Origin of the sequence: Flavobacterium oreochromis, assembly GCF_019565455.1 — a bacterium.
In the GTDB taxonomy this organism is placed as follows: domain Bacteria; phylum Bacteroidota; class Bacteroidia; order Flavobacteriales; family Flavobacteriaceae; genus Flavobacterium; species Flavobacterium oreochromis.
In genome coordinates this window covers 1,614,804-1,670,000 of record NZ_CP067377.1, presented here as the reverse complement: position 1 = coordinate 1,670,000, position 55,197 = coordinate 1,614,804, and the positions used below count along the sequence as shown (strand labels likewise).

Genomic DNA, 55,197 nt, shown 5'->3' with positions numbered 1-55,197 from the left:
CTTTAAATGAATGGCTGCTTCCAAGCCAACATCCTAGCTGTCGATGCAATCAAACCGCGTTTGTTCAACTTAGCATACATTTGGGGACCTTAGCTGATGGTCTGGGTTCTTTCCCTCTCGGACTTGGACCTTAGCACCCAAGCCCTCACTGCTGTGTATATTATATAGCATTCGGAGTTTGTCAGGAATTGGTAGGCGGTGAAGCCCCCGCATCCAATCAGTAGCTCTACCTCTATATAACTAGACCACAGCGCTGCACCTAAATGCATTTCGGGGAGTACGAGCTATTTCCGAGTTTGATTGGCCTTTCACCCCTACCCACAGATCATCCCAAGACTTTTCAACGTCAACGGGTTCGGACCTCCACTATGTGTTACCACAGCTTCATCCTGTCCATGGGTAGATCACACGGTTTCGCGTCTAACACTACTGACTAAAGCGCCCTATTCAGACTCGCTTTCGCTACGGATCCGCACCTGAAGTGCTTAACCTTGCCAGCAACGTTAACTCGTAGGCTCATTATGCAAAAGGCACGCCGTCACATCTTAATGATGCTCCGACCGCTTGTAAGCGTATGGTTTCAGGTTCTATTTCACTCCGTTATTCACGGTTCTTTTCACCTTTCCTTCACAGTACTGGTTCACTATCGGTCTCTCAGGAGTATTTAGCCTTAGCGGATGGTCCCGCCAGATTCAGACAGGGTTTCACGTGCCCCGCCCTACTCAGGATACCACTATTCTTTATATCCCTTACTTATACGGGACTATCACCCTCTTTGGTTAACCTTTCCAGGTTATTCTAATTCAGTTTACAAGAAATATTGTGGTCCTACAACCCCAATATTGCCGTAACAACATTGGTTTGGGCTAATGCGCTTTCGCTCGCCACTACTCACGCAATCACTTTTGTTTTCTTCTCCTCCGCCTACTTAGATGTTTCAGTTCAGCGGGTTCGCCTCCTATCGGATACTATGTCTTCAACATAGTGGGTTGCCCCATTGGGATATCTGCGGATCTATTCGTATGTGCCAATCCCCGCAGCTTTTCGCAGCTTATCACGTCCTTCTTCGCCTCTGAGAGCCTAGGCATCCCCCATACGCCCTTATTTTGCTTATTGTTTCTTTTTTAATTATAAATGTTAATTTATAAATGATGAATCAATTCATAATTCACAATTTAAAATTCACATTTTTTTGTGTTCTTTCTACTTGTTTGTATGTTTATCTCAATATGTCAATGAACTTTAATCAATTAACAATTATCAATTGATAATTATCATTTTTTTCGTGGAGAATATCGGAGTCGAACCGATGACCTCCTGCGTGCAAGGCAGGCGCTCTAGCCAGCTGAGCTAATCCCCCGTTTTTAATTTCAAAATTTAAATCTCAAATTTCAAAATTCAAGGACTCAACTTCTAAAATTTCCTTTTCTCTTAAAATACTTGTTAAAAGTAGTCCCAGGCAGACTCGAACTGCCGACCCCTACATTATCAGTGTAGTACTCTAACCAGCTGAGCTACGAGACTCTGTATTTTAAGTCTTTTTTTTTGAACTAACAGCGAGAGTAAGACCCTAGGTCTTTTTATGTCTCTAGAAAGGAGGTGTTCCAGCCGCACCTTCCGGTACGGCTACCTTGTTACGACTTAGCCCTAGTTACCAGTTTTACCCTAGGCAGCTCCTTGCGGTCACCGACTTCAGGTACCCCCAGCTTCCATGGCTTGACGGGCGGTGTGTACAAGGCCCGGGAACGTATTCACCGCAGCATGGCTGATCTGCGATTACTAGCGAATCCAGCTTCACGGAGTCGAGTTGCAGACTCCGATCCGAACTGAGAACGGTTTTATAGATTCGCGCCCACTTGCGTGGTGGCTGCTCTCTGTACCGTCCATTGTAGCACGTGTGTAGCCCAAGGCGTAAGGGCCGTGATGATTTGACGTCATCCCCACCTTCCTCACGGTTTGCACCGGCAGTCTTGTTAGAGTTCCCGACTTGACTCGATGGCAACTAACAACAGGGGTTGCGCTCGTTATAGGACTTAACCTGACACCTCACGGCACGAGCTGACGACAACCATGCAGCACCTTGAAAGACGTCCGAAGAAGGATCTATTTCTAAATCTGTCGTCTCCCATTTAAGCCTTGGTAAGGTTCCTCGCGTATCATCGAATTAAACCACATGCTCCTCCGCTTGTGCGGGCCCCCGTCAATTCCTTTGAGTTTCACTCTTGCGAGCGTACTCCCCAGGTGGGATACTTATCACTTTCGCTTAGCCACTCAGATTGCTCCAAACAGCTAGTATCCATCGTTTACGGCGTGGACTACCAGGGTATCTAATCCTGTTCGCTCCCCACGCTTTCGTCCATCAGCGTCAATTAACTCGTAGTAACCTGCCTTCGCAATGGGTATTCCATGTAATCTCTAAGCATTTCACCGCTACACTACATATTCTAGTTACTTCCAAGTAATTCAAGTTCTACAGTATCAATGGCCGTTTGATCGTTGAGCGACCAGATTTCACCACTGACTTATAAAACCGCCTACGGACCCTTTAAACCCAATGATTCCGGATAACGCTTGGATCCTCCGTATTACCGCGGCTGCTGGCACGGAGTTAGCCGATCCTTATTCTTACAGTACCGTCAAGCTCCCTCACAAGGGAGTGTTTCTTCCTGTACAAAAGCAGTTTACAATCCATAGGACCGTCATCCTGCACGCGGCATGGCTGGTTCAGGCTTGCGCCCATTGACCAATATTCCTCACTGCTGCCTCCCGTAGGAGTCTGGTCCGTGTCTCAGTACCAGTGTGGGGGATCTCCCTCTCAGGACCCCTACCCATCGTCGCCTTGGTATGCCGTTACCACACCAACTAGCTAATGGGACGCATGCTCATCTTGTACCGTTGGAACTTTAATAATTAAATGATGCCATTTAAAAATACCATGGGGTATTAATCCAAATTTCTCTGGGCTATCCCCCTGTACAAGGTAGATTGCATACGCGTTACGCACCCGTGCGCCGGTCTCAAAGGAGCAAACTCCTTCTACCCCTCGACTTGCATGTGTTAAGCCTGCCGCTAGCGTTCATCCTGAGCCAGGATCAAACTCTTCATCGTATTTTTTTGAGCTTGCGCTCTAGTTTTTTGACAAAGTCGCTAGTTTTCTTACTCTCTTAAATTTTGTTTGTCTTAATATCTCTATTAAAACGTGCTGTCAATCCAATATGTCTATGAACTTTTTCTTTACTTTTTGTCGCTTTTGACTTATCGTCTTAGCGGGTGCAAAGGTAAAATTTCTTTTTAAATTTGCAAGTGTTTTTTGAAAACTTTTTTTGAAGTAAGCTTCGAAAAACATCTTAACATTAACTTAAAGAACTTCGCTGTTGCGGGTGCAAAGATACTATCTTTTTTTTGTTTCTTGCAAGGTTTTGAGGTGTTTTTTTTATTTTATTTTATTACCAACTACGTATCAATAAGTTACGGATTTTTATCTTGTTTTTTTATTATTATTTTTAAATTTTGATGGGTTTTAAAGGATTTTATATATAATGAGTTATTTTTAATCGAGGGGTTTATGAATTAGAAATAGTTTTTCTTTTTTTAAAGAGGTATACTTTATATAGTGTTTTTAGATTGGAACTTTGTTTGTTTTAAATTTATTGTTTAGATGATCCTAAAACATTTTGACTCTTATTACATAGTGATTTTTCTAAGGTATATGTTGTAGTTACTTGAATGAAGGAAAATAATGAAAGGTTTATGAATTTTTATTGCTCTTATATTTTAATGAAGGGATTACTTTAAAATACAGTTATTATTTTTTAGACTTTATGTAAATTTAATTGCTTTCACAGGAGAAATTTTGGTTACTACATAAGAAGGAATAAGCATTACTAAAAGACAAATCAGGACTGTCCCTATATTTAGAAGAATAATAGCAACCCAATTAATATCCACAGGCGCAGTAGTAACGTAATAGTTTTCTGGATTCAGCTTTACTATTCCAAATTTTTGTTGAACAAACAAGAGTCCTACCCCTATAATATTTCCCCACAATAGTCCTTGCACAATCAGATGGACTGCGTTATACAAGAATATCTTCCTAATAGTCCAATTATCCGCTCCAATTGATTTTAAAATTCCAATCATTTGAGTTCTCTCAAGAATTAAAACTAATAATGCAACGATCATATTAATAGTAGCTACAATAATCATAATAATTAATATGACAATTATATTAAAATCAAATAATTTTAGCCACTCAAAAATATAGTAATATTTTTGAGCAATTGTTTGGGTATCTAATGCTTTTGTAGGATCCTCTTTATTTATGGTGTTATTGTAAACTTCAACTCCTTTTTGTTCAATTTGATTAAAATTATTTAAAAAAACTTCAAAAGCTCCCACTTCTGTATTTTTCCACTTGTTAATTCGTTGTATATGACGAATATCTCCTAAAACATATACAGCATCAAATTCTTGAAAGCCTGAATTATAAATCCCAACAATTTTAAAGGATCGGAGGTTGGGCAGTTTTCCTTCTTCTTTCATAAAAAGGTATTGCATTTGTCTCCTATTTTCAAAAAGAGTCGATTTGCTAAATATTCTGAAATGATAACTTCATTATTCACTTTAGATTTCACATTAGGCAATTTTCCTTGCACTAGATATTCTTTAATATTACCCCAATCGTATTCTTTTCCAACTCCTTTAAAAATAATTCCTTCAAAAGATTTTTCTGTTCTAATAATACCTGCTTTACTCGCTACTGCTTGTATGTGCTTAATACCTTCAACAGAATTGTATTTAGGATAGAAGTCTTGATTGGTTGATATAGGATTAAAACTAACTTGTGATTGGTTGTCATCAAAATTAGAAATTATTATATGACCATTAAATGCTGATACTTTTTGTCGTATTTTATTTTGTAAACCAACACCTGTTGCTACTGAGACGATCATCATTATCAAACCAATGGCAATAGCTGCTATGGCTATTTTTATAATTGGGGCGGATATATTACTTTTACGTTCTCTAGTTCGTATTAAACGATCGGCGATAAAAAATTCTAAATTCAATTGATAATGATTTACAAATTGGTTTTCAAAAATACATTTTTATTATTGCTTTTTACAATAATTGCTTGTGGAAATTGCAAAAAGAAGGTAATAGAAAGTAAAATGGATAAATTTAAAGAGAATAATAAATTACATAATAGTGAGGTTCAAAATAAAAGTATTTTAACAGGGGCTGACAACTCATCTCTTTATTTACCAATATTAAAAAACAAAAAAGTTGGAATCGTAACTAACCAAACGGGGATTTTACACGATAGAACCCATTTGGTTGATTTTTTAATTGAAAAAAAGATTAATTTGCAAAAAATATACGCTCCTGAACATGGTTTTCGCGGGACGGCTGATGCTGGGGAAGTAATTAAAGATGGTAAAGACATTAAAACTGATTTACCTATCATTTCTCTTTACGGAAATAACAAAAAACCTAAACCAGAACAATTAACTGGGATTGAGGTTATGATTTTTGATTTACAAGATGTTGGGGCTCGCTTTTACACTTATATTTCTTCATTACATTATGTAATGGAAGCCTGTGCTGAAAACAACATCCCTTTATTAGTTTTAGACCGCCCTAACCCCAATGGTAATATCATAGATGGTCCTATTTTAGAGAATGAATTTAAAAGTTTTGTTGGCATGCATCCAATACCTGTTTTACATGGGATGACAATAGGAGAATATGCTAAAATGATTAATGGTGAAAAGTGGCTTAAAAATGGTATTGAATGCTCGTTGAAGGTGATCCCTTGTAAAAATTATAAACGAGAAATGGTTTATGATTTACCTATAAAACCATCTCCTAATTTACCGAATGCTCAAGCTATTAACTTATATGCCTCTTTATGTTTTTTTGAAGGTACTAATGTAAGTGTTGGGCGCGGTACTGATAAACAATTTCAAATTTATGGCTCACCGTATTTAACGGGTAATAATTTTAAATTTATCCCTATTCCAAATTTAGGTGCCAAAGATCCTGTTTGGAATGGAAAAACTTGTTACGGAGAGGATTTAAGCGAAATAGAAAAAGTAAAACAACTTGAACTAAAATGGTTGATAAAAGCATATAAAGAGAATTCTACAACTATGAATCCTTTTTTTAATGATTTTTTTCAAAATTAGCAGGAACAAAAAAACTTCAAGAACAAATAGAAAAAGGAGTTTCTGAAATAGAAATTCGTAAATCTTGGAAAAAAGGGTTAACCCATTTTAAAAGCATTAGAGCAAAATATTTAACTCCAGAATACTAGAAAAATAAAAGTCCCCTTTTTTAAATTAGAAAGGGGACTTTATCTTTATTAATATGTAATTTTTCTATCCAAATAATCTTCTTAAAAAACTTCTACTTTCTTCTTCTGTCATTACTTTTTCTTCAAAGTTGGGATTGCTATACTTATCCATTATATATCGAATATATTCTACATATGTTTTCCCTTCTTTTTCCAAGAATCCTTTTAAATAGTTTTCTCCCCCATCTGCTCCATAAAACTCTTCTAGTTTTCTGATTCTATGGTATAGAGGTTCTATTTCTTTTTTAACTAAATCTTCAGGAACTGCTACTCTTCTTGCTTGATATCCTTTGTTTCCATCAACAATATCAAAATCAGTTAAAACCCAGTAATATTCACCAGACTTAGCCATATTTTTAACAATACCATAAAAATTTTCTCCTCTTTTAAGGTTATCCCATAAGATTTTGAAAATGGCTTTAGGCATATCAGGATGTCTAATTACATTATGAGGTTGCTTTAATAATTCTTTCTCGGTGTATCCGGAAACATCTAGGAAAACATCATTTACAGACACTATAGTTCCATATTGATCTGTCTTACTAACAATCGTTCTTGATTTATTCCAATTGACTTCTCTATCAACAGGAATAGGTTTTGCATTATTCGACATTAACATTTTTTAAAAACTATCAAATTTTCAAAAAAATAACACACAAAAAACATGATAAATATCATGTTTTTAAAAAAATAATTTTAAAAAATACATTTTACAAATAAATTCGTATATTTAAATATGATATTCTTTTTTTTAAAGCATAAAAATGATTATTTTAAAATTTTATTATTAATAAATAATATTTTTCCTCTATTGTTTTAATCATAAATCTATAAGGAAATTTTTTTTTTCATTTCTTCAACTATATTGTAGGCTGCTGGACAAATAGCTAGGTTTTTCAAAGTTAAGTTTGTTATTTGCTGAAATTTTTTTCGATCTGTATGCGGAAATTCTCTACATGCTTTCGGACGTACGTCATATATCATACAGTAATTTTCAGTATCTAAAAAAGTACATGGTAGTTTTTGTAGTACGTAATCGTTATCTTCATCTATCCGAAGATACTGACCTATAAACTGTTGTGGTTTTAAACGAAAATATTTTGCTATTCGTTCTATATCTGCTGTGGTAAACAATGGTCCTGTTGTTTTACAACAATTAGCACATTTTAAGCAATCTGTTTTTCCAAATTCAATATCATGTAATTCCTGCATTACACAATCTAAATTTTTAGGAGTTTTCTTTTTAGCTTATCAAAATATTTTTTATTTTCATTATGCTTATCTTTGGCAAGCTTACTGAGTTGGTTTAATTCTGGTTTCAATTTTTGGATTTCAAGTTAGACCACAAAGTTAAAGAAACTTAAAAAGTAGAACCTTAATCTTTATATAAAATGCTTGATTTATTTGGAAAAGCTCTATTAGACTATCAGACTAATAACAATCCTGAATGTATTATTACTGAAACTAACATATCGGAAGAGGATGAAATGGAGATTGGTTATCTTTTTAGATCATTTGAGGAAATGCCTAAATTAGAACAAGAAGCATTAAAATTAAGCAAAGGAAAGGTGTTAGACGTAGGTTGTGGAGCGGGTAGTCATAGTTTGTATTTACAAGAAAAAGGCTTAAATGTAACGGCTTTAGATATTTCTAAACGGGCAGTAGAAACTTGTAAGCTAAGAGGTCTTCAAAATTCAATTATTGGGAATTTAATTAATTTTGAAACTGAAGATAAATTTGATACTATTTTACTTTTAATGAATGGTACTGGTATTTTTGGAACATTAAAGGAAACTTCTAAATATCTCAAAAAATTAAAAGATTTATTAAGTAAAGATGGTCAAATATTTATTGATTCTTCTGACATCATTTATATGTTTGATCAAGATGAAGAGGGTGCTTATGAAATTCCTGCTAATGGTTATTATGGCGAATTAATTTTTACAATACATTATAAAGGGGAAACGGAAGATTCTTTTCCTTGGCTTTATATGGATTATAATACATTACAAAATGCTTGTCATGCTAATGGGTTAATGTGTGAATTAATTAAAGAAGGGGAGCATTTTGATTATTTAGCAAAAATTACGAAGTGATATATAGGAATTAAGGAAACATTTAATTTACGTGTTTTAATATTCTCTTCAAAACTATTTTTATAATAATGATAGATTAAAAGAGGGTATCCAAAAGTTTAGAATCTTTCAATTCAAACAAAGGGAGAAATCACATAATATAATTAATTCAAGTTGCTAGTTGATTGATTTACTTAATTGTAATCCGAATACAAACAATGTTAGTTTTATTAGAAATCCATCCAAGGTAACAGTATGTATGGTTCTTGGAAATAATTTTTTAATATCGCTGATAGTTGTTTCTACTCTTTTTCTCATTTTTAATTTCTCTATTTTTTGTTCTAAAGTATCGATTCTTTTGGAATTAGATTTTCGTTGAATTTTTAAAGAAATACATTTTCTTTCAAAAGCAGCATCTTCCAAACCATAATCTAAATAAGCACTATCGCCATAAATTGAGGCTTCAACAGGTAATTTATCTATCATTTTCCCAAGAGCTTTTGCATCAGCTGTTTTTCCTGGTGTGAAATGAAAAGCAATTGGAATTCCATCTTTTGTAGTTACTAATTGTACTTTAACTCCATAAAAATAATTTCTCATACTGGCTGTGTATCCTCTCCACTTCTTTTCTTTTACTATTTTACAATTTGCGATTCTCATATTATTACATATAGCAACTGGAAAAGAATCAATGATATACTGCATTTCGCAGCAAAAATCTTTAAAATAACAACTTACAATTTCAAACAATTCATAAAGAAGCTTCCCTATTTTATGAAGACGTCTGTTAAATCTGCTTTTTTCTAACATATTAGGAATAAATCCATATTGCTTCATAAATTGGATAGCGGAGCTATGATTACCATAAAAACTTGTTGAAGAAACAATTGCTGTTAGAATAATCTCGCTATCACTTACTTGTCTTCTTATATCTTCTTTATGGTTAATTCCTTGTAAAATATCATCAATTAAACAAAAAATTGAAATAATTTTGTCTTTGCAAAGCATTGGTTTTGTTTATTGGTCAGCAAAACAAATTTACTTAACCTTTGCTTTGTTTTTTAATTTCATAACTAGCAACTTGAATTAATTATTAGACTTCTCCCTTTGCTGGGACTACAAACTTTACCTAGCTTTGGACGCTTTTTTTATACTTTAATGGTTACTGATAAAGTAAATAAAACTCGGACTGGTTTTCCATCTTGATCTCCCGGTGTCCATTTAGGGCAAGTATGAAGAACTCTGACTATTTCCTGTGCTGTTCCGTAACCTAAATCATTAATAACTTTAATGTCTGAAATACTTCCATCCGTTTCAACTATAAAAGTCACTTGAAGAATACCTCCTGCAAAGTTTTCATCACTTGGTGGTGAAAAATTTTTACCAATAAACTTCATTAACTCATTATTTCCTCCTGGGAAAACAGGTTGATTTTCAACATTATCAAATGGTATAGGAGTGGATTTAACAATGCCATTTGAAGAAGATTGAGCCAATGATATTTGACAAAACCATAAAATAATAAATACGATTAATTTCTTCATAGTAACAGTTTTTGGGATTAATACTTCGTTACACATTTCTTTAGACTTTTTATCAAATAAAAAATCTTTTGATTTTTTTCTGTAATAACAAAAAAGCTAGAAAACCTTTTTACAAACAAAAGTATAATTGTTTTCTTAAATTCCCAAATACTAATCAATTTTATAATAAAATAATTACGGAATATTTAAATATTTATGTGTCTGTAGTGAAATTTTCCATTTAGGATTTTTCATTACATAATCTATTATAAGGGGTAATACTTCTTCTTTTTTACTCCATTCTGGTTGCAAATATAATTTTGCATTAGGATTTGTTTTTAATGCTTGTTCTTCAGCAAATTGAAAATCGTGTTTATTGTAGATTATCATTTTAAGCTCATGTGCTTTATCATAAGCCTCTTGAACAGGCAACTTTGTCTTTTTAGGTGACAAACAAAACCAATCCCATTTGCCTGTAACAGGATACGCTCCAGATGTTTCGATATGTACACGAAGACCTGCTTGCTTTAATTTTGCAGTCAAGGGTTCCATATTCCAAGTCAATGGCTCTCCTCCTGTAACAACAACAGTATTAGCATATTTTTTTGCTTTTTCGACTATCAGTGAAGTTTTAGTTGGGGGATGTAATTCTGCATTCCAACTTTCTTTAACATCGCACCAATGGCAGCCTACATCACAACCACCAATTCTGACAAAATAAGCAGCGGTACCTGTATAAGCTCCTTCTCCTTGTATTGTATAAAATTCTTCCATTAAAGGAAGCATATCTCCTTTATTTACAGCCAACTGTATTTCTTTACTTAACATATTTTTTACTAAAAGGGACTTGCAAATATACGTAAAATTAATACCTTTTTTAGAATAAATGAAAAAACCGACAACTTATCTAAATTGCCGGCTTTCAAATACTTTTCTATATAAGATTATTTAGCAATAGTATTTTTAATATTAATAGCATCTACATCTGCTGGATCTAAAGCTAAGGATTTGGCAACATATTCATTTGCTTTTACCTTATCTGTTTTAGCATAAAAACGAGCTACTTCATTATAAGCTTCAATTAATTTAGCTTTATTTTTTTCTACTATATCGCCTCCTTTGTTTAATACAACTTTAGCAAATTCATCATAACTAGCAACCATTTGGTTTTTAGCATTTGGATCCATTAATAAAGCATTTACACGTGCTCTATAGATATGCGCATCTTGAGTTGTAGGTGATTTAGTAATTACAGCTGCAAATGCTTTATCTGCTTTTTGCAACTGAACGATATCATATGCTTTAGCTCCTTCTGCTACATTATGGAAATACAATGAATACCCTAAAAAGAAGTTATCATATAAATAATTTTTAGAAGCTGTATTATTAATAGCTACTTCATACACCCCTGAAGCATATTTATATAATTTTCTATCAAAATAAATTTTACCAATTTCATTCAATCTTTCTGACATTGATTTATCAAGTTCAACAGCTTTACTCAAATTCAATAATGCTTGTGTATATAAGGCTTCATCAACTACTGGTTTAACCCCTTCTGCTGTAACTGGAATTGCTTTTTTTAATTGTGCCATACCTAAGTATAAGTAGTCAATAGCTATTAGTTTACTAGATGGATTTGTTGTAAATTTAGTTAAGGCATCAACTGCTGAATCTATATTTCCATTTTCATAAGCAGAATAGCCTAAATAACGGAAAATTTTAGGATTTACTTTATCCATTTTAGCCATTTCGTTTGCTTCTTTTTCTAACGATTTGTAATCTTTCGCGATTACAAGAAAATCTGCATGACGCATACGAGAAGCTAATGAATAGTCTGTCAAGCTCATATATTTTTCGTAATATTCTAATGACTTATCTGTATATTCTTTGAATTTAGCTTTGTCATTTTGTTGTAAAGCCCATCCAAAATAGATTTCGGCTAATTCTCTATAAGCTGGTCCATAAGACGAATTAATAGTTAACACTTCATCAATGGCTGATTTTGCTTCATTAAAGGCTTTAGCTCCTTTTAATAATACTCCTAATTGCATCTTAGCTCTTAATAAAGTATTATCTGCTTCATATGCTCCACGGTATGCAGCATAGGCCTCATTTTGACTTTTCAAACCATAATAGGCATCACCTAAAGCTAATAGAGTCTGCGCATCATTCATATTGATTGCTTTAGCTTTGCTCAATACTTCGATTGCTTTGGTATAATTAGGATTTACAGAATTAGTATATGCTTTCCCTATATAAACAAATTGCTCTAAATCTTTTTTCTTCATGTTAGCCGTAGCTTGATCAAAATTAAATTGAGCTGCTTGGACATTAACGTTATCTAAATCAATTTGACCTAATCCTATATAGTTAAATATACCTCCGTCTTTTTTTGTTAAAGCGGATTGAAAAACAGTTTTAGCTGAGTCTTGATATGTCTGACGTAAATAAACATTTCCTAATAAAAAAGCTGCCTTACCATTTTCAGGATTTGATTTAATAACAGCTTTTAGTATTGATTTTGCTTTTTCATATTGTTCTGCATCAATTGCTTTTTTAGCACTTTCTACATCTTGAGCAAAAACACCGGCACTGATTGCAAAAAAAGCAGTACTGAAAAATTTTATTTTATTCATTTTCTTTACAATTAATTATTTTCTTCTTTTTCTTCTACTTCCTTACGGATTATTATATTTCTACTAGGCATTCTAACAGGTGCTAATCCTGACTTTAAAACTATTCGCTGCCCTAACTCACCTGCTACAAATGAAGCAAATCCCATGCCTAAACCGGAAGTTCCTTGATAATTTAATATTTTTATTTTTCTACTATAAGGATAACTACCAGATCCTAATAAATCTTGACTTGGGATAACAAATGTACCATTCTTAGTCTTTAATTCCAAGACCTTAACACTTTCTACTATTTTTTGAAAATCAGGCATTGGTTGCGTTATCCAATTTATACCTATAACACCTATAGCATTAGGGTTCTTTGAGACAAACTTAATAACTTCATTATTAGTTGAAAGAGAAAAAAGATTGTTTTTTGGTAAACTTTTAAGCTTAGCTAAATCCATTAAGTATCTAACTGTACTTGAATTTGCATTATCAAAAACTAAACTCTTTATTTTTGATGGTTTTCCTTTTAAGAAGCTTAATAATTCTTCTTCTTCGATTTTAAAATTAGAATTAGTAGGATGCCCTATAAAAGCAATACCATCTATAGCAAAATCAGTTATTTTACCTTTTATACTACTTTTAGAAAATTTTCGAGTTTCACTTGTAGTCAATTCCCTTGTCAATATTGCTAAATTATTTTTTCCTTCTGACAATAGTTTTACTATTTCTCGCTCTGGTTTAGGCAGTAACTTTATTTTAGCTTGATATTGATTTTCAAAAATCATTTGATGATCTTCAACTAAAGGATAAACTGTTTCATCTACTAGTATAGTGGCAGTACCAGTTAATATAGTTTCTTTTTCTTCTTTATTACCAAAGTAGCAGCTAATAAAAAAAAACAGAAGTAAGCAACAAGCCTCCAACTAAATATTTTAATTTCATAGGTATAAATTTATTAATTACAGTTTACGTATCTTCTTTAATTATTTTATATTTTTTAAAACTTTGGCTAGTTTTTTTATTGAATTTCATGCTCGCTAAAGGTTTAAAAAAGAGATTTAGCACAACCTAAAAAACAATGATTATTTAATATTCTTAAAAATTATTGATAAAAATAAAAACTTATCTTTTATTTTTTAAATAGCATGTTATCATTTTTAAATAAATTTAAGATATTAACTATTACTACTCTATTAATTATTTTATAGTAAGAAGGGTATAATTTAGTCTAAACTTTAGATTTAAAATTATATAAATTTTACTTTTTGAAATAACGTATAAAACGAAAAAAAGCGTAAATAATAATTGCTATACCTAAAGTTACTCGATAACCTGTTGTTAATGGAAGTCGTTCTATTAATCGATCCCAAAACAAAACCATTAATCCCATAACTAAATAAATAAAAAAGAAGAAAATACCTAAAACAAGAAGAAATCGCTCTTGGAGCGATTTCTTCCCTTGCTTATTTGAATATTTTACATTCATCTATTCAGCTCTAATATCTAGTAAGATTGGCAAACTATATCTTACACGGATTTTTTTACCGTTTTGCTCACCAGGTCTCCATTTAGGAGCACTTTTCAACATACGAATAGCCTCAGCTCCTGTTCCGTATCCTAAGTCTCTTACTACTTTAATATCTGTTAGAGTTCCGTCTTTTTCTACTACGAATTCAACAAAAACTCTACCTTTTAAGTCCGTATCAACTTCTGGAGTGCGGTAATTTCGTTGTACGTATTTCATAAAACCATCATTACCACCTGGAAATTCAGGTTGTACTTCGATACCTGCAGAGCTATAAACTTGGTTGTCTTCTTCAACCACTTTTACCACTTCATCATTGTTACCTGTTGGAGCATCGATTTGAACCTGTGCATCTTTGTCTCCTTTTTGGTCTTTTTCAGCAATGTTCTTATCTTTTAACTCTTCAATAGTTTTAATTTCTTCTGTCACCTTTTTAGCTTCCACAACTTTAGGTTCTACGAATTTTACTTCGTCTACTTTTGGTTTTGGTGGTTCTGGCTTTTTTTCAGGTGGCGGCGGCGGCGGCGTATTTTCTTTTGGCTTAGTCATATCCACCAATACTACTTTTTCATCTATGGTAGCGTCATCTCCTCCTTTTGGGATCATGCTTATAAGCAACGGAGAAGCTACTGCTAACGCAAAGAATGAACCTCCGATTATTAATGCTCTGATTGACGTTTTAGAATTTTCTTTACGCAACTCATAAGCACCATACTTTTTGTTACGCCCTTCAAAAACTAACTCTAACCATTGCGATTTATACAAATCTAATTTCATATCTTCAATTATTAGAACTTAGTTAATTACTTTTTTAATATTGCCTTTTCTTGTGCTGTTATATCAACTACAGCATAAGTTGGGACTTTACAAATTGCCATTTCATCTAGGATATCAACCATATTTCTATAGTTAGCTTTTTTATCCATTTTTATGATTACAATTAAACCTTTTTGAGGATCATTATATTTAGCTGGAACTGACTGTACTTTTTTAGCAATTTCTTGACGAATTCCTGCTTTACCGTACGTAGCCTCTTTAGGTCCTTCAAAAGGAGCATCTACTCGACCATAATACCATTTAATTTTATTATTTTCACCTAATAAAACAGTCATAGTACGGTCATCTGCTACTTCAATATTATCCTTCTTTTCTTCAGGTTTATCGTTTTTATCCGGCATACCTAAGTTCATAGACTGAGGCTTAGACAATGACGTAGTCAACATGAAGAAAGTAATCAATAAGAAAGCTAAATCTACCATTGCAGTCAAATCCACTTTTGCATTGGATTTTTTACTTCTTACCTTACCACTTCCTTTTTGCCACCTCCATCGCCGGAGTCGTTTAATTCTGCCATTTCTTTTTCTTATATTATATAATTAGAAATCACTACTACGTAAACCAGTTACAAGATTAAAACTATTTACATCTTGTTTCTGTAATACATCCATTACTCTTTTGATAGCTGGGTACTCTAATTTAGCATCTCCTTTGATAGCAAATTTCAAGTCCTCATTTCTCAACTCAGCACTAGCTGAACGAGCATTAAATATCCATCTAGCTAACTCATCTTTCTTTTCATCAATAGAGTCCATTGGAATTCCTGGTTGTAAACCATCTTTGTTTCTGTCAGAGCTTGACATTGCAATGATTTGTTTTAAGTTCCCCATTGGTACTCCAAATCCATCAATTAAAGAAAAACGTTGTTTTTCTGCATCGGTAAAGTTGATTCCGTATTCTTGCCCCATTAATTCTAATGATCTTAAACGAATTTCACGGTCTTTCATTCCAATGAACACTTTACCTTTACCTACTGTTAAGGTTACTAAACCAGTTTCAGGTAATTTAGTTTGCACCGTTGAATTAGGTGTATCTACCTGCAAAGGTTCTGGTTGTTTAGCTGTAGCAGTAAGTATAAAGAACGTAAGCAATAGGAAGGCTACGTCACACATTGCTGTCATGTCGATTGCTCCTGCTGATTTACGTGATTTTCCTTTTGCCATAATTATTTTATTCTTTAAAAAATTATGTCTTTAAATTATTTTAAAGAACCTTTAAATCTTCTGTAAGTGTTAACGATAGTGTTAGCAGCTTCATCAATTGAATATGTTAATGTATCAATTTTAGAAGTAAAATAGTTATAAGTTACGATTGCTAAAGCAGAAGTAGAGATACCAGTAGCTGTATTAATAAGAGCCTCAGAGATACCTACTGCTAATGCTGCTTGGTCAGGAGTTCCTGAAGTAGCTAATGCACTGAAGGCCTTGATCATACCAGATACAGTTCCTAATAAACCGCCTAAAGTACCTAAAGCAACCATAGTAGATATAATTGTCATGTTCTTTTCTAACATTGGCATTTCTAAAGCTGTAACTTCTTCAATTTCTTTATGAATTGTTTCAGTAGCTTCTTCTGAAGTAAAACCTTCAGCTTTTACTTGATTGTATTTTACTAAACCTGCTTTGATTGCATTAGCAACTGAACCTTGTTGTTTGTCACAAGCTTCAATGGCTCCGTTAATGTCTCCTTGGTTAACATTAGCTTGTACAGCTTTCATAAAAGCATCTAAATTACCTTTACCTGCAGCTTTAGAGATAACCATTAAACGCTCAAAAGAGAAAACAACTACCATTAATAACATACCTAATAATACTGGTACGATAAATCCTCCTTTATAAACTGTTCCTAAAAAGTTGTGAGGGTGACCTGTTTCTGAATTACCTCCTTCAAAGTTTCCAGAAGCTCCCATTATGAATTTCCACACAAAAATACCTACTGCAATACATGCAAGAATAATGATTCCTGAGTATGAAGCACCACCTTTAGACTTCTCTTCTTTTTTTACATTAACGTTGTTTGCCATTTTTTTAAAATTTAAATTTTCTAATTGATTAATTAAATCTCGTATTATTTTTGAGTAATAATGCTGGCAAATTTAATTTTTTAGCTGATATAAAAAAACTTTTTTTACTTTTCCTGAGTTTTATTAATTTTTATTCTATCAAACAAAATCAAAAAAAAATAAGATTTTCTCACCAAACAAGTCTTTTAAAACTATTTTTTTAATAATAATCAGGAAAATAATCCATTTTTTAAAGAATTTCTAAAAATAAAAGTTTTCATTAAAAAATCAAAAAAAAAGACATAATTATCACCAAACAAAGAGAAAAAATGGTTTAAATAGACTCTTTATATTCCCTTTTGAAACAAAAAAGAATAACTTGCAGTCTATTAAGAAGTCTGTTATGAATATTTTGGAAAATTTTAAAGAAGATATCACAAATGGTTACCAATGTAAAGGGAATCATATTATTCTTGGAGGATCTATTTTTGAAAAGGAAGCTTATGCTATTCCTGTTAAGATCCCCCTAAAAACATTGAATAGACATGGTTTAATTGCAGGAGCTACAGGTACTGGAAAGACAAAAACTATACAATTATTATCAGAACAACTATCACAAAACGGAATTCCTGTTTTAATGATGGATATAAAAGGTGATTTTTCTGGAATTGCAAAAGAGGGGGAATTAAAAGATTTCATTAAAGAACGACACGAAAAAATTGATATACCTTTTGAGCCGAAAGCTTTTCCTGTAGAATTATTAACTTTATCTAACCAAGAAGGTGTCCGATTACGAGCAACTGTTTCGGAGTTTGGTCCTGTTTTATTTTCTCGAATTCTGGATTTAAATGAAACTCAAGCAGGGGTTGTATCTGTCATATTTAAGTACTGTGATGATCATAAAATGCCTTTATTAGATTTAAAGGACATAAAGAAGGCAATGAATTTTATCACAGAAGAGGGAAAGGATGAAATAGCAAAAGAATATGGAAAAATATCTACTGCTACTACAGGCACTATCCTTCGCAAAATAATAGAATTAGAACAACAGGGAGCAGATATTTTTTTTGGTGAAAAATCTTTTGAGATTGAGGATTTAATGCGCGTTAATGAAGAAGGACATGGTTATATTAACATTATCCGTTTAAATGATATTCAGGATAAACCAAAACTTTTTTCAACCTTCATGATGAATCTTTTAGCTGAGATTTACAATAATATGCCTGAAAAAGGAGATCTTGAACAACCTGAACTAGTTGTTTTTATAGATGAAGCACATCTCATATTTAATGAAGCAAGTAAAGCATTGCTAGATCAGATCGAAACAATTATTAAACTAATTCGTTCCAAGGGTATTGGTGTTTATTTTATTACACAAAATCCTACTGATATTCCCAAAGGTGTATTAGCACAATTAGGATTAAAAATTCAACATGCACTTAGGGCTTTTACTGCTAATGACCGCCAAGCTATAAAACAAACAGCTGAAAATTATCCCGAATCTGAATATTACAAAACAGATGAAATCCTAACCTCATTAGGAATAGGTGAAGCATTAATAACGGCTTTAAATGAAAAAGGGATCCCAACTCCCTTGGTAGCATGTATGTTACGTGCTCCTGAAAGCCGAATGGATATACTAACAGATAGAGAGATAAAAGAAATTAACTCTAATTCAAAATTAGTTTCAAAATATGCTGAAACAGTTGACAGAGAAAGTGCTTATGAAATTTTAACTAAAAAACTAGAAGCTATTTCAAATGAAGCCAATGCAACCAATCAGACTAGTAAAAAAAAACCAAGAAAGTTCAATGGGAGAAACAATTGCTAAATCAGTCTTAAAAGTCGTTACAAGTGCTACTTTTATTCGTGGAGCATTTAATGTTTTAATGAAAGTTATGAAGAAATAATATTTTTAGGATCTCTTTTTTATTTTCAGCAATAAGCACAAAAATTTAAAAATTGAGATCCTAATTACTTAGTTATATATGAAAGGATACATCACAATAGGATTATTAATATTATCTAATGTCTTTATGACATTAGCTTGGTATGGACATTTAAAGTTTAAAGAATTAAAATGGTTTGAAAATGCTGGTTTAATCAGCATTGTTTTTATAAGTTGGGGAATGGCTTTATTTGAATATTTTTTTCAAGTTCCTGCTAACCGAATTGGTTTTCAGGGCAATGGTGGTCCTTTTAGTTTACTTCAATTAAAAATAATTCAGGAAGTGATAACATTAATTATTTTTGTTGTTTTTTCTCTTTTATTTTTTAAAAATGAAAGTTTGAGACTGAATCATTTAATTGGAATGTGTTTTTTAGTTTTAGCGATTTATTTTGTTTTTAAAAAATAAAAAAAGATGAAAGAGAAGAATTATTTTATACAAAAATCTCCTTTTATAATTTCTACAACGGATGGAAAATTAATAGAGGAACATCATGGCAGAATCGCTACTAACAATTCCGAAATTTCTATTACTCACATGATCGCACCACCCGGCTGGAGCGAACCTTTTCAAACTCCTGAATTTGATGAATATACTTATATTATTTCGGGCAAAAAACAATTTATCATTGAAAATGAATTGATTATACTAGAAGCTGGACAATCTATTAGGATTAAAAAGAATACTCGTGTACAATATTCTAATCCTTTTGAAGAATCTTGTGAATACATTGCTATTTGCAAACCTTCTTTTTCAATGGATAATGTACATCGAGAAGAAAAATAAAGGTATCTAAATTTTTACAATTTTGTTTCATTTGGGTTGAAGAGAAAATCATATAGTATTATTTATAGAGCTTTCTCTAGTATAGAATTGACAAATATTGTTTTTTACTTTTCAAATACCTTCATTAACTAATATATTTTAGCGTTATCAAGTAAGGCTATAATTTTTTGTTCTACCTCTAACGAATTCCAACGACTATCAATATCTGGCATTTCCATAATCTCCTCCATGATAGCATTTTGAAAATCTCCTATTGCTAATGCTTCTGAGTAAGGTTGCGTACTGAATGTTACACGACTGTATAGAGGCATCCATTTTTCAGGATGTTTATCTGAAAACCATTTTTCAATTTTCTTTTGGAGTAAGAATTTTTCATCAGCTGTTTTCGTACTCATTTCTACAAAATTTCGTCTAGAAAGTTCTGCTATGGCATCTGCATTAGGCTTACGTGATTTTTCATATTCTTTAAAAATTGTTTCCCAATCATCACCATATAATTCCATTTTTTCTGCTAAAACTGTAATATCTTCAAAACCAGCATTCATTCCTTGTCCATAAAAAGGAACAATTGCATGTGCTGAATCGCCGACTAATGCTACTTTATCTGTATGAGTCCAAGGAAAACATTTCATCATTACTAAATAACTAGTGGGATTTTTGAAGAAATCTTGAACTAAATCAGGAATCACATCTTTGGTATCAGGGAAATATTCTGCAAAAAAATCAATTAATTGTTTTTCTTCTTTTAAAGAATCAAAAGAATTTATTCCTTCAAAAGGCATAAATAAAGTACAGGTAAAGCTTCCATCTAAATTAGCTAATGCCATTAACATAAATTGCCCTCTAGGCCATATGTGCAAGGAATTTTTATCTATCTTATGGGTCCCGTCTGGATTAGCTGGTATATGTAATTCTTTGTATCCAATTTTCATAAATTCTTGAGAATAGTCAAACATACTCTGGCGTTGCATCCTATGACGAATACGAGAAAAGGCTCCATCTGCCCCAAACACCTTATCATATTTTAATTCCTGCCATGTTGTTCTCTCGTCTTCTCCTATATATAAGGTGGCATCTATTAAATTTACATCCCAAATCTTATGTTCAAATTTAAACTCTACCCCAGCTTCTTCTGCTAGATCAATCATTTTTCTATTTAATACTGATCTAGAAAGTGAAAAAATTGCTTCTCCATCTTTACCATAATATTGATAATTGAGTTTTCCGTCTTGCATATGAATAGCTCTTTTATCTACTGGAATGCCTATATTTCTTATAGCGTGATTTAGACCAACTTCTTCTAGAGCTTTCCATCCTCTATCTGACATTACTAAATTGATAGAACGTCCTGAAAATTCAACAGTACGCATATCAGGACTTCGGTCAAAAACATGTACCGTATGCCCGTTTCTTTTTAAATAGATTGCTAATAAAGTTCCTACTAAACCAGAACCAATTATAGCAATTTTTTGAGGAGTCTGCATTTATTTTTTTATAAAAGAATTTGCAAATTTATAGTATTCGAACAGAAAAACATGAATGTTTTTCATCTTATTATTTTTTGAATATTAACTTAGTTGATTTAGATTCTATCTCTTTTTTATTGAGTAACATTTTTCTAAATTTCCCATCAATATACATTTGGGCTTGATCATTATAATGTTTACTCATAGGATTCCCTGATTGTCCTGTTGGTAAAATACTTAGGGAATTTTCTATATCTGCAAAATCTATAACTCGTCTAGTAGAAGGACCTGCTGAGATTTCATAATGATCTTGATCCGTATAATAAAACATTACATTATTAATTACTTCGTTACTTCCTGGCGCTTGAAAAACACCTATATTAAAGAATGGACGGAATAAAGCAAGACTTCCTATAGGATGTTTATATTCTACTTTATGCACCTTACCCCATTGCCAATCAGTTATTGTTCTTCCTAATTGACTGACTAAATTATCTAAGGCATTTTTAAATGATTTTGTTAGTATATCTTTTCTTGACTCTTTTTTATGAGGTGTTGTAATGTCATCCCACCAGATAGATTGTTCTAAACGGCTTTGATTATCTATACATTGTTTTGCTACATGAGTTTTTATAAATTGTTTAAATCCTAATTCACCCATCTCATCTTGATAAGTATTTTTTAAATAAAAATAAATCCATTTGTTATAAATAGTAGGTGCTATATCTGAAACGTTATTAGTCCCTTTCCAATTTTGCAAGATAAGTAGTGCTTCTTTTTGTATTGGGTCAAGCTGATTTTTATCTATCCATTGGGCAAAATTATGTGCAACCGTAGCACTAACTACTGAGGTATGATCATTTAGCATTTTAGAAAAATCTTCTTTAGACCATTTTGTTTTAGATTCTAAAAGACTAACAATTCTTTTCGCTCGATCTTCTGGTAGATAGTAGCCTGGATAGGAATATCCATCAATTTGATTTGTCATATTATTAGCTGAATAAACATAATTCCAAGACGGATTAATCGCTCTTGGATTTTTATCAAAATTTAAAAATTCTAATTGATCATCAACACCGTTATTTGCATCTAAAATATAATTTGGGTTAACTCCTTTTTTAAATTTATATAGTTTACCTGATGTTTGCCAAGCAAAATTATTTTCTGCATCGCCATACATAATATTTAAGCCTGGAGCTGCAATATAGGATATTCCTTTACGAAAATCATCTAAATTTTTAGCATGACTTAAAGCATAAACAGCATCTAAAATTTTATTCTCGCTTTGCGTATAAACCCAATAAAAGGAAATAGGGTCTGATGGGTTAAAATCTTTTAAAATCCCATTTAATACAACACCATGATGCGTTTCTTTTAAGTTTAGAACAACAGTAGTCGTATCTTTTATTTTTATTTTTTCTTGTCGATTTTTAAATTCTTTATATCCGTTAGGTGTTTTATATTGTTTTGGATTTTTAGGATTGAGTTTTTCTTGATAAAAATCAGCATCATCATTTTCAAACATGGTTAATCCATAAGCATATTTACGATTATGTCCTAGTAGTGGAAATGGTACTCCGGCGAGGAAATAACCATAAATTTCATGTTCAGGAGAATACATATGTGCTTCATACCATGTTCCTGGTTGTGAATAACTAATATGTGGATCGTTAGCAAAGAGTACTTTTCCTGATTTTGATTTTTTAGGTCCTACTATCCACGAATTACTACCTATAAAAGGAGGAAAAGGAGAATTATCTATTAAATCAGCTACTGCTTTAGATGCTTGAATATAGGTATCTATTGCTTGATTATTATTTGTTTTAATTTTAGTTAAATTGTAGGATAGATCTACTCCTAATTCTTTCATATAATTAGGTCCTAACTTATTTCTTAAATCGGTCATCAAAGGATCTGTTCGCTGTGCACAAGCAAAGCTAAAAGCCATATATCCCATTGTATTATACACATCTCGAAGTGTAAAAGGTTTTTTTTCTATTCCTAATAAGGTAAATTCTATAGGCGTAGCTCCTTTTTCTAGATATTGGTTAACTCCATCTAAATAAGCAACTGCCATTTTATATGGTCTGCTTGTAGTATCTAATTTAGCAATAGCTTTTTTTGAATTTTGATCAATCCCTAATGCTAGAAATAACTTATCATTATCTAAGGCTTTTGAGCCAAATAATTCTGATAACTTACCAGGTGCTATTCTTCTTAACAATTCCATTTGCCACAAACGTTCTTGTGCATGTACATAACCTAAGACAGTTAGTGCATCTTTTTCATTAGTTGCATAAATATGGGGTATTCCATATTCATCAAAAAAAACTTCTGTCTCTTTACTAATATTTTTTATAGTTAACTCTCCTTCGTATTTTGGTTTTGTGGTATACAAATATGCATAAATTGATATACTTAGTAGTAATATTAATCCTAATAAGCCGATCAGTATTTTTTTGACTAATTTCATCTGTGTGAGTTTTTTAAAGCTTTACTAACTTGATTACTTCTAAATCATTAGTCTTTATCTATTTGAAACGATTTGGAAGTTGATCTTATATGTAATGATTTTATCAAAGATAAAAAAAGACGAGCAAAATTGCTCGTCTTGTTTGAAAATTGATTTTTTTATTATTTTCTAGGAAAAACAATACGATTACCTGTATTCATTCCATTATTTTTAGCTAGTACACCACACATATGAAATAACATACGAGCTCCTACATTTCCATCCCAATCATCTTCACCTGGTGCTACTTCTACTAAGTCAAAACCTATAATTTCTTTTCCACTTTCTGCTAATTTATTAAATAAATAAGTTGCTTGTTCAAAAGAAAAACCTCCTGGAACTGGTGTACCTGTATTAGGACAATACCATGGATACATTCCATCAATATCAAATGAAATACAAACTTTTTCAGGTAAAGCATCAACAATAGCATTACATTGTTCAGCCCAAGTAACACCTTCAAATGATTCTGCTTTTAAGTCAGCATCAGTATGAACTACTACTCTTCCGTTTGAGTTTTGAACAACTTCTACTTCTTGCTCACAAAAATCACGAATTCCTACTTGTACAATTTTAGAAATCTGTGGAATTTGTAACGCATTATACATAATTGATGCGTGTGAATACGTAAATCCTTCATAAGCAATACGTAAATCCATATGGGCATCTAAATGTAAAATTCCATAATCTTGATACTTAGACGCAAGAGCTTCATAATATCCTAATGGTGTTGAATGATCTCCTCCTATAAGTACTACTTTCTTCCCTTTTGCCATCCAAGAAAGTATTTTTTCTTTTACTTCTGTGTGTAATTCTCGACAAGCTTTATTTATTTTGTCTAAATCAGATTGCAAAACTGGAAATGTTTCGACATCTTCACCTGCTTCTAAGGCTTCTATTATGGGTTGTGCTAATGACTTATATTTATCTGAATTAGATTTCCAATGTTTAGGAGCATCATCCATATAAATGCCTAATTTCCAAAGTTCAGGAAAATCCTGATGATTTAAATCTACTTGAAAAGAAGCATCCATAACAGCATCTGGTCCCTCAGAAGCCCCCGCTCCATAACTTACTGTTACTTCCCACGGAACAGGTACTACTATTATTTCTGAATCTTCTGCTGAAAAAGGTAATCCAAAAATGGTAGCATCTGCAAGACCTGGTTGTGATGGATCAAATGAATCTATTATTTGTTGTTTTGTCATATATTTTTAATAAAACTTTCTGTTAGTACATTTTATATAATTAAAAAGAAGTTAAAGCGGTAACGATAGGTTCATTGTTTTATCTAGGCTCTTATTCTGATTAAACTACTTTTTTATAAATTTTTTAGCTTTAGTTGAACCTTGAAATTTAACAAAATAGATACCATTATGTAACGATGATACATCAAGTGTATTTTCATTTGACATCATTTCTTTTTCCATAATTTTTTGGCCTAATAAATTAAATATTTCCATTTTTTTAGCGATCAGCTCTTCTCCTCTAAGTGTAATAGTATTAGTTGCTGGATTAGGTGAAATACTAAAATCAAGCTTTACAAATTGATCATTAGATAAATTGCTTTGAACAGTTAAATTAAATGTTTTACTTACCGGTGCCATTCTATTTGAAGGAGAAGTTGCAGTGATGGTAATTAGATGTTCTCCTGGAGCTAAATTTGTATTTGGCAAAGGATTTTGAGTTAAAACAGCATCACAAGTTGCAACTATAGCATTACATTGTAATCTATAATCAGGTAAAGGGAACATATTTCCTGCTCCTGTTTGTTCTACTTTATTCGCAGGAAGATTTAATATAAAGGGTACTGCGTCTAATCCGTAACCTGTATCATTGAATATTCTTGTTATGGTATCAATATCAGAACAAGGGTAATTCATATTAATAGCTGCTTGACGGAAGGCTCTAGCTGCTTGCGCTTGGCTTGTCGTAGAATTAGTTAGAGCTAATCCTTCTAAAAAAGCTGTATCTGTTTTTTTCTACCAATTACATCATAAATTTTCATTAAAGATGTAGCCCAAATTTGACCATCAGTATGTATAGAGCCTTTTAATCCTTGAGGATATTTTTCTTTATAATTTGTAGTTCTTTTTGTCCTTCCCATGATTCACCATTACCTTGCCAATTAAACAAAACATCATATTCTTTATCAGTTGGCAACCATTGATTTAAACTTCTACTATATGATTGAGCCCAATAATCTCCACATCCTTCACCAAGACCTTGAACAAATGAACTACGATCTCCAGTCATCCAATCATGTATTCCATGCCCTAACTCATGTAAAATTACATCTGCATCTTCTCCTCCATCAATTTCACCTACACCAAGTGATATCCTATCTGAAGAGGCTATATATTCAGAATTTTGTCCATGAGGATCAAATATGACTAATCCATCGTTTTTTTGGGGAAGACAGGTAATTCCTAAAGTTTTGTGTATATATCTCAAACTATTATCTATATGATAAAAAGCATTAGTTGCTTCAAAACCTCGCTTATCTCGTGTAAAATCAAACACTTCAGATCTTTGCTCAAAAATCCTTCTTTAGGCGATTCAAAATCACCTATATCACAATATGAACTTTTTAATCTATATAATTTTGCCCTAGAGTCAAACGTTATTTCTGGCAAAATAACATTCACCCTAGCATTATCTAAACTTTCATTCGTATTATCACCATTATCTATATAATCTCCTACACCATAAGTACTTTTAGTAACTGAGAGTGGATCAGGATTAAACACCATAGCCGATCCGTTTCTAAAAGCATATGGTATTTTAGAATCATTTATTTTTTTATTGCTTTTTTTATCTTCTCTATGGTGGTAAACTGCAACATTTTTTAAACTTATGATTTCACCTGTTTGAGCATTAACAAATATTTCCCAATCTCCGGGTTTATCATCATATTGTAAGTTAATTTTATAAGCTAATCTAGTAGGTTTTTCAAGGTTATAAACAAAAAGTTTTGACTCTTGAAATACTAAATTCCCTTTAGCATCTAAGCTTTCTTTAGCTCTTTTTAATGCTGCTTCTGTATTTAAAGAAGGGGTGGTTTCAATGTTCTCTACATCAGAATTATAACTGTTAGATGAAAAAGCTATTTTTTCATCGTGATTAAAATTTACAATATATTCAGCCCCAAATATTGGAATTCCTTTTAATTCTTGCTGAAATCGTAATGTTTCTCCTGATTTTCCTTTTCTTACATTTCTTAATTTAAATTCATCTTTTGTTCTTCTTTCATTATTATGGGATTTACCATAAATAAAATCTAATGCTATTTTTTCTTTATTTGTAGTCTGTGCATTTAAAAATAAGCTACTAAAGACTAATAACACAATAGGAAACAATTCTTTCTTCATATATAATTAATTTTGTCATAAACAACCATAAAAATGGTTTCGATATGACCTATTATTTTAAAAATTTAATCAGAATTTCTCCGAATCTATACATATCTTCGTACGAACAATAGAATGGCGCAGGTGCTAAACGAATTACATTAGGCTCACGCCAATCTGTAATTACTCCATTAGCCATAAGATAATCAAATAAATTTCTGCCCTGTCCGTGTAGATAAACTGATAATTGACAGGCTCTTTCATTCTGATTAGTAGGGGTAATTATTTCAAATTCAGTTCCAAGAATTTGACGATCAATTTCACGGAGTATAAACTCCAGATAAGCGGTCAATTGATTGCGCTTTTTAATTAACTTATCCATTCCTACTTCAGCGAACATTTCAGCAGAAGCTAAATAAGGTGCTAAAGATAACACGGGTAAATTACTTACTTGCCAACCATCTGCTCCAGGAATAGGATCAAAATCAGGTTCCATCTTGAATCTTCGTTCTTTATTATGTCCCCACCAACCAGCAAAACGAGGTAAATCAGCATGATGATAGTTTTCATGTACAAAACATCCTGAAGCGTTTCCAGGACCTGAATTCATGTATTTATAAGAACACCAAGCAGCAAAATCTACACTCCATTCATTTAGTTTTAATTCTACATTTCCAGCTGCATGAGCTAGATCAAATCCTACTTTGGCTCCTACTTTGTGGCCTTGACTAGTAATTGTTTTCATATCAAAAACTTGTCCTGTATAGTAGTTCACTCCTCCCCATAAAACAAGCGCTAACTGATCTCCTACTTCATTTATTTTAGCTATAATATCTTCTAATCGAATATTATGTTCTCCTTCACGTGATTTAACTTCTACTATAGCATCTTTAGGATCAAAACCATGAAATTTCACTTGACTTTGAAACATATATTGATCTGAAGGAAATGCTTTTTCTTCACAAATAATTTTGTAACGTGTTGGTGTTGGCTTATAAAAAGATACCATTAATAAATGTAAATTAACTGTTAAAGTATTCATTACAGTTATTTCATTGGGTTTAGCACCTACTATTTTACTTAAAGGTTCTGCAAAACGTTCTTGATAATCCCACCATGGTTTTTCAGCATAAAAATGCCCTTCAACAGCTAGATTAGCCCAGTCATTCATTATCTCATCCACATATTTTTTAGCACTTTTAGGTTGTAGTCCAAGCGAATTTCCTGTAAAATATATTACATTTTTCTTATTATGTTGAGGGAATATAAATTCAGAACGATAATGTCTTAATTCATCCTGTTCATCTAATTGTTGTGCAAAAGCGAGTGTATTTTGAAAAATCATTTTAATTCGTTTTCAGCCAGCAAAGATACGGAAAGTATAGAAAACAAAAAAAGCCGCTCATCTAAATAAGCAGCTTTTTAACATTAAGTAATAATATTATTAACTTCCTGAATACACTTTAGCTTTTAAAGCTTTAGCAACAGTTGAAGTCATATTTGAGAAGAAAGAAAAACCTGTTTTTTGTTCTATATCAGAAACTTTAACAACATATTTTTCCAATCTCTATCAATATTTTGATTATTTGGAACATCAATTGCAATGATTGTAGTATTTTTATCAATACGAGCTAAATCATTATCTCCTTCATCTAAAATTACAGCTATTTTCCAAGTACTAGCAGGAACACAAATTTTACCATTTGCTAAAAACTTCGTTATTCCTCCATTTTTACCCGTACCTCCTTGACCATTAGGACCTGCAACAATATAAACTTCTTTGTTATCATTTTTAACAAATTGTCTTAAACGCTCTTCTAATCCTTCCCAAGTTTGTTGGTTGTTTTTAGGTGATTGAGGCACCATATTTGTCATTAAGAAAGTTTCTGAGTTTGCTTGAAATGTATTTGTTCTATCAGCAGAAGGACACATATGACCACGATCAAAACCACTGTCTTTGTAATGGTTTGGAGACACTAAAAAGAAAGTTCCTGAAGATAACACATTATCTGCTCTAAAATCATTAGCTCTACTAGCTGATCCTAAATTTTTTTGATTTAAATGCCAACTTGTCCAGTTAGGTGTTCCTTTTTATTATTATAAGAAAGAGTGTAATTATCCTTACCTAATAAATAGTTATCGTAATCATTTTGATTAGCTTTAGATGGATTTCCTAGCATCATATCCCCATTATCTACAGATGATGCTTTTTCAATTTTTCTCTGAATTTCCGCTTTAGCTTCAGGGCTAGAACTAGTTGCTGCATCTTCACGAGAACAAAATACTAATGTTTGGCATGCCAAAACAAGACAAGTTAGTCTTTTAAGATTTTTCATTTTTGTTAGGTTTTTTAAAAAATTCCGGCAAAGGTACTTCTTATAAACTGATCTAATGTTAAGTTAATGTTATAAAAAAAACAAACTAACAACTAAAACAATACTCTCCTAAACGATGTTTCTTTTTATTACCTATAAAAAAGAATTGATTTGTACTGATAACGAAACGCGCCTTTTATTAATACTAGGACTACAATAAATCATCCAAAAATAGGCTCTCTATTGTTTGCTAAAAAGCTTTATAATATTTTTTTGTAAACAAAAAATATTTCTTATTTAATCATTGTCAGTCTAAAATTAATTAATGGGATTTGAAAAGAAATTTAATCTATTAAAATAAATAAACTAAGAGAGACATTATGTACAATGGTAAGGTTTATTATACGCGTAATTTATTTACTTCCTAAATATTTGTATCTTCTTAGATAGATATTAAAATATTTAAAAAAGGCTGTACAAAAAATATTTGTTTTAATTAAGGGTAAATTTCTTAATTACTTTTCTATATTTTTTGAACGGCCTTTTATTTATTTTATGAAGATAATTTTTATAAAATCAACATTGCATCACCATATGAATAAAAACGGTATTTTTGTTCTACTGCTTCTTTATAAGCTTTCATCATGAGATCATGACCACAAAAAGCTGAGATCATCATTAACAAAGTTGACTTAGGAGTATGAAAATTTGTAACCATACAGTCTGCAACTGAAAAATCATAAGGAGGAAAAATAAATTTATTAGTCCATCCTTGATAAGGATTTAATGTTTTATTAGAAGAAACAGAGCTTTCCATAGCACGCATAGTGGTAGTTCCTATAGCACACACACGTTTTTTACCAACTTTAGCTTTATTAACAACTTCGCAAGCTTCATCAGAAATTACAACTTCTTCTGAATCCATTTTATGTTTTGATAAATCTTCTACTTCCACAGGGTTAAAAGTTCCTAAACCTACATGAAGTGTAACCTCAGCAAAGTTAATTCCTTTTATTTCTAAACGTTTCATTAAGTGTTTTGAAAAATGCAAACCAGCAGTGGGTGCTGCAACAGCTCCTTCTTCTTTTGCATAGATAGTTTGATAACGCTCTGCATCTTCTTCTGTTACTTCACGATTAATATACTTAGGAATTGGTGTTTCTCCTAAATCTACTAATTTTTGACGAAACTCTTCATAAGATCCATCATATAAGAATCGTAATGTTCTTCCTCGAGAAGTTGTATTATCAATTACTTCTGCTACTAATGAATCATCATCACCAAAGTATAACTTGTTACCAATACGAATTTTACGAGCTGGATCTACTAATACATCCCACAAACGTTGCTCCGCATTTAGCTCTCTTAATAAGAATACCTCAATACGAGCACCTGTTTTTTCCTTATTACCATAAAGACGCGCAGGGAATACTTTAGTATTATTTACTACCATTACATCCCCTTCATCAAAATATTCAATAATATCCTTGAATAATTTGTGCTCAATTTCACCTGTTTTACGGTGCACTACCATTAAACGAGATTCATCACGATTTTCCGCAGGGTATTCAGCTAATAATTCAGCTGGTAAATTAAAATTGAAATTTGATAACTTCATACTTTATTTTAGATTTTAGAAATTAGATTCCAGAAGTCTTCTGAAAATCAAGGGTGCAAATATACAATTGCAAAAGAGGGGTTGTCAAGTAATTTAAGATTTATTTTTTTAAACCCTTTTTTACTTGAACACCCCTCAGAGGATTTCTAGGAAAAAACTTAGTTTTTAATAATATGTTTTGTAGCAATTCCTTTATTAATATCTTCTACTCTGAGTATATAAACTCCAGCATTAAGAAAACTTATGTTTATTTGTTTATTATTAGAATAGAAAATTTTTTGTCCTTGTAAATTAAATATTTCAACTGATTTTATGTCATTTTCAATATCAATATTTAAGATATTTTGTGTAGGTATGGGATATAATGTAGCTTTTATGCTATTATTATTAAAATCTGACGAAGAAAGTGAGGTATAACTTAAAGCGTTTTGATGCTGATCTTTGATTAGGTTTATCTCATATTCTTTTAAAACTCTATTATAGATAAACATTTTATCCATCAATAAATTTGCATTTTTAACACTCATAAAATTACCCATTGCATCAGTTCCGCTTCCTATAGTAAACTTATCATTAAATTTGTATAAATCTGCAGCTTGTGTAATATTTGATGAAGATTTTAAAATTCCATCTTCATAAACTGCAATATTGGTACTGGAAGCTAATTTTGAAAAAGTAATTGCATAATGTTTCCATAAACCTAGAAAGGAGCTGTTTCTTAAGTCTATTTCAGGCATACTAGTCGTAGCATTATAAGCTGCTGAAATTCTTAATGTTGATTGTCTTACTCTAAAATACTGAGAACCAAAAAGCTCATAACTTGTACTATACGCAGTTGTTGCTGGATATGGTCTAAATTCCCAAAAACAAATAGTATAATTCTGTTGACTTATAGCTGTATTTAAAGTTGTATTATAGGCTAAAGAGGTTCCATTAAATGATACAGCTTGACCTCCATCAATACTGGTCTTATATTCAAGAGTTCCACTAGGTTGAAGATTATGAATTCCGTCTAGACTATTTAAGTTATTTTCAAAATCATAAAATGCTACTAATCCATTATTTAAATCTGAGTTATATACGTATTCTTTACTAATTTGTTGAATTGTTAAACAGGTATTAAATATTTTTAGATCATCTATTCTAAATCCAACAGAATTAGAAGTGCTCACATTTTGTAAAAACTGACCTATTTTAAAGATTGTCCCTTGAGTATTTAAAGCTGCGCCATAATTAAATAAGAGTTTTGAATCTTTATAAACTTTTATTACGGAACCATCGTAGGTTACGGTTAGTAAATAAAAGGAATTCGTATCCATACCATCAGGATTTAGGGTCATTTGATTACCATTACCACCAAAAAAACTGGTAATATTTCCTCCATTTACTTTATCATGTTTTAAACCAAAACTCTGTGTAGAAGCTACAGATCCATAATGAAAAAAGGGATTTTCAACATTATTCATAGGAAATGAACTAACACGCATCATAATAGTTCTTGAATCATTTCCTTGTGGTAAATTGGGTAAATTTGCTTGTACGTTAAAAGCTCCGCTTATTTGCAGCCCTATTGAACCATTATAACTATTCAAATAAGTAGGATTTGTGGTACTGGCAACTCCTGGATTTCTGACAAAGCTGAATGTATTCGTTTTATCTGATAATGTATTATCAAAACTAAAATGATAAAGTGGTGTTTGTGCATTTGTAGCAAGCACAAGACTAAGAATTAAAAGTTGTATAATTTTTTTCATGGTATTTATTTTTTTGGACAAATGTAGAATAGGTAAAAAAATGGTATAAGATAGGTTTACCAAACCTGATTTTAAATTAACCAAAAGAGCTTTTCTGTTTTTCAAACTATTTCTGAAGCAATGTAAAATCATTGTTTTATTATTTTTTTTATAGTTGTATTTCCTGTTTGATCATGGATATAAATTATATATTCACCTGATTTTAAAGATGTCATATTTATTGTTTTTTGATTATCATATAGTACTTTTTGTCCTTGTAAATTGTAAACTTCTATTGCTTTAATTTCATGATTTATTGTTATATCTAGATTATCAACTACAGGACTAGGCGAAAGGCAAACATCTGTAACAAGATCTTCCTGAGTAATTTCGCTTAGTCTTTGATAACTTTTGTATTCATATGCTCCTCTATCTATTACTTGATTAACAATACGTTGATTACCTGCCTTATCTTTAGTAGGCATAGTTATTCCTGGAACTAAATTAGTTCCCGTATCATATACTGCAAAAGATGATTTTTTCAATGTAAAATCTCCATTTAGAGGATCTGTGAAGGGTTGATAATTCCCTACATAATTATTATTATAGGATGCGTTTAGTCTATAATTTTGCAAAATTGAATAATGGACATCTGGATATATAAGAACGGTTCCTATTGGATAATTAAAATCATCTACAAAAATATCATGCCCTAAAAAATCAAATGGGGTATTATTATTATGGAATATCGTATTATAAATACTGGCTAAAGATTCTCTAGCACAAATACCTCCTCCTCCTTTTTGAGCATAATTATTAGAAAACACACAATTTGTCATTTTAGGTTGTGATGAAAAAGAAAAAATACCACCTCCTTTACCTGTAGTAGAATTATTCCAAAAAACAGTATTAATTAATGTTAAAAAATTTCGAGGATTTGAACTTCTTCCTATATACATTCCTCCTCCTTCTTCTTCTGCCCAATTATTTCTAACGGTTACGTTTCTAATCGTATTTTTTGAGTCAAGAATATAAATTCCTCCTCCTCTTCTTCCATTTATAGTATATCCATCTACGATTGTATAATCATCATAACAAGATGCAACACCATTTGCAATGGTGAGACCATCAAGGGTTACATATCCTGAAAGAATAATGACATGATAAGCATTGTCTCTTGAGTAATTTTGATTTCCTAAATTGCCACTCAATATGCTTTCATTGGAAGTTATTGATAAATTTCGTTCTTCTAGACTTGCTTCTGTTCCTGCAAAACCTCCGTAAATATTCATCACTCCTCCTATTACAAAAGCGTTGTTTTGATTATTTGGTGTAATTGTACTTAAATCATCTGCTTTTCTATTGGGTTTATAAGTTCCTCCTGCAACCCAAATTTGAGAATAACATCTACTGTTTATAAGTGCTTGAAGATCTCCTGATGCGTCTGACCATGAAGTTCCACTTCCTGTGGCTCCCTCTTTTACATATCCAATTGCGCCATAAGTTTGAGCAATTATTATTGTATGAAAAAATAATGTACTGAAAAATAATATATGTCTAATTTTTTTATTTGTTTTCATTTGTTAGTAATAATATGATATTTTAGTTCTTTGATTTATTATATACTCTTATCATTTCCTCTTGTAGATTTGTAACATCTATTTGTTCTGGTGGTGTAATGCTATTAAATATAATTATTTCCCATAGTAGCCTTTAGTAGAAAGAGGAAACTGTATTCCTGTTTGAGTAATAAAGGCTATTTTTTTCCTGATTTCACCTCTATTATTTCTTAATGGATCATCTGAATATATTCTTCAGCTTGATTAATATAGAAGTACTTTCACTAATAAAAACATCATATTCCGCTTCGCACATATGATATTTTAAACTATCAAGTTGCTTATCTATTAAAACTATTAGAACTACATTATAAGCCTTTATCTTAATGAATTCAGATTTTTTTGTATTGAGTTAAGTATTTTATTCTGATCTACCTTTCTTAATTTTTGTTCATTTTTTATTTCTTTTCTATAATTACAGGAATAAAAAATTCCAATAAAAATGGTTACATAAAAAAAGACCAGAAAGATTTCTAATTTATTTTTGCTAAATAGTTTCATTTCTTAGGATGATATTAAAAAGGCTTCTAATTATATCTCTAAAAAGAGGCTGTCCTAAAAGTAAAAAATCAACACACAGTTTGTCACTCCTACTTACGTAGTAGTCTCATAATCATCACTATGCCATTTATCCCTTTGATCTAAATGACAAGATTGCGTACTTTTTGGACAGCTTTTTTCTTAAAAAAGTGAACTAACTATACTTATTCTATTTTTCTTCTATTCCTTTTTGATCAGTAGATAGACCTGAGGTTCTCCTGCTTTTAGTACGGAAGAATTATACAGATATTGTATTTTTAATTCATTACCAGTTAAGGATAGTATTTTTAGTTTGTATGAAAAATTTTCTAACTTTAATTCATTATTTTCGTAACCATAAGTAGTTTTATTAATCTCTGGCTGACAATTAGTCCGACTAAAGGTTTCTACATAAGAGTTATTAGCTTCTAAAAGTATATTATCTTTTAGGGAAATACATTGGTTAACATAATCCGAAACTTCTTCCTGTCCTTGCTTATTATAAGAAATCTTTTTAGAAAATTCCCACTTGCCTATTATTGTAGGTATAGGAGTATCTATTTGTTTTTCATCTTCTTTAGTACAAGCATTTAAGAGAATGATTAGGATAAACAAGGAGGCTGTTTTTAATATATTTTTCATTTGTTTTTATTTTAAAATTAATTTTTAGGCTTATACATCATTATTTTTTCACATGGAATAGGGTCTATTCCTGAATTAGCGTAATCAATTGGTGGTGCAACAAAATTTTCTTTTAGATCACCTGCTTTTGAATATGAATTTTGCTGTTCTATTTGCATATTCATAAATCCACAAGTTCCATCAGGTTTTTTAAATAAGGCAACAATAGACATTATTCTTGAGGTTAAGGTTTTTAGATATTCTCCATTACCGTTATGTAGGTTTTTATACTGAGGTATCCACTCACTAATAGGGTAGCCATAAATTGGGGTTTCTTTCCAATTATAATCCTCAACTCGTTTTTTTATTGCATCCATAATACTTTTTTGAGAAGGTGCTTGAGCTGGAGTCATTTTTTTAGGCAAAGAATTATCTGCTGTATAAGCTTCTTCTTTTTTCTTTTCTATTTCTTGAAAAATTTGTGCAATTTTTGCTGGGGGATAATTTTTAATTTTATCTTCTAGACCTGCTTTATAAAAGAATAAATACTGCTGTCCTTCAAATAAGTTATGACCATAAGGATTTCCTTCAGAAGCTGCATAAGGTTCGTCAGAGACATAAAAAGACCTGGTTCTAATTGTAATAATCCTTTTACTTCTCCTTTCTTTACACCATCAGCAGGATTTTTAGTACGATATTGTACGTAGGCAATATCAGGCATATAACATTCTCTATAATGTATAATTCCTTTGGATCGCATTTGTTGTAAAAGCATTGCTTTTGCTTTTCCGCCAATTCCTGAACTAATCCAACTTGTATATTGTGCATCTATAATAGGATTTCCATTTTTCTTTTGAAAATGGTATCGAGTATACATATTAGCTTTAAAATTAGAATCATCAAATTCTAAATAAATTTTCTTAACTGCTAATATTTTGTCATCAACTATATTTTTTATTCCTAATGGTACTGAAGCGTAATAAATCCCACTTGGGCCTTCTTTTTAAAAACTTGATTTTCTAAAAAAGAATCTGCAGCGTCTTCTTCTAAAGCTTTTAAATCTTTTTTATCTGGAGTAATAGCCTTTTTAGCATCATTTTCTGGTGATCCTAAAGCTTTTTCTGCAACCTTGTTTAAGAGTTTACCAAACTGAGCATAGGTTATAGACACGCTACTTATAGATAAGAGTAGCAACATCGTTTTAATTAATTTTGTATTCATAAGATATTTAATTTTATGAAACAAAGGTATTTTGATGACTAGTCTGTATTTTTTGAAAGTTTATAAAACCCTTTTTTGGGTTAACGAATAAAAAATGTTAACTACAAACCTCTTTTGGTTAACTGATAAAGCTGGATAATCTCAAAAAAATTATTTTTGCAAATATGCTGTACGTAAGATTATTCATTTTCCTTATTTTATTTTTTTCTGTATCCTTTAAGGCTCAAAATCCATTTTATTATAAAATTGATCAGGCTAAAGGATTACCTTCTAATAGCGTATATGATATTTTTGAAGACAGAAAGGGGTTTATGTGGTTTGCTACTAATAAGGGGCTTTGTAAATATGATGGTAAATATTTTTTAACTTATACGAATGAAAATCAGACTTCTGTTGCGGGTTCTTGTATACAAGAGGATTTTTATGGTAGAGTATGGTATAGCAATTTTGATGGTTATTTATATTATGTTGAAAAGAACCAATTAAAATCTTTAAATAATACTAATACAATTGGTTTTGTAAAGTTTGGATTGACAAAAAAACATCTTATTGTCTTAGAACAAAATCATATTGTCTTTTATAATTTAAAAAATTTAAGCATTTATAAAAAAATTGCTTTTAACACAAAAAAGCTATTTGCTACTCATTTTTCAAATTCTAACTTCTATCTTTTAGGAGATGATTTTACTACAATTTCTCCTGATTTGTCTATTAATCATTTTGCTATTCCTAAAGAAGTGAGTCAAAATTACCCTGCTCCTATTTTACAAGAAAGTAATAATGGATTATTATTAGTTTCTAAATATGCTAATTACTTTTTCGAGATCAGACAAAATAAATTTTATAAAAGAAAAATAAGTGGTCATTTTACGTTTATTCAAAATTTAGCATATGATAAAAAATGCAATTGGATTTGCACCACTCAAGGTGTTATAAAATACACAAAAAACGACATTAATACTAAAAATAGTTATTTAACTGATTTTAATATTTCGTATGTTTTTAAGGATCATGAAGATAACTATTGGTTTTCTACCATTAGTGATGGTCTTCTTTTAGTTCCTAACCTTCGGAACAATTTTATTCCTTTTAATAAAAAACCGTTAACACTTTCTACTAATGGTCTTTCTATTTTTATCGGCTGTACTGATGATAAACTATACAGAAGTGACTTAAACTTAAGAATATTTAAAAAAATATTTGATGGAGGTAGTAATCATGAAATCTATTTTTTATCATCTGATTTAAAAAATTTATATTTTACTTCCAATACTTTTAAAAAAATTAGCTTACAAAATGCTCTAAAAGAAGAAAATATAATTGCATTAAAAGATGCTCAAAAACTGAATGAGAAATATTATGTTTTTGCCGCAAGTGGTGTTTGTGGATTAATTAAAAATACAAATAATAAGGATCAATGGGATGTTTGGGCTAAAGATAAAACAGAAACAATCATTCCTATTATAAACGGTATCCAAGGTAAATCAGCTACTTATAATCCTTTTAATAACACTATTTACTATGCCACTAATAATGGTTTATTTGCTGTTACTAAAAATAAAATTTTTGAAATAAAGACAAAAAATAAAAAGTTATTTTTTTCCAAAATAAAAAACATAGGAGATAAAACGTATGCAATAACGAGTACTGAAAAATTATATTCAATAGAACCTAATAATCACGTAAAAGAAATAATTATTCGAGAAAATATAAACAACGAATCAATTAATAAAGTTAAATTTTCAAATTCAAAACTGTATATTATTACATCCTTTAGTCTTTATTCATTTGATTTAAAAAACAATAGCACAAAAAAATAATTTCAATATCTCCAGAACATGAGATTTCAGATATAATTGAATATAACAATACCTTAATAGGGGTAACTCGAAAAGGATTTCTCTCTATTCCTATAGAAAAAGCAAAGGAAATTTCACCTGCTAAGTTTATTATAAACTCTGCTCAAGTAAATGGAAAAAATATAGCCATTAATAAACTAAATAGCTTACATCATACACAAAATAATATTATGCTGAACTATTCTATATTATCATATATACCTAATCAAAAAAATAAATTATACTATTCTATAGATAATTCTACATGGATTTTAGCGGATGAAGATGCACGAAATTTATCTCTAAATACCCTTTCATCTGGCAAACATGAGCTAAAGTTTCAAACGGTAATTAATAATAAAAAATCTTCTATTACTGAATTAATCATAAATATTAGTAAACCTTTTTGGTTATCCTATTCCTTCATATGTTTAATTCTTATCATTTTTATAAGCTTAATTTATTCTTTTTTTAAATGGCAACTAGCTAAAATAAAGAAAAGAAACCAACTGCTGTTAGATAAAATTAACTTGGAAAAAAATGTAAATCAATCCAAACTCAAAGCATTAAAATCGCAAATGAACCCTCATTTTTTCTTTAATGCATTAAATACTTTACAGTCTTACATTGTTGCTAACGAAAAGAAAGAAGCAATAGAATACTTATCAAAGTTTTCCAATTTGACACGTACAATTTTAGAAATGACAGAAAAAGACTGGATAACTATAGCTGATGAAATTAAAACATTACGATTATATTTAGAAATTGAAAAAGCTCGTTTTGAAGAGGATTTTTTATTTTCAATTAAAAGAGAATCAGCACTAGATATAGATACATATAAAATTCCATCTATGCTTCTGCAACCTTATGTAGAAAATGCTGTAAAACATGGACTATTACACAAACCTGGAAGAAAAGAATTACAAATACATTTTACTTTACAAAATAACAGTTTAAAAATTTTAATCGATGATAACGGAATTGGAAGAAAAAAAAGCCATGAACTAAATGAAATTAAAAATAAAAAACATCAATCATTTGCTACTAACGCTTTACAGAATCGAATAAATCTATTAAACGAATACAATCAAAAAAACATTTCAATCGAAATTATAGATAAGTTAACGGAACACCAATTGCCAAATGGCACCCTTGTAATCATTCAAATACCTTTAGAACATGATTAATGCAATTATTATAGATGATGAAAAAAGAGCTCGATTGAATCTATCAATTTTGATAAAAGAATATTGTCCTCAAATAAACATAATAGCTGAATGTGAGAATTTACCTGAAGGTGTAAAATCTATTCGAAAAAACAAACCAGATCTAATTTTTTTAGACATAGAAATGCCTGGACATAGCGGACTTGAATTATTGGATTTTTTTGATGAAAACGAAATAAATTTTAAAATTATTTTTACAACTGCTTATCAGGAATATGCCATACAAGCATTTAAATTTTCAGCTATAGATTATCTTCTTAAACCAATAAATCCAGAGGAATTAATAGCGGCAGCAACTCGTTTTTCTAAAGAAAAAGAAAAAATAGATAAATATGCCATTTTAAAAGAAAATTTAAAAGATGAAACTTTTAGAAAAATAGCGGTTCCATCAGGTAATAGTTTAGTTTTTATAGAAGTTAATGATATTTTATTTATAAAAGGAGAAGGTGCTTATTCTGAAATACATTTTAGAAATAATGAAAAATTACTAGTAAGCCGAAATCTTAAAAACTTTGAAGATATTATTTGTGAGCAAAGAAATTTTATTCGCATTCACAAATCTTTTATCCTAAATACTCACTATATAAAATCATACAATAAGTCTGATGGAGGGAGTATTGAAATTCAAAATGGTTTGCATCTACCCATTGGAACTGATAAGATACAAACCATTTTAGAAACTATAGAAATCATTAAACGTTAATATATAGAAAACCCCATAGTTGTTAAATCATTCCAAAAATCTGGATACGATTTACTTACAACCTCAGCATCTTCTATAATAATTGGCACCCGAAGTGCAAGAGGCGTAAAAGCCATAGCCATTCTATGGTCTTGATACGTTTTAATGGTTATATTTTGTTTTATGAAAGTAGAAGGCTGTAAGTGTAATGATTCGTTAGTTACTAAAATTTCAGCTCCTAATTTAATCAACTCCTTTTTTAAAGCTTCTAAACGATCCGTTTCTTTAATCTTTAGTGTATGCAAACCATATAAATTACAACTTAACCCTAATCCAAAACAGGTGACAGCTATCGTTTGAGCTATATCAGGCGATTCATTTAATTGACAATTTAAAGTAGATAATTTAAAATTCTCTTTTTTTGATATTGTAATTGTATTATCAGAATTAAAAATAGTTTGAACACCAAAATCACGATAAATTTCAGATAAAATAGCATCGCCTTGTAAACTGTTTTTTTATAGTTTAAAAGTGTTACATCTGTATCAACTTGAGAAAGTGCTATAATCGAATACCAATAAGAAGCTGATGACCAATCAGATTCGATTGTAAATTGTGAGTTAAGGATTGAAGGTTGTGAACATACATTGATAATATTATGATCAAAAGAAGTTTGTATCCCTAATTCGTTTAGCAAAGCTAAAGTCATTTTAATATAAGGAATAGATGTTATTTCGCCTTCTAAAGTTAATTCCAATCCATTTTCTAATTTTGGTGCAATTAATAACAAGGCTGAAATATATTGGCTACTTACATTAGCTGGCAGACTAACTTTACATTTATTAAGTTTTTTGCCTTTTATTCGTAATGGAGGAAACCCTACTTCCTCCTCATAAAGAATTTCAGCACCTAATTGATTTAACGCTTCTACTAAAATCTGAATTGGACGCTCTTTCATTCTAGGCGAACCTGTTAGAACAACTTCTGCTCCTTCTTGAATAGCAAAAAAAGCGGTTAGAAAACGCATAGCAGTTCCAGCATGATGAACATCATAAGTATCTATATCATACTTAAAATTTAACACATCTAGTTTCTGCTTAAACTTAGCTAAAATATCTTGCATTACATCAGAATCATCCGAGTTTGAGATATTTTCTATTTCAATTTCTGGATACAAAGCTTGCAATAACAATAACCGATTCGTTTCAGACTTACTTCCTGTTATCTTAAGTTTTAACTTTTGACTTTTAACTTTTGACTTTTTTAATCCAAGATTCACAATTACTTTAATTTTTCATTATTATGATGACGATCATGATCACGTTTTGTTTTTATATCCATTTTTTTATCAAAAGCTGCCTGTAAATCAACACCTGTTTGATTGGCTAAACACAAAACAACAAAAACAACATCTGCTAATTCTTCGCCAAGATCTTTGTTTTTATCACTTTCTTTTTCAGATTGTTCTCCATAACGACGAGCTATAATACGAGCTACTTCGCCTACTTCTTCTGTAAGCTGTGCCATATTAGTCAATTCATTAAAATAACGAACTCCGTGATTTTTTATCCAATTATCTACTTCTTGTTGAGCGTTTTTTAAATCCATTATTCTTTATTTTTAGTATCTATGATTATAGTTACAGGTCCATCATTAATTAGAGCTACTTTCATATCTGCTCCAAACTGACCTGTTTGTATTAATTTTCCTAAATCTATTTCTATTTGTTTTACAAAAGCGTTGTACAGAGGAATAGCTACATCAGGTTTTGATGCTTTTATGTAACTTGGTCTATTCCCTTTTTTAGTTTGAGCATGTAATGTGAATTGACTTACCACAATTATGTCTCCCTTCACTTCCTTTACAGAACAGTTCATTACGTGATTTTCATCTCCAAAAATCCGAAGATTAACTATTTTAGATGTTAACCATTTTATATCCTCTTGTGAATCTAAATCTTCGATACCTACTAAAACTAAAAGTCCTTTATTAATTTTAGCAACCATTTTGTTTTCAATTGTTACAGATGCTTCCGAAACTCTTTGTATAATGGCTCTCATTTTAATTATGAATGATGATTTTAAATATTTGTTTTTCTATTAATCCTCTCTTTTCATACAAGATTTTTTAATCTCATTTTTAATGATAATTACTATTCTTATTTTAGCTTTATTACCTATTCTTCGGTATTATTTTTATAGATATCATTACGATAATTTTCATCATCTCCTTCTAAAATTTGTAAATATGAATTATATCTTGACCATGCTATCTGATCAGCATCTAACGCATCTTTTACAGCACAATGTGGTTCTTCTTTATGTAAACAGTTGTTAAATTTACATTGATTCTTTAAAGCAAAGAATTCTGGGAAATAATCGCCAATTTCTTGTTTTTCCATATCAACCACTCCAAAACCACGAATCCCCGGCGTGTCTATAATCTTAGCACCAAAACTTAAATCAAACATTTCTGCAAATGTTGTCGTATGTTGCCCTTGCTGATGTTGTTCTGAAATCTCTTTTGTTTTTAGATTTAAAGTAGGTTCTAAAGCATTAACTAAAGTTGATTTACCTACTCCTGAATGCCCGGAAAACATTGAAACTCTATCTTTCATGAGTAATTTTAAATCTTCAATTCCTTTTCCTTCTTTAGCAGAAACTCGTAAACATTGATATCCTATGGTAGAATATACATATTGTAAAAACAATTGATCATCTAATGCTGCTTCATCATATGTGTCAATTTTATTAAAAATTAAAATAGCCTCAATACCGTAAGCTTCAGCCGTTACTAAGAATCGATCAATAAAACTGGTTGTTGTTACAGGATTATTAATTGTAACCAATAAGAAAACAACGTTAATATTAGAAGCAATAATATGAGTTTGTTTTGATAGATTAACAGATTTACGAACTATATAATTCTTTCTATCATGAATATTCGTTATAACTCCAACGGTTTGATCCGCAGAGGTATCTAATTCATAATCTACCACATCTCCTACTGCTATAGGATTGGTACTTTTGATTCCTTTAATACGAAATTTTCCTTTAATACGGCATTCTAAAAATTGATTTTCTTCTGTTTTCACAGTATACCAACTTCCAGTAGATTTATAAACAATTCCTGTCATTTAAATGAATGGTTGAGGATTAACGAATTTAGATTTAAAACTCTTGCAAATGTAGGTAAATCAAAAATCAAAATTTACTAATCCTCTTTCTAATTATGTTATGATTTATATACTTTCTCTTGGTGAGCAATACTTTCTTGGTGAATCGTTTTAAATATTTTTAGTATAAATTCTTCACTTAAACCCTTTGCTTCTCCATCAGTAATTATCTTTTCAAGAATTTCATTCCAACGGCTATTTTGTAAAATCGCGACATTTTTTTCTTTTTAAGTAAACCTATCTGATCAGCTATTTTCATACGTTTACCTAAGATTTCTAATAACTTTTCATCAAAATCATCAATTTGAGTTCTAAGTTTAGAAATACGTTGATGATAATCATCTGAATTTTCATCTATTTTACGGACTCTTAAATCTAAGAACATCTGTTTTAATGTTGGAGGTGTTACTTGTTGTGGTGCATCACTCCATGCTTGATCGGGATTACAATGTGTTTCAATCATTAATCCATCAAAATTCATATCAAGTGCTTGCTGAGAAACTTCCTGAATCATATCTCGTTTTCCTGTAATATGAGACGGATCACAAATAATGACTAATTCTGGAAACTTATTTTGTAAATCAATTGCTATTTGCCATTCTGGATTATTACGATATTTTGTTTTTTTCATAAGTAGAAAATCCTCTGTGTATAACGCCTATTTTCTTTATTCCTGCCTGGTATAATCGTTCTAAACCTCCTATCCAAAGAGATAAATCAGGGTTAACTGGGTTTTTGAGTAATACGATTTTGTCTGTATTTTGTAAAGCATCTGCTATTTCTTGAACTGCAAAAGGATTAACAGTTGTTCTGGCTCCTATCCAAAGCAGATCTACATCGTATTCTAAAGCTAATTTTACATGTTGAGCGGTTGCTACCTCAGTTGCTATTAGTATTCCTGTTTCTTCTTTAGCTCTTTTTAACCATTTTAGTCCTATTTCGCCTACCCCTTCAAAACCTCCTGGTCTTGTACGAGGTTTCCATATACCTGCTCTAAAAATACTTACATCACTATTTTTTAGTTCATGGGCTACAGTTAAAATTTGCTCTTCTGTTTCTGCACTACAAGGTCCAGCAATTACAAGGGGATGATTTAGTTTTAAATCATCAAACCATTTTCTGTTTTCTTTTTTTATTTCCATTATACGTCCATTAAAATTAAATCCTGATCATATTTATTTTCATTTATAGGCATATGGCCTGATTGATACTCTCCTAAAAGTTTAAAATGAGTAGTCATGAGTTCTAAAATACTTTTTGCTTTTTCAAAATAATTGTATTCCTCAAAAACGACATCAACAAAGAAAGAGTACTGAAAAGGTTTTTCTACAATTGGCATTGATTGTATTTTTGTTAAATTCAATTTACAATTATTCATAACATTTAAAACTGTTGCTAAACCTCCTGGTCTGTTATCTAATTCAAATTTTACAGAAGCTTTATTAACCTTATTTCGTGTTGTATTAGAGTTTGCTTTTTCTAAAATCATAAAACGAGTAATACTACTTTCTACTGATTGTACTTCTCTTGCTAAAATTTCTAAATCATATACTTCAGACGCAATTGGCCCTGCTAAAGCAGCAATTCCTTTTAATTTTTCTTCCTTTATTTTTTTTGCAGTAATAGCTGTATCAGAACTTTCTATTACTTTAATATGTTTATATTTTTCTAAAAACTTAGCACATTGTAATAAAGCAATGGGATGAGAATGTACTTCTTTTATATCTTCAATTTGTTGTCCTGGAAAAGCCATTAGGTTAAGGCTTATTTTTAAAAAATACTCTCCTAATACATTAAGTTGATTTTCATCTATCAAAGCATAATTAGGGATTAAACTACCTGCTATAGAGTTTTCTATTGCCATTACACCATAATTAACCTTTCCTTTTTTTAAGAGTTTAGCCACCTCTTTAAAAGTCTTACACTCAACCACTTCAATATTTGTTCCAAAATAATTTTGGGCAACCTGCTGATGGAATGATCCTCTGATACCTTGAATAGCGACTGTAATTTTCATATACTTTTGATAAAATTAATAAAAAAAAATCCCGAAGTGAAAACTTCGGGATTGTATAGTATTGTAAATCTAAACTTATTCAGTTAACACCATAACAACCCCGCTTCTTTCCAAAAGAAGTAATAAAAGAAGTTGTTATATAATGTTACCAAATGGTTCATACGTTTTTTTTGCGTCCAGCTAAATTAGTATTTTTTTTTAAACAGAAAACTATTTAAATCTTTTTAAGCGTTTTTCTTATTTTTGCTCTAAATAGTTAGCAATTTATGTCTATAGAGGTTCAAAATATTTCTAAGAGTTATGGTGCTCAAAAAGCATTAGACAACATTACATTTAAAGTAAACAAAGGAGAAATTGTTGGCTTTTTAGGTCCAAATGGAGCTGGAAAGTCTACTTTAATGAAAATTTTAACAACTTATATCATTCCAGATGAAGGTCTTGCAAAAGTGAACGAATTTAATATCAAGGAACAAACTCTTGATGTTCAAAAATCTGTAGGCTATCTTCCAGAACACAATCCTTTATATTTAGATCTTTATGTTCGGGAATATTTAAGCTTTAATGCAAATGTGTATAAAGTTAATGAGGCTCGTATAGAGGAAGTTATTATACTTACAGGTTTAGGTCCTGAAAGTCACAAAAAAATCAGCCACCTTTCCAAAGGGTATAGACAACGTGTAGGCTTAGCTACAGCATTATTACATAATCCAGAGGTACTTATTTTAGATGAACCTACAACTGGTCTAGATCCTAATCAAATAATTGAGATCCGTGATTTAATTAGAAATATAGGAAAAGATAAAACCGTTTTTCTTTCTACTCATATCATGCAAGAAGTGGAAGCTATCTGTGATCGCGTTATTATTATTAATCAAGGAAAAATTGTAGCTGATAATCAAATTCAGCATTTAATTTCTGAATCGAATGAACAAATAATAGAAGTTGAGTTTGATCAAGAAGTTAGTGAATCAATGATTAATGAAATACCTAATATTATTTCATATGAGAAGATTGGAAATTACTGGGAATTACATTTTAATTCTGAACATGATATGCGACCAATACTCTTTGACTTTGCACAACTTAATGGCTTAAAAACATTACAACTTACACAAAAGAATAAAAATTTAGAAAGTATTTTCAGGGAAAAACAAAATAATTTTTAAAGAGGTATTCTATAATAGGCAGTATAACACAAACTGTGTAAGTTAAAAAGTTATTCTGAAAAATTAGCTCGCTTAAAAGAGCTAAAATTTTTCGGAAATAACTTTTTAACGTTTTATATATTTACATAGTTATGATAGACAAAGAAGACTTATTAAACAACAAGGATTTTTTTAAATCCTTTAAAAATGGAGAAGATTTATCTTCCTTTTTTAAGCAAATGCATAAACGAGCAGTAGAACACATGCTCAATGCCGAACTAGATGCTCACTTAGATACCGAAAAACATCAAAAAACCTCTGACGGCAATTATCGTAATGGTCATGGAACCAAGAAGATTAAGACTTCCTTTGGAGAAGATCAAATTAAAGTCCCAAGAGATAGAGAAGGTAGTTTTGAACCTGTTTTAGTCCCTAAAAGACATAATATTATTGATGGTTTAGAGAATGTTATCATTTCATTTTATGCTAAAGGAATGAGTGTTAGTGATATTGAAGAGCAAATCAAAGAAATGTATAATTTTGACATTTCAACTTCTACCATTTCAAGAATTACTAATGCAGTAGCAAGTGAGATAGTAACCTGGCAAAACAGACCATTAGATGAAGTTTACTTAATTGTTTGGATGGATGGAATTGTTTTCAAAGTTCGTGAAAACTCAAAAGTAATCAATAAAACTATCTATTTAGCAGTAGGACTTAATCATGAAGGACGAAAAGAAGTTCTTGGTATGTGGTTAGGTAAGAATGAAAGTTCAAGCTTCTGGATGAGTGTTTTAACCGATTTAAAAGCCCGCGGAGTGGAAGATATTTTAATAACGGCTACCGATAATTTAAACGGATTTACTCAAACCATACGTTCTGTTTTTCCTGAATCACAAACACAGATTTGTGTGGTTCACCAAATAAGAAATGCTTGTAGATATGTCGTATGGAAAGATAAAAAGCAATTTACAACCGACATGAAACTAGTCTATACAGCACCAACAAAACAAGCCGCCGAGTTAGCTCTAGAAGATTTTGCTCAAAAATGGGAATCTAAATATGGATATGCTATCAAATCTTGGAGGGAAAATTGGGACGAATTAACCATCTTTTTGACTTCCCGTTAGAAATCCGCAAAATTATTTATACCACAAATTTAATTGAAAATCTTAATGGGAAAATTCGCAAGTACACCAAAAACAAAATGTCGTTTCCAACAGATGAGGCGGTAATAAAATCGGTTTACCTTGCCTTAAAAGAAGCAACTAAAAAATGGTCGATGCCAATACAAAATTGGGGTATTGTTTTAAACCAATTTAATCTTATATTTGAAAAAAGGCTCAGATTATAAAATCCAAGCCTAAACTTTTTAACTTACACACTTTGTAGGATAGTGTCCTATAATACAACAGAATACCTCTTTTTTAAATTTCTTTATTAGCTAACTGTCCACAAGCAGCATCTATATCTTTTCCTCTACTTCTCCTAACCTTTACTACTACATCAGCTGCCTCTAAAGTTTTTATATAATCATTTATTGCTTGTTCTGATGCTTGTTGAAAATCACCTTCATCTATAGGATTGTATTCAATCAAATTAACTTTACAAGGAACGTACTTACAAAATTTAACTAGAGCATCTATTGATCTCTTATCATCATTAATTCCTCTCCAAACAACATATTCATAAGTTACTTTACTCTTTGTCTTTTTATACCAATACTGCAAAGCTTCTCGCAAATCTGTTAAAGGGAAATTTTTAGTAAAAGGCATAATTTCATTTCTAATTTCTTCCACTGCTGAATGTAATGAAACAGCTAATTTGAATTTAACTTCATCATCTGCCATTTTTTTTATCATTTTAGAAATACCTGATGTAGAAACGGTAATACGCTTAGGAGACATGCCTAATCCTTCTGGTGATGTTATTTTATCTATTGCTTTCATAACATTAGGGTAATTCATAAGAGGTTCTCCCATCCCCATAAAAACAATATTTGATAAAGGACGATTATAATATAAACGACTTTCTGAATCTATAGCCGCCACTTGATCATAAATTTCTCCTGGCTCTAAGTTTCGCATTCTTTTTAATCGTGCTGTTGCACAAAAATTACAATCTAAACTACATCCAACTTGACTTGACACACATGCTGTCGTTCGAGTTTCAGTTGGAATTAATACAGATTCTACTACTAAGCCATCATGCAAACGAACTGCATTCTTTACCGTTCCATCTTCACTCCTTTGCATCTGATCTACTTTTATATGCTGGATTACAAAATTGTGTTCTAACATATCTCTAGTTGCTTTAGAAAGACTTGTCATATCTTCAAACTTATGTGCTTTTTTTTGCCATAACCATTCATAAACTTGATTTCCTCTAAAAGCTTTATCTCCATTAGACACGAAAAATGCTCGTAATTCTTCTTTGCTTAACGCTCGTATATCTCTCTTTTCTGTTTGCATGAGGCAAAGATAAGAATTCTTAATTTTTTCAAATATCAAATTCCTACATAGTATTAAGCAAGATTCATTTCTTAGATTCTTAAATATTTTTTATTATATGCAAGCATAATATTTTTTATTATATTTGATCAAATTTACAATTATGGCAAAAACCACATTAACAGAATTATTAGATATAAAACATCCTATTATAATGGCTCCTATGTTTTTAGTTTCTAATACCGCTATGGTGATAGAAGGTATGAAAGCAGGAGTTGCAGGTTGTATCCCTGCCTTAAACTATCGTACTCTTGAAGAGTTAAGAAATGCTATAAAAGAATTAAAAGCAGCTAAAGTAGAAGGTGGAAGTTTTGGTTTTAACCTCATCGTAAACAAATCAAATATTAAATATAAAGAACAACTAAGGGTTCTTTGTGAAGAAAAAGTAGATTTTATTATCACTTCATTAGGAAGTCCTGAAGAAACCATATTAGAAGCGCATAAAGTAGGAATTAAAGTTTTTTGTGATGTTACTGATCTTAAATTTGCTAAAAAAGTGGAAAGCTTAAAGGCTGATGCTATTATAGCAGTAAATAATCAAGCTGGAGGACATAGAGGTGATGTAGATCCTGAAAAACTAATTAAATTATTAGATGAAAACACCTCTTTACCTGTTATTTCTGCTGGCGGTGTAGGATGTAAAGCTGACTTAAACAAAATGCTTAATTACGGAGCTATAGGTGTTTCTATCGGAAGTCTTTTTATTCCTTCTGACGAAGCAAATGTATCACAAGAATACAAACAAGCTTGTGTAGATTATGGAGCAAAAGACATTGTAATGACTGAAAAAATTTCAGGAACACCTTGTACAGTTATTAATACTCCTTATGTTCAAAAAATAGGAACAAAATTAAATTGGCTAGAACGATTTTTAAACACAAATAAAAGTCTAAAAAAATGGGCTAAATTAATTCGTTTTATGATTGGAAATAATGCAGTAACGAAAGCTGCCACACAAGCTACTTATAAAACAGTTTGGGTTGCTGGTCCAACAATAGAATATTCTAAATCTATTCAACCTGTACACAAAATAATAGAGGGGCTCATTCAATAATTCTATTATAGTATTAAAAGTTGATTAGGTAGTTATTGTTCTAAAAAAAAAATAATTACCTAATCATCCACTAGAAGTAAAAAGAACATTCAAAAGAAAGAAAACAAAACACCAACAATACTTTTTAGTAAAGTTGGAGAAAATGTTTTTTTCCAATGAATATTCTTTTTGTATTTTAAGGATTGAAGATAATTAAATTTTTAAAAATCTTTAATAAAGGCATTTACATAAAATATTTCCTTTTTCATCTTATTAAAGATAGAATCTTTTTTACTCAATTATTTAAAAATAATTATCTTAATTTTGTGATTTATCCATATAAGCAAATTCAAAGTTTTTTTAAACTTTGAGATTTGTAATTTGTAATTCGAAAATATGCATTTCATTTCAGAAGATTTAGAAAACTATGTCACTCATCATAGCGAGAACGAACCTGAGCTTTTAGCTCGTTTAAACAAAGAAACGCACCAAAAAATACTGCAACCTCGTATGTTAAGTGGTCATTTTCAAGGACGTGTTTTAAGCATGCTATCTAAGCTAATACGCCCTAATACTATTCTTGAAATAGGAACCTACACAGGCTATGCTGCGTTATGCTTAGCAGAAGGTTTAATTATTAATGGAACACTGGATACTATAGATAACAACGAGGAATTGTATGATTTTCAAAAAAAATATTTTGACCAATCTCCTTGGGCTAATCAGATACATCAGCATTTAGGAAACGCATTAGAAATCATTCCTACTCTAAACAAAAAATTTGATTTAGTTTTTATAGATGCAGATAAGGAAAATTATATTAACTATTTTCATCTAATACTTCCCATGATGAATTCTGGAGGTATAATTTTATCTGATAATGTATTATGGAGCGGTAAAGTACTGGAAGACGTAAAAGCAAATGATAAAAGCACAAAAATTCTTTTAGAATACAATCAACTTTTAAAAAATGACCCTAGGGTAGAAACGGTTTTACTTCCTATAAGAGATGGATTAACGGTGAGCAGAGTTTTATAAACTACTGCTCCTTTCTTTTTACTAACTTAGTATATAATACATAGAAACTTACTCCAAAAATTCCTCCAACAATATATCCTGTTAAAATATCACTTGGATAATGTAAACCTAAATAAATACGGCTATAAGCAAAAATTAAAGGAAAGAAAAAAAGTAAATAGGTATATTTATAATTTCTTCTAAGAATTAGATATACAAAAACTGTTGTTGCCATAGAGTTAGCTGCATGCCCTGAGAAAAAACTAAATGTATCACTACTTTTTACAATTCGTATAATTCCTTTTAATTCTGGAGTACTGCAAGGGCGTAATCGCTGAACTGCTTCTTTTACAAGATTAGTAAACTGATCTGTAAAGGTAATTAATAAAGTAATAGTGAACAGAACAACAAGAAAGGGTTTCCAGCCTCCTTCTTTTTATATACTAAATACAAAATTATGATAAAAAAGGGAGTCCAATGAAACTGTTTTGTAATAAACAACCAAAAACCATCGAATGATTGAGTTCCTAAACCATTTAAAAAAATAAAAAGCTGCTTATCTAGTTCTATTAAATATTCTAACATTACATCTGACGTTTTATAGGTCCAGTTAAATCTTCGAAGCTTTCTTTTACCTCATCTATTTCTTTCGTTATATCTAAGGAATTTTGTACAGGAGCATCTTTCATTATGCGATCCTGAACATTTTGCTTTATACTTTCTACTTCTTTAGAAAAATCAGTGGTCATTTGAGTTATTTCTTTCCCTGTAGTACTATTTTGGATTTCTGATTTAATATCATTAGTCGCGTTTTTTAACTGCGCCATTCCTTTTCCTAAAGTACGTGCTATATCTGGTATTTTATCTGCTCCAAATAACATAAGAGCTATAAAGATGATGAATATTAATTCACCGCCACCAATTCCGAACATATTATTATTTTTTACTTTTCACAAAGGTAATTAGAAATTCAATGAATACACGTTAAAAGAAATAAAAAACTTGCCATTCTACATATATAAGTAAAATGACAAGTTTAAGAGAATTAATATAATCAACTTTTTTTAATCAAATTTAGATTTAATTTCTTCTTTTGGCCAAGTATTATTTGAAACATCAATATCTGCGGTTTCTTCTTTAGGATCTATCTTTATTTTTTTTATAATTTTTTGAGTCGCAAAAACGCGTGAAACTTCTTTATCATTTTTTAACCAAATTTGAGCTGGAAATTTATAATTTTCTGTTGTATTATCTTCATAAGTAATTTCAACTAATAAAGGCATTACTAAACCTCCTGGTTTATCAAAAGTAACTTGATAAAAGTATTTAGGTGTTACTAATTTAGCTTTTTCTTCCGCTGTAAAATTTGTATTTATAAAATCTTCTAATGTTTTTATTTCTTTTGTTTCAAAAGACTTATCCATTGCTGGTTTAAAATCAACACTTGATTTTTCAACCATATACACTTTAGGTCCTGATGCTCTAAAACGATTTTTCCGTGTTACTTCTTGTGCCTTAAAACCAGCTGGTTCATCATTTGTTATAAAAAATTGTTTTACTTCTTTTACTCCTATATCATTGTAGTCAGTTGTGTAAAACCAACCGCGCCAAAACCAATCTAAGTCAACTCCTGACGCGTCTTCCATTGTTCTAAAAAAGTCTTCAGGAGTAGGATGTTTAAATTTCCAACGATTTGCATAGGTTTTAAATGCGTAATCAAAAAGCTCACGCCCCATAATAGTTTCTCTTAAAATATTCAACGCTGTTGCAGGTTTCCCATAAGCATTATTACCAAATTGTTTAATAACTTCAGAATTAGACATAATAGGCTCTATACCATTTTGATCTCCACTCATATATGGAACTATCATTTTAGCTGGACCTCGATCAGTTGGAAAATTAGGATCCCATTCTATCTCCGCTAAATACTCTAAAAAAGTATTTAATCCCTCATCCATCCATGTCCATTGACGTTCATCAGAATTAACTATCATTGGAAAAAAATTATGTCCTACCTCATGAACTATAACTCCCATCATACCATACTTTAAATGGTCTGAATAATTTCCTTTTTCATCTGGTCTTCCAAAATTCCAACAAATCATGGGATATTCCATTCCTTGATCTTGTGCATTAACAGAAACTGCTTTAGGATAAGGATAATCAAATGTTTTTGCAGAATAACTTTTTAAAGTATGAGCTACGATTTTAGTTGAATATTGCTCCCATAAAGGATTCCCTTCTTTAGGATAAATAGAAGTAGCCATTACTTTTTTATCTCCTAATTGAACCGCCATAGCATCTAAAATAAATTTTCGAGAAGTAGAAATCCCAAAATCACGTACATTTTCTGCTTTAAAACGCCATACTTTCTTTTTATCTGACCAAGATTTTTCTCTTTCTACAGCTTCTTCTTGGGTGGCTATAATTACGGGTTTATCAAATGTTTTTTCTGCTTGTAAATAACGCTGTAATTGGACAGGAGTTAGAACCTCTGCTCTATTTTGCAAGGTACCTGTAGCTTCCATTATATGATCTGCTGGCACAGTTATATTTACTTCATAATTTCCAAAAGGCAAAGCAAATTCTCCTTGTCCCCAAAATTGCATATTTTGCCATCCTTCTACATCATTATATACGGCCATACGAGGAAAAAATTGAGCTAGAACATATAATCTATTTCCATCTGGAAATTGTTCATAGCCACTACGTCCTCCATCTACCATATAATTTCCTACGTTGTACCACCATTTTATAGTAAAAATAAATTTTTCTCCTTTTGCTAAGGGCTTTTTCAAATCAACACGCATCATGGTTTCATTAATCGTATAAGAAATAGGTTGTCCCATAGCATCTTTAATATATTCTATATTAAAACCGCCATCAAATTTTTCCTCCATATAAGTACGTGAAAATGCTCTAGCACTGATAGCTGGATCTATTTTTTCATTTCTTACTAAAGGTGTTTTAGATGTTTTTGCAAAAAGATTTTGATCTAGCTGCACCCATAAATAATCTAATGATTCCTTTGCATTATTTGTATAAGTAATGGTTTCTACTCCGTATAAACGTGCTTTTTTATCATCTAACTCAATATCCATTTTATAGTCTGCACGTTGCTGATAATATTCAGGCCCTGGAGCTCCTGAAGCAGTACGATACATATTGGGCGTAGCCATTAAATCATACATCTGACGAAACTTACTTTGATCTGTATGAGTTTCTGATTTAGACTTACTCTTTGATTCTTGGGCCACTCCTAGAAAAGTAGAGAATAACGCAACTACTAGAGACGTTAATTTTTTCATTTATTTATTACAAAATTAGTTAGAACTTTAACTTTATTAATTTTTAAAGGCTAAAAATAAAATCTTTTTTTAATTTCCTTAAATATTTATCAATACTTTAACACTCCACTTGTATTGTTTCCCGAAAATAAAAAACTGTTTTTCATTCCTTTGTTATTTATATGAATCAAATTTTGTTGTTCATCGTTAAGCTCTAAGAGCGCATTATTATATATTTCAAGAAGTTTTAACTTCGATACGTTTTCTATTTTGTAATAACCAACTAAAACATTTCCTTCTATTTCTTTTTGTACAAAGTACAAGCTTTTAAATTTTCCATTTATTTTTATTTTAAATGTTTCATGCAAATATTTTTTCATTAATTCTACATCCCTTTCTGTTTCTTCTTTCTCACCTAAAGCAGTCTTTATATGATATTTAGAAAATAATACTTGATTAAAATCATCTATAAATATCCGAGTTGTTATTTGAAGTCTCTTTTTTTCAGGTTCATAATTAATTTGATATATAGACACATAAAACTTATGAATAGTAAAAGAGCTTAAAAGGAAAAAAGCAATTAAATGCAATGTAATTTTCTTAATCATCTTATAAAA

At 30.8% G+C, this 55,197-nt stretch carries 43 protein-coding genes, 2 tRNA genes, 2 rRNA genes and 9 pseudogenes (1 of these 56 cut by a window edge); 12 read left to right on the top strand and 44 right to left on the bottom strand.

The annotated features are described in order from the left end of the window. The 5 genes and pseudogenes from JJC03_RS07995 to JJC03_RS07975 form a co-directional block, all read right to left on the bottom strand. Window positions 1-1,116, bottom strand: a 23S ribosomal RNA gene (locus JJC03_RS07995); it reaches 1,754 nt to the left of the window's first position. A gap of 170 nt (window positions 1,117-1,286) precedes the next feature. Continuing rightward, window positions 1,287-1,360, bottom strand: a tRNA-Ala gene (locus JJC03_RS07990). A gap of 90 nt (window positions 1,361-1,450) precedes the next feature. Then, window positions 1,451-1,524, bottom strand: a tRNA-Ile gene (locus JJC03_RS07985). Between the two features lie 68 nt (window positions 1,525-1,592). Further along, a 16S ribosomal RNA gene (locus JJC03_RS07980) occupies window positions 1,593-3,108 on the bottom strand. Together the 16S and 23S rRNA genes with 2 tRNA genes alongside form the textbook arrangement of a ribosomal RNA operon. Window positions 3,109-3,819: 711 nt before the next feature. After that, window positions 3,820-5,069, bottom strand: a pseudogene (locus JJC03_RS07975) (ABC transporter permease). Window positions 5,070-5,075: 6 nt separating this feature from the next. Between JJC03_RS07975 and JJC03_RS07970 the strand changes: the two are divergent. Next, window positions 5,076-6,316, top strand: a pseudogene (locus JJC03_RS07970) (exo-beta-N-acetylmuramidase NamZ family protein). A gap of 64 nt (window positions 6,317-6,380) precedes the next feature. Here JJC03_RS07970 and JJC03_RS07965 read toward each other — a convergent pair. Next, window positions 6,381-6,968 carry a PAS domain-containing protein gene (locus JJC03_RS07965; protein WP_258932558.1) on the bottom strand — a complete coding sequence of 196 codons (588 nt, stop codon included), beginning with the start codon at window positions 6,966-6,968 and terminating at the stop codon, window positions 6,381-6,383. 215 nt (window positions 6,969-7,183) lie between these two features. Continuing rightward, window positions 7,184-7,677, bottom strand: a pseudogene (locus JJC03_RS07960) (YkgJ family cysteine cluster protein). Between the two features lie 69 nt (window positions 7,678-7,746). On the opposite strand from JJC03_RS07960, the gene JJC03_RS07955 reads away from it, so the two are divergent. Further along, window positions 7,747-8,451, top strand: coding sequence for a class I SAM-dependent methyltransferase (locus JJC03_RS07955; RefSeq protein ID WP_088398275.1), 705 nt, complete (start codon window positions 7,747-7,749; stop codon window positions 8,449-8,451). A 156-nt stretch (window positions 8,452-8,607) separates the two neighbouring features. Here the strand turns inward: JJC03_RS07955 and JJC03_RS07950 are convergent, their stop codons facing one another. From JJC03_RS07950 to JJC03_RS07905, 10 genes and pseudogenes are all read right to left on the bottom strand, one after another. Beyond that, on the bottom strand, window positions 8,608-9,438 hold the full coding sequence (locus tag JJC03_RS07950; protein WP_235873698.1) for an IS982 family transposase: 831 nt from the start codon (window positions 9,436-9,438) through the stop codon (window positions 8,608-8,610). 140 nt (window positions 9,439-9,578) lie between these two features. Further along, entirely contained in the window at window positions 9,579-9,974 is a 396-nt protein-coding gene (locus JJC03_RS07945) for an energy transducer TonB (RefSeq protein WP_235874294.1), read from the bottom strand. A 174-nt stretch (window positions 9,975-10,148) separates the two neighbouring features. Further along, window positions 10,149-10,781 (bottom strand): 7-carboxy-7-deazaguanine synthase QueE, encoded by a 633-nt coding sequence (locus tag JJC03_RS07940; RefSeq protein ID WP_088398273.1) that lies wholly within the window; start codon window positions 10,779-10,781, stop codon window positions 10,149-10,151. 116 nt (window positions 10,782-10,897) lie between these two features. Then, window positions 10,898-12,592 carry a tetratricopeptide repeat protein gene (locus tag JJC03_RS07935; protein ID WP_103714734.1) on the bottom strand — a complete coding sequence of 565 codons (1,695 nt, stop codon included), beginning with the start codon at window positions 12,590-12,592 and terminating at the stop codon, window positions 10,898-10,900. An 11-nt stretch (window positions 12,593-12,603) separates the two neighbouring features. Next, window positions 12,604-13,500: a PstS family phosphate ABC transporter substrate-binding protein gene (locus tag JJC03_RS07930; RefSeq protein WP_235874293.1), complete on the bottom strand. Its 897-nt coding sequence runs from the start codon at window positions 13,498-13,500 to the stop codon at window positions 12,604-12,606. A gap of 335 nt (window positions 13,501-13,835) precedes the next feature. Continuing rightward, window positions 13,836-14,063, bottom strand: coding sequence for a hypothetical protein (locus JJC03_RS07925; RefSeq protein ID WP_088398270.1), 228 nt, complete (start codon window positions 14,061-14,063; stop codon window positions 13,836-13,838). Next, window positions 14,064-14,879 carry an energy transducer TonB gene (locus JJC03_RS07920; protein WP_088398269.1) on the bottom strand — a complete coding sequence of 272 codons (816 nt, stop codon included), beginning with the start codon at window positions 14,877-14,879 and terminating at the stop codon, window positions 14,064-14,066. A gap of 26 nt (window positions 14,880-14,905) precedes the next feature. After that, window positions 14,906-15,456 (bottom strand): annotated as a pseudogene (locus JJC03_RS07915) (ExbD/TolR family protein). A gap of 22 nt (window positions 15,457-15,478) precedes the next feature. Further along, window positions 15,479-16,102: an ExbD/TolR family protein gene (locus tag JJC03_RS07910; protein WP_088398267.1), complete on the bottom strand. Its 624-nt coding sequence runs from the start codon at window positions 16,100-16,102 to the stop codon at window positions 15,479-15,481. A gap of 35 nt (window positions 16,103-16,137) precedes the next feature. Next, window positions 16,138-16,962 carry a MotA/TolQ/ExbB proton channel family protein gene (locus JJC03_RS07905; protein WP_088398266.1) on the bottom strand — a complete coding sequence of 275 codons (825 nt, stop codon included), beginning with the start codon at window positions 16,960-16,962 and terminating at the stop codon, window positions 16,138-16,140. A 382-nt stretch (window positions 16,963-17,344) separates the two neighbouring features. On the opposite strand from JJC03_RS07905, the gene JJC03_RS07900 reads away from it, so the two are divergent. From JJC03_RS07900 to JJC03_RS07890, 3 genes are all read left to right on the top strand, one after another. After that, entirely contained in the window at window positions 17,345-18,772 is a 1,428-nt protein-coding gene (locus tag JJC03_RS07900) for a helicase HerA-like domain-containing protein (protein WP_374226250.1), read from the top strand. Window positions 18,773-18,929: 157 nt separating this feature from the next. Continuing rightward, window positions 18,930-19,298, top strand: a complete 369-nt coding sequence (locus tag JJC03_RS07895; RefSeq protein WP_235874292.1) for a DMT family protein — start codon at window positions 18,930-18,932, stop codon at window positions 19,296-19,298. Window positions 19,299-19,304: 6 nt separating this feature from the next. Then, window positions 19,305-19,676: a cupin domain-containing protein gene (locus JJC03_RS07890; RefSeq protein WP_235874291.1), complete on the top strand. Its 372-nt coding sequence runs from the start codon at window positions 19,305-19,307 to the stop codon at window positions 19,674-19,676. A 128-nt stretch (window positions 19,677-19,804) separates the two neighbouring features. Here the strand turns inward: JJC03_RS07890 and JJC03_RS07885 are convergent, their stop codons facing one another. From JJC03_RS07885 to JJC03_RS07810, 16 genes and pseudogenes are all read right to left on the bottom strand, one after another. Continuing rightward, complete coding sequence (locus JJC03_RS07885; protein WP_088398262.1) at window positions 19,805-21,160, bottom strand: FAD-dependent oxidoreductase; 1,356 nt, start codon at window positions 21,158-21,160, stop codon at window positions 19,805-19,807. 70 nt (window positions 21,161-21,230) lie between these two features. Beyond that, on the bottom strand, window positions 21,231-23,615 hold the full coding sequence (locus JJC03_RS07880) for a penicillin acylase family protein (protein ID WP_235874290.1): 2,385 nt from the start codon (window positions 23,613-23,615) through the stop codon (window positions 21,231-21,233). Between the two features lie 161 nt (window positions 23,616-23,776). Further along, entirely contained in the window at window positions 23,777-24,862 is a 1,086-nt protein-coding gene (locus tag JJC03_RS07875; protein WP_103714726.1) for an agmatinase family protein, read from the bottom strand. A 105-nt stretch (window positions 24,863-24,967) separates the two neighbouring features. Next, on the bottom strand, window positions 24,968-25,537 hold the full coding sequence (locus tag JJC03_RS07870) for a T9SS type A sorting domain-containing protein (RefSeq protein WP_235874289.1): 570 nt from the start codon (window positions 25,535-25,537) through the stop codon (window positions 24,968-24,970). A 169-nt stretch (window positions 25,538-25,706) separates the two neighbouring features. Beyond that, window positions 25,707-26,108 carry a hypothetical protein gene (locus JJC03_RS07865; RefSeq protein WP_235874288.1) on the bottom strand — a complete coding sequence of 134 codons (402 nt, stop codon included), beginning with the start codon at window positions 26,106-26,108 and terminating at the stop codon, window positions 25,707-25,709. An 8-nt stretch (window positions 26,109-26,116) separates the two neighbouring features. Beyond that, window positions 26,117-27,025 (bottom strand): PepSY domain-containing protein, encoded by a 909-nt coding sequence (locus JJC03_RS07860; protein ID WP_235874287.1) that lies wholly within the window; start codon window positions 27,023-27,025, stop codon window positions 26,117-26,119. Window positions 27,026-27,077: 52 nt separating this feature from the next. Further along, the gene (gene kynU, locus JJC03_RS07855) at window positions 27,078-28,349 is read right to left on the bottom strand and encodes a kynureninase (RefSeq protein WP_088398258.1); all 1,272 of its coding nucleotides are present in this window, start codon (window positions 28,347-28,349) and stop codon (window positions 27,078-27,080) included. A gap of 185 nt (window positions 28,350-28,534) precedes the next feature. Then, a pseudogene (locus JJC03_RS07850) lies at window positions 28,535-29,032 on the bottom strand (DNA/RNA non-specific endonuclease); the annotation flags it as partial. 29 nt (window positions 29,033-29,061) lie between these two features. Continuing rightward, window positions 29,062-29,307: a hypothetical protein gene (locus JJC03_RS07845; RefSeq protein WP_235874286.1), complete on the bottom strand. Its 246-nt coding sequence runs from the start codon at window positions 29,305-29,307 to the stop codon at window positions 29,062-29,064. A gap of 580 nt (window positions 29,308-29,887) precedes the next feature. Then, window positions 29,888-30,937: a tRNA preQ1(34) S-adenosylmethionine ribosyltransferase-isomerase QueA gene (gene queA, locus JJC03_RS07840; RefSeq protein WP_088398256.1), complete on the bottom strand. Its 1,050-nt coding sequence runs from the start codon at window positions 30,935-30,937 to the stop codon at window positions 29,888-29,890. Between the two features lie 158 nt (window positions 30,938-31,095). After that, window positions 31,096-32,691 (bottom strand): LamG-like jellyroll fold domain-containing protein, encoded by a 1,596-nt coding sequence (locus JJC03_RS07835; protein WP_165624270.1) that lies wholly within the window; start codon window positions 32,689-32,691, stop codon window positions 31,096-31,098. Window positions 32,692-32,819: 128 nt separating this feature from the next. Continuing rightward, window positions 32,820-34,250, bottom strand: a complete 1,431-nt coding sequence (locus JJC03_RS07830; protein ID WP_088398254.1) for a T9SS type A sorting domain-containing protein — start codon at window positions 34,248-34,250, stop codon at window positions 32,820-32,822. Window positions 34,251-35,009: 759 nt separating this feature from the next. After that, window positions 35,010-35,450, bottom strand: a complete 441-nt coding sequence (locus JJC03_RS07825) for a lipocalin family protein (protein ID WP_088398253.1) — start codon at window positions 35,448-35,450, stop codon at window positions 35,010-35,012. A gap of 17 nt (window positions 35,451-35,467) precedes the next feature. Beyond that, a complete protein-coding gene (locus JJC03_RS07820) occupies window positions 35,468-35,842 on the bottom strand; it encodes a hypothetical protein (protein WP_235874285.1) in 375 nt (124 codons plus the stop codon). Between the two features lie 107 nt (window positions 35,843-35,949). After that, window positions 35,950-36,306 carry a hypothetical protein gene (locus JJC03_RS07815; RefSeq protein ID WP_235874284.1) on the bottom strand — a complete coding sequence of 119 codons (357 nt, stop codon included), beginning with the start codon at window positions 36,304-36,306 and terminating at the stop codon, window positions 35,950-35,952. Window positions 36,307-36,389: 83 nt separating this feature from the next. Beyond that, window positions 36,390-36,650: a hypothetical protein gene (locus JJC03_RS07810; protein ID WP_235874283.1), complete on the bottom strand. Its 261-nt coding sequence runs from the start codon at window positions 36,648-36,650 to the stop codon at window positions 36,390-36,392. A 164-nt stretch (window positions 36,651-36,814) separates the two neighbouring features. Here JJC03_RS07810 and JJC03_RS07805 point away from each other — a divergent pair, with 164 nt between their 5' ends. The 3 genes from JJC03_RS07805 to JJC03_RS07795 all read left to right on the top strand — a co-directional run bounded on the left by JJC03_RS07805 (window position 36,815) and on the right by JJC03_RS07795 (window position 40,417). Beyond that, window positions 36,815-38,470, top strand: coding sequence for a two-component regulator propeller domain-containing protein (locus JJC03_RS07805; RefSeq protein WP_235874282.1), 1,656 nt, complete (start codon window positions 36,815-36,817; stop codon window positions 38,468-38,470). A 209-nt stretch (window positions 38,471-38,679) separates the two neighbouring features. Next, a complete protein-coding gene (locus tag JJC03_RS07800) occupies window positions 38,680-39,675 on the top strand; it encodes a sensor histidine kinase (RefSeq protein WP_235874281.1) in 996 nt (331 codons plus the stop codon). After that, window positions 39,668-40,417 carry a LytR/AlgR family response regulator transcription factor gene (locus JJC03_RS07795; protein ID WP_235874280.1) on the top strand — a complete coding sequence of 250 codons (750 nt, stop codon included), beginning with the start codon at window positions 39,668-39,670 and terminating at the stop codon, window positions 40,415-40,417. The genes JJC03_RS07800 and JJC03_RS07795 overlap by 8 nt, the downstream gene beginning before the upstream one ends. On the opposite strand, the pseudogene aroA reads toward JJC03_RS07795, so the two are convergent. The 6 genes and pseudogenes from aroA to JJC03_RS07765 form a co-directional block, all read right to left on the bottom strand. After that, window positions 40,414-41,675 (bottom strand): annotated as a pseudogene (gene aroA / locus JJC03_RS07790) (3-phosphoshikimate 1-carboxyvinyltransferase). The gene JJC03_RS07795 and the pseudogene aroA overlap by 4 nt on opposite strands. 2 nt (window positions 41,676-41,677) lie before the next feature. Next, window positions 41,678-42,004, bottom strand: a complete 327-nt coding sequence (locus tag JJC03_RS07785; RefSeq protein WP_088398248.1) for a nucleotide pyrophosphohydrolase — start codon at window positions 42,002-42,004, stop codon at window positions 41,678-41,680. After that, entirely contained in the window at window positions 42,004-42,456 is a 453-nt protein-coding gene (gene dtd, locus JJC03_RS07780; protein WP_088398247.1) for a D-aminoacyl-tRNA deacylase, read from the bottom strand. The genes JJC03_RS07785 and dtd overlap by 1 nt, the downstream gene beginning before the upstream one ends. Window positions 42,457-42,572: 116 nt before the next feature. Next, window positions 42,573-43,532: a ribosome small subunit-dependent GTPase A gene (rsgA, locus tag JJC03_RS07775; RefSeq protein WP_088398246.1), complete on the bottom strand. Its 960-nt coding sequence runs from the start codon at window positions 43,530-43,532 to the stop codon at window positions 42,573-42,575. A 98-nt stretch (window positions 43,533-43,630) separates the two neighbouring features. Next, a pseudogene (locus tag JJC03_RS07770) lies at window positions 43,631-44,713 on the bottom strand (chorismate mutase). After that, entirely contained in the window at window positions 44,713-45,588 is an 876-nt protein-coding gene (locus JJC03_RS07765; protein WP_235874279.1) for a prephenate dehydratase, read from the bottom strand. The pseudogene JJC03_RS07770 and the gene JJC03_RS07765 overlap by 1 nt, the downstream one beginning before the upstream one ends. Window positions 45,589-45,854: 266 nt before the next feature. Here JJC03_RS07765 and gldA point away from each other — a divergent pair, with 266 nt between their 5' ends. Further along, a complete protein-coding gene (gene gldA, locus JJC03_RS07760) occupies window positions 45,855-46,754 on the top strand; it encodes a gliding motility-associated ABC transporter ATP-binding subunit GldA (RefSeq protein ID WP_235874278.1) in 900 nt (299 codons plus the stop codon). A 131-nt stretch (window positions 46,755-46,885) separates the two neighbouring features. Next, window positions 46,886-48,087 (top strand): annotated as a pseudogene (locus JJC03_RS07755) (IS256 family transposase). 73 nt (window positions 48,088-48,160) lie between these two features. On the opposite strand, the gene rlmN reads toward JJC03_RS07755, so the two are convergent. Then, window positions 48,161-49,204 (bottom strand): dual-specificity RNA methyltransferase RlmN, encoded by a 1,044-nt coding sequence (gene rlmN / locus JJC03_RS07750; RefSeq protein ID WP_088398242.1) that lies wholly within the window; start codon window positions 49,202-49,204, stop codon window positions 48,161-48,163. A 142-nt stretch (window positions 49,205-49,346) separates the two neighbouring features. Here rlmN and JJC03_RS07745 point away from each other — a divergent pair, with 142 nt between their 5' ends. Both JJC03_RS07745 and JJC03_RS07740 read left to right on the top strand, forming a co-directional pair. Further along, window positions 49,347-50,297 carry an NAD(P)H-dependent flavin oxidoreductase gene (locus JJC03_RS07745; RefSeq protein WP_088398241.1) on the top strand — a complete coding sequence of 317 codons (951 nt, stop codon included), beginning with the start codon at window positions 49,347-49,349 and terminating at the stop codon, window positions 50,295-50,297. Between the two features lie 375 nt (window positions 50,298-50,672). Further along, complete coding sequence (locus JJC03_RS07740; RefSeq protein WP_088398240.1) at window positions 50,673-51,314, top strand: O-methyltransferase; 642 nt, start codon at window positions 50,673-50,675, stop codon at window positions 51,312-51,314. Between the two features lies 1 nt (window position 51,315). Here the strand turns inward: JJC03_RS07740 and JJC03_RS07735 are convergent. The 4 genes and pseudogenes from JJC03_RS07735 to JJC03_RS07720 form a co-directional block, all read right to left on the bottom strand. Next, window positions 51,316-51,878: pseudogene (locus tag JJC03_RS07735) on the bottom strand (phosphatase PAP2 family protein). Next, the gene (locus JJC03_RS07730; protein ID WP_088398238.1) at window positions 51,878-52,225 is read right to left on the bottom strand and encodes a Sec-independent protein translocase subunit TatA/TatB; all 348 of its coding nucleotides are present in this window, start codon (window positions 52,223-52,225) and stop codon (window positions 51,878-51,880) included. Before JJC03_RS07730 ends, JJC03_RS07735 begins: the two are co-directional and overlap by 1 nt. Before the next feature lie 132 nt (window positions 52,226-52,357). Further along, on the bottom strand, window positions 52,358-54,601 hold the full coding sequence (locus tag JJC03_RS07725) for a M1 family metallopeptidase (RefSeq protein WP_088398237.1): 2,244 nt from the start codon (window positions 54,599-54,601) through the stop codon (window positions 52,358-52,360). 89 nt (window positions 54,602-54,690) lie between these two features. Beyond that, window positions 54,691-55,188, bottom strand: coding sequence for a DUF6702 family protein (locus JJC03_RS07720; RefSeq protein ID WP_235819367.1), 498 nt, complete (start codon window positions 55,186-55,188; stop codon window positions 54,691-54,693). Window positions 55,189-55,197: the final 9 nt, after the last annotated feature.

Bases quoted from the DNA above. Each gene is read 5' to 3' on its own strand.
- JJC03_RS07965 (WP_258932558.1), bottom strand. From the start codon at position 6,968: ATGTCGAATAATGCAAAACCTATTCCTGTTGATAGAGAAGTCAATTGG.
- JJC03_RS07955 (WP_088398275.1), top strand. From the start codon at position 7,747: ATGCTTGATTTATTTGGAAAAGCTCTATTAGACTATCAGACTAATAAC.
- JJC03_RS07950 (WP_235873698.1), bottom strand. From the start codon at position 9,438: ATGCTTTGCAAAGACAAAATTATTTCAATTTTTTGTTTAATTGATGAT.
- JJC03_RS07945 (WP_235874294.1), bottom strand. From the start codon at position 9,974: ATGAAGAAATTAATCGTATTTATTATTTTATGGTTTTGTCAAATATCA.
- JJC03_RS07940 (WP_088398273.1), bottom strand. From the start codon at position 10,781: ATGTTAAGTAAAGAAATACAGTTGGCTGTAAATAAAGGAGATATGCTT.
- JJC03_RS07935 (WP_103714734.1), bottom strand. From the start codon at position 12,592: ATGAATAAAATAAAATTTTTCAGTACTGCTTTTTTTGCAATCAGTGCC.
- JJC03_RS07925 (WP_088398270.1), bottom strand. From the start codon at position 14,063: ATGAATGTAAAATATTCAAATAAGCAAGGGAAGAAATCGCTCCAAGAG.
- JJC03_RS07920 (WP_088398269.1), bottom strand. From the start codon at position 14,879: ATGAAATTAGATTTGTATAAATCGCAATGGTTAGAGTTAGTTTTTGAA.
- JJC03_RS07910 (WP_088398267.1), bottom strand. From the start codon at position 16,102: ATGGCAAAAGGAAAATCACGTAAATCAGCAGGAGCAATCGACATGACA.
- JJC03_RS07905 (WP_088398266.1), bottom strand. From the start codon at position 16,962: ATGGCAAACAACGTTAATGTAAAAAAAGAAGAGAAGTCTAAAGGTGGT.
- JJC03_RS07900 (WP_374226250.1), top strand. From the start codon at position 17,345: ATGAATATTTTGGAAAATTTTAAAGAAGATATCACAAATGGTTACCAA.
- JJC03_RS07895 (WP_235874292.1), top strand. From the start codon at position 18,930: ATGAAAGGATACATCACAATAGGATTATTAATATTATCTAATGTCTTT.
- JJC03_RS07890 (WP_235874291.1), top strand. From the start codon at position 19,305: ATGAAAGAGAAGAATTATTTTATACAAAAATCTCCTTTTATAATTTCT.
- JJC03_RS07885 (WP_088398262.1), bottom strand. From the start codon at position 21,160: ATGCAGACTCCTCAAAAAATTGCTATAATTGGTTCTGGTTTAGTAGGA.
- JJC03_RS07880 (WP_235874290.1), bottom strand. From the start codon at position 23,615: ATGAAATTAGTCAAAAAAATACTGATCGGCTTATTAGGATTAATATTA.
- JJC03_RS07875 (WP_103714726.1), bottom strand. From the start codon at position 24,862: ATGACAAAACAACAAATAATAGATTCATTTGATCCATCACAACCAGGT.
- JJC03_RS07870 (WP_235874289.1), bottom strand. From the start codon at position 25,537: ATGAATTACCCTTGTTCTGATATTGATACCATAACAAGAATATTCAAT.
- JJC03_RS07860 (WP_235874287.1), bottom strand. From the start codon at position 27,025: ATGAAGAAAGAATTGTTTCCTATTGTGTTATTAGTCTTTAGTAGCTTA.
- kynU (WP_088398258.1), bottom strand. From the start codon at position 28,349: ATGATTTTTCAAAATACACTCGCTTTTGCACAACAATTAGATGAACAG.
- queA (WP_088398256.1), bottom strand. From the start codon at position 30,937: ATGAAGTTATCAAATTTCAATTTTAATTTACCAGCTGAATTATTAGCT.
- JJC03_RS07835 (WP_165624270.1), bottom strand. From the start codon at position 32,691: ATGAAAAAAATTATACAACTTTTAATTCTTAGTCTTGTGCTTGCTACA.
- JJC03_RS07830 (WP_088398254.1), bottom strand. From the start codon at position 34,250: ATGAAAACAAATAAAAAAATTAGACATATATTATTTTTCAGTACATTA.
- JJC03_RS07825 (WP_088398253.1), bottom strand. From the start codon at position 35,450: ATGAAAAATATATTAAAAACAGCCTCCTTGTTTATCCTAATCATTCTC.
- JJC03_RS07820 (WP_235874285.1), bottom strand. From the start codon at position 35,842: ATGACTCCAGCTCAAGCACCTTCTCAAAAAAGTATTATGGATGCAATA.
- JJC03_RS07815 (WP_235874284.1), bottom strand. From the start codon at position 36,306: ATGTATACTCGATACCATTTTCAAAAGAAAAATGGAAATCCTATTATA.
- JJC03_RS07810 (WP_235874283.1), bottom strand. From the start codon at position 36,650: ATGAATACAAAATTAATTAAAACGATGTTGCTACTCTTATCTATAAGT.
- JJC03_RS07805 (WP_235874282.1), top strand. From the start codon at position 36,815: ATGCTGTACGTAAGATTATTCATTTTCCTTATTTTATTTTTTTCTGTA.
- JJC03_RS07800 (WP_235874281.1), top strand. From the start codon at position 38,680: ATGCTGAACTATTCTATATTATCATATATACCTAATCAAAAAAATAAA.
- JJC03_RS07795 (WP_235874280.1), top strand. From the start codon at position 39,668: ATGATTAATGCAATTATTATAGATGATGAAAAAAGAGCTCGATTGAAT.
- JJC03_RS07785 (WP_088398248.1), bottom strand. From the start codon at position 42,004: ATGGATTTAAAAAACGCTCAACAAGAAGTAGATAATTGGATAAAAAAT.
- dtd (WP_088398247.1), bottom strand. From the start codon at position 42,456: ATGAGAGCCATTATACAAAGAGTTTCGGAAGCATCTGTAACAATTGAA.
- rsgA (WP_088398246.1), bottom strand. From the start codon at position 43,532: ATGACAGGAATTGTTTATAAATCTACTGGAAGTTGGTATACTGTGAAA.
- JJC03_RS07765 (WP_235874279.1), bottom strand. From the start codon at position 45,588: ATGAAAATTACAGTCGCTATTCAAGGTATCAGAGGATCATTCCATCAG.
- gldA (WP_235874278.1), top strand. From the start codon at position 45,855: ATGTCTATAGAGGTTCAAAATATTTCTAAGAGTTATGGTGCTCAAAAA.
- rlmN (WP_088398242.1), bottom strand. From the start codon at position 49,204: ATGCAAACAGAAAAGAGAGATATACGAGCGTTAAGCAAAGAAGAATTA.
- JJC03_RS07745 (WP_088398241.1), top strand. From the start codon at position 49,347: ATGGCAAAAACCACATTAACAGAATTATTAGATATAAAACATCCTATT.
- JJC03_RS07740 (WP_088398240.1), top strand. From the start codon at position 50,673: ATGCATTTCATTTCAGAAGATTTAGAAAACTATGTCACTCATCATAGC.
- JJC03_RS07730 (WP_088398238.1), bottom strand. From the start codon at position 52,225: ATGTTCGGAATTGGTGGCGGTGAATTAATATTCATCATCTTTATAGCT.
- JJC03_RS07725 (WP_088398237.1), bottom strand. From the start codon at position 54,601: ATGAAAAAATTAACGTCTCTAGTAGTTGCGTTATTCTCTACTTTTCTA.
- JJC03_RS07720 (WP_235819367.1), bottom strand. From the start codon at position 55,188: ATGATTAAGAAAATTACATTGCATTTAATTGCTTTTTTCCTTTTAAGC.